The following is a 55926-nucleotide window of genomic DNA, read 5'->3' as shown; positions in this document are numbered from 1 at the left end:
GTGGATGGGACGGGCAATAGCGCCTTGATGGATGCGGCGGCCTTTGGTCATGCGGCCGCCGTCGAGGCATTGATTCAGGCTGGAGCCGATGTCAATTTGCAAAATAAGGCTGGGGTGGGTGCGTTGAAGCGGGCCAATCTGGGCAAGCATGCTGATGTGGTTAAAATGCTGGAAGAGGCCGGTGCCACCGAAGGGGGGGGAATTGAGTGAGCGTAGTCGTTTTGCGGCCAATGCGCCCGGTTTGTGTGTCGGCTCTCAATTTCGACATTTTGATGACGCGAAAGGTAGACCGGTGTGAAGTGATTCAATTTTAGTTCCGTTGCATTGCGGCACAATCTGTTCCGGTCTTGAGATATTTCCACTCCTGATAGTAGATCGCTGTACGGCCGGGAGGAGGTGCAACGTGTTCAGAATCCAGTATCCCCGGCGTAAGCCGGATATTCTTTTTATTCTCTATTCCCTAATGGGAGTCGCTCTTCTGGTGACGGTATCTGTCCATTTTCATCTGCTTGATCGCGCTACATCAGTTGATCCGGGTCACTCCTACAGCGATCAACAACACTGATTTCCCCCTCAAAGATGCCACTGATTGAGCAGATGGTTTAGAATCAGCCGGGTTTTCGGTTCGCGGCATCCTGCCCGAACCCTTCTGCGCTGAAACTGGGCTGAGTCTGGGTGTTTAATGAGTCATAAATTGCGTGTGGGTGTCGTGGGGGTTGGCTATTTGGGGCGTTTTCATGCCTTGATTTACTCCCGAATGGATAATGTGGATTTGGTCGGTGTGGTTGATATTAACCCAGAAACGGCGGCTCGGGTGGCCGAGGAGTGCGGTTGTAGCGCTTTCTCCAACAGTAGCGATCTGCTGGGAAAGGTTGATGCAATCAGTATCGTGGTGCCCACTACGGCCCATCTGGATGAAGCGCGTCCGTTTCTCCAGGCCGGTGTTCATATGTTGCTGGAAAAGCCGATTGCCTCCACCGTTGAGGCAGGTGCTGAGATCGTCCGCTTGGCTGAAGAGGCCGGCGTCATCCTGCAGGTCGGGCATCTGGAACGTTTTAACGCCGGGGTGATGGCCCTGGCGGATCGGATCAACCGCCCCCGTTTTATTGAGGCCCACCGTATGGGTGGATTTGTGGAACGGGCAACCGATGTGGACGTCGTGTCCGATCTGATGATTCATGATATCGATATCATCCTCTCACTGGTGAAATCGGAAATCACCGCCATTTCGGCAGTAGGTACGCCTGTTTTGACGGATCACGTCGATATTGCCAATGCCCGCCTCGAATTTGCCAACGGTACAGTGGCCAACGTGATTGCCAGCCGTGTCTCGGAAAAACGGATGCGCCGTATCCGGGTGTTTGAAGAGAACCGCTACGAATCGCTCGATTTTATCGACCAACGGATCGAGACCGCTTACCCCAAACCGCGTCCTGGCGAGACTTGGCCCGAGGTGGTCATGGAGCGTTTGGATATCGAGCCGGTAAAACCCCTGGACGCTGAGTTGGCGGCTTTCGTTGAGAGCGCGACCTCGGGCCATCCTCCTCTGGTGGATGGGCATGTCGGGCTTGAAGCGCTCGAGGTTGCCATGCGGGTTAAGGCGGAAATTATGGAGCGTCTCAGCGCGTAAGCCCCTACTATCAACCCATCACTTATCCCGGCCATGTATTGATAACCTGATAGGCGGTTGTCGCTATTCGAGCTGGGAGAAATCACTATTTACGACAGTCATTGGAAAGCGTCATGCCAGAAAAAACAGCACCCCAGGGAGTCCCTTACCTTAGCCTGCAGCAGGAATTTCACGATTTGCGGGAAGAGTGGTTCAGCCGTATCGAGTCGATTGGGTCCGGCGGTGCCTTTATTCTGGGTCCCAATGTGCGGGCTTTTGAGCAGGAGGCGGCGGAGTATGTGGGCAGCGATTATGCGGTGGCGGTGGCCAACGGCACGGATGCCCTCGTCCTGTCTCTACGCGCCATGGATATCGGGTCCGGTGACGAGGTAATCACCACACCTTTTACCTTTTTTGCCACGGCTGAGGCCATCTCCATCGTGGGGGCAACACCGGTATTCGCGGACATCGATGAGGCCAGCTTTAACCTTGATCCTGACAGCGTGGCGGCCAGAATTAACGACCGGACCAAGGCCATACTGCCGGTACATATTTTCGGTAATCCCGCCGATATGATTGCGCTGAATCAGTTGGCGCAACAACATGGCCTGGCGGTAATTGAGGACGCTGCCCAGGCGTTTGGTGCGCGTTGTGGTGAGGCAACGGTGGGCGGCTTGGGATCGAGCGGTTGTTTCAGTTTTTATCCAACCAAAGTGTTGGGATGTTACGGTGATGGGGGATTGATCACCACCAGTGATGAGAGAGTTCGGGATCGCTTGCTGAAACTGCGTAATCACGGCGCTACAGCTCCCTTTACGCATGATGAACTGGGTTATAACAGTCGTCTGGATGAGGTCCAGGCTGCGCTGTTGAGAATAAAGCTGACGAAGCTGGAACAGGATATTGCTGCTCGTATCCAGGTAGCCGATTGGTATGATGCGCGTCTTGCCCAGCTTGATCTGGTGACGCCGGTACGCCCTGATCTCGGACGTCATGCGTTCAATCTCTATACCATCAGGCACCCCCGTCGTGATCTGTTGCGCGCGCATTTGAGTGCGCACAACATCGGCAATAGCCAATGTTACCCACTCGGCTTGCATCTTCAGGATATCTATAAGGATCTGGGGTATCAGGAAGGAGATTTACCGGTGGTCGACCGGGTTTGCGGTGAAACCTTGTCACTGCCCATTTTTCCGGCGATGACGGAGGAGCAGGTCGATTCGGTCTGTGACTTGATCGCTGAAATCTGAAGTAACAGCGGCCGCATTCGGCGGCCGCTGTTACGGTGGTGTGTTTAAACGGGCGACGGCTCAGTCGTCATCCAAGTCCACATCAATGTCCAGGTCGTCGTCCAGATCGGCATCGTCAATATCGTCCAGTTCGGGGTCCGTAGTAGCGGCTGCCGCCGTGCTGGGTTGGGGGGTTAGCTCCACCTGTTTCAGGCGCATCGACGCTCGGGGGGTGAACTCTTTTTTAGCTTTTGAATAGCCGGCATTGAGGGAGCTGACCAATTCGGCCTCATCCTTGCCGAGTTCCCGCAGCTTGGGCTCGACAATGCCTACCTGAAATTCGAGGATCTTGTTGCGCTTCAAAGAGTAGAGGTAGACGGTATTGGTGTTGCCCGTCTCCATGCTTGGGTCGCGCAGTACCGGTGAGCTTTTAGTACCAGCCTCAAGATAGCCATGCCAATAATTTTTTTTGCTCATTATCTTCCCGCATGATTGAAACTTTTACCCAGGCAATACACGGATTAGGAGTGCCCGATTGTCAACGCTAAACGCAGGGTCTGGTAAAGGGTGGCCAGACCCAGGACGGCCTGATCTTATTTTAAAATCCGGCTTTCGACAATAGTTTGTAATGCGAAGTGTAGGCGGCTTTTCGAGAGGGTTGTCTCATCGCCCGAATCCCATGATTTCGGACAAAAAACCGGCCTTGTTGTGGTGCCTAGTATTCTTGTAAAACCAGATCATTGAACAGGGCGTTTCGCTCTTGCTCGGAAGCGGCTTCCACGGCGTTGTCGACCACATCCCGGGTCAGATGTGATGCAAACAACTCTATGAAATCGTAATGATAGGCCCTTAAAAACAGGCCTGGCCGGAATCCGAGCCGGGTCGTACTGGGTGGGAACAGGTGGGTGGCGTCGAGGGAGCACAGATCCTTATCCTGCTCCGGGTTATAAGCCATCTTGGCCAGAATTCCGATGCCAATTCCCAGGCGCACATAGGTTTTGATGACATCGGCATCGGTTGCCGTGAACACCACGTTTGGCTCCAGGTCAAAACGGCGAAACGCTTTATCGAGCTGGGAGCGGCCGGTAAAGCCGAATACATAGGTGACGATCGGATATTCGGCGACCGCTTCAAGGGTAAGTGGATTGATCTCCCTCAGCGGGTGATCACAGGGTGTGATGATGGTGCGGTTCCAGTGATAGCAGGGCATCATGATGAGGTTGCCGAAGTCGGCGGTTGCCTCTGTGGCGATGGCGAAATCGACAGCCCCACCTGCCGCCATTTCGGATATTTGCTCGGGATTACCCTGGTGCATCTGAAGGTCAACGCCCGGATAACGGGCGCGAAACGCTTTTATTACCGGTGGTAATACATAGCGAGCCTGGGTGTGGGTTGTGGCGATGGAGAGGCTGCCGGCACGTGGGTCACTGAATTCGCTGGCGACATCGCGGATGGAATCGACTTCCCGAAGCACAGCTTCAGCGCGGCTTATAATGGATTTTCCGGCGTCGGTAATGCCTGTCAGCTGGCGTCCGGTACGCTCAAAAATGGTAACCCCCAACTCCTCTTCAAGAAGTCTAATCTGCTTACTCACGCCGGGTTGAGAGGTGAATAATCGTTCGGCCGCTGCGGTGATATTCAGGTCATTCTGGGCGACTGCCAGGAGAAATCGGAGCTGTTGTAGTTTCATATGTGGCCCAATATATATAATGATTCGTATTCTTGTTATATCAATCAACTATTTCTATAGACGGAAAAGTTATTTTGATGTATTGTCTCGCCGCGCTATAGTTTTAAGCAAGTAGATACCCTTCGCGAAGTCTGCCGTGGGTGTTTCCCTTAGACTATTAACATTGTAGGAAGCATTAGCAATGAGCGCAGTACAAAAAGTAAGTGAGTCTGCAGCCCGTGGCTCGGTATTGTCTACCCTGGGTTTCGATGAAGATGGTTTTCTTTGCGATGCAGAAACCTGGAATGATCGGGTGGCGGAGACGCTTGCAGAGCTGGAGGGGGTCGCTCCTCTGCAAAATGCTCATTGGCGGGTAATCCGTTTTGTACGTGATCGATACCTCAGGTTGGGGGCTATTCCACCTATGCGTCGGATATGCCGCAGCAGCGAACTTTCAAAGGACGAAGTAAAAGGCTTGTTTGGAGGCTGCTTGCAGGTCTGGCGGATCGCGGGCCTCCCTAATCCGGGAGAAGAGGCTAAGTCCTACTTGAGCTAAATTCAGAATTTTATGCCTGGCGTTGGCGTCAGGTAAGTGCTGGACGGCACTATCAGATTTAAGGGTTCGCCCTTTCACCGTGTTATACCTCCCTTTGCCCGGTTCGTCCGGGCTTTTTTTTAGTTCAGCTAAACAGTTGTGGGCGCCATCTGCTGGCGGTGTTTAGTCACCGTGGGTTGCGGTCGAGCTTAGTGACTGGTTGGTATTGTCAGTTGATGGGCCGATATGATGGCAGCATGTAGGCTGCCGATATCTGCTTTCCCTGTGCCCGCAAGTTCGAGGGCTGTGCCATGATCTACCGAGGTGCGGATAATGGGTAGGCCGAGGGTGATATTGACGGCATTGCCGAATCCCAAATGCTTCAGGACTGGTAATCCCTGATCGTGATACATGGCCAAGACGGCATCCGCCTGCTCAAGATAGTGGGGGGTGAAAAGGGTATCAGCCGGCAGCGGTCCTACGAGCTGCATGCCCGATGCGCGCATTCGTACAAGGGTTGGTGTAATCGTCTCGATCTCTTCCATTCCCAGATGACCACCCTCTCCTGCGTGGGGATTCAGCCCGCAGACTAAAATTTTTGGAGAGGGAATGGCAAAGCGTTCGACCAAATCATGGTGCAGAATCTTGATGACACGTTCCAGCGATTCAGAGGTAATCGCGCTGCTTACATCCTTCAAGGGCAGGTGGGTTGTGGCTAAGGCAACCCGCAATTCTGGGCAGGCCAACATCATTACCGGGTAGGCGTCGGTTAAGTTGGCGAGATATTCGGTGTGACCTGAAAAGGGGATGCCAGAGTCGTTGATTACCCCCTTGTGAATAGGCCCGGTCACCAGCGCGCTAAAGCGGCCCGCCATACAGCCACGGGTCGCCTGGGTTATTGTCTCCAGCACGTAGTCGGCATTGGCCGGGTTGAGTAAGCCAGGTTGAACCACTTCTGGAAGTTCGATTGGCAGGACACTAAGCTTACCTGCATCCTGTGTGGCTATCCGTTCCGGAGTAAACTCGATAATGTCTAGTGGCAGAGCAAGTTGCCTGGCGCGCTCCTCCAGCAGCTTTGGTGAGCAGACAGCAACCAACGGATAGTTCCGGTCATCCTGGGCCAACTGCACACACAGATCGGGGCCTATTCCCGCCGGTTCGCCGGGTGTGAGCGCAAGCGGGATGGGGTTGTCACTCAAGTTTGCTGCTCCTAGGAGTTATCGAGGCGGATATCGATGAAAGCCTCGTCCTTCAGGCGCCGCAAATAGAGTTCGCTCTCTTCCGCCGTCTTGCGATTGCTGATGGCTTTCCTGGCTTCGGCTTTTTTAACCTCCGTGGTGCTGTCGTGTTTGCGGCGTTCCAGCAGTTGGGCTAAATGCCAACCGTATTCGGTGCGGAAGGGTTGGCTCATTTCTCCGGGGGACAATTTGGCGACTTCTTCCTCAAACCGGGGCAGCAGTGCACCCGGTGTCACCCAGCCCAAGTCCCCCCCTTTGATGGCCGAAGATTTGTCGTCGGAGTGGGAGCGGGCTAGGGCGGCAAAGTCGTCGCCACCCAGAATGCGCAGGCGCAACTGCGCTAAGCGAGTGCGTGCATCGTTATTAGACGTAACCTCATTAGTGCTGATCAGGATGTGCCGGACGTGACTCTGGGTGACAATCTTGCGTTCGCCTCCCTTGAAGTCGGCTAGGCGGATGATATGAAAACCACTGGCAGTACGAATTGGATCGCTGATCTCACCGCGTTCCATATTGACGACCAGATCGACGAAGATGGTGGGCAATTGATTGGCTGGCCGCCAGCCCAGGTCACCCCCCTCGAGCGCCTGTCGTCCATCCGATTCCGTGATGGCCACATCGGCAAATTCGGCGCCGTCGCGTAATTTGTTGACGATCGACTCCGCTTGCTGGCGTGCGCTCTCCATTTGTTCCGGTGATGCGGCTTCAGGGGTGGCGATCAGGATGTGCTGCAGATGGTAAGCGGAGCGCTCCCCCGTGCTGTCGGCCTGGCGTGCGATATAAGCCTCGACCTCTTGATCGGAGACGCGGATTCGACGGCGTACCTCTTGGTCTAATAGTTTCTTAAGGGTGATCTCTTCCTTGATGTTTTGACGGAAGTTGCGGAAGCTGATCCCTCCCTCTTCCAGGGTACGGCGAAACTCCGATAGGCTCAGATTGTTGTTTCGAGCGATGTTATTGAGCGCTTGGGCAACAATATCTTCACCCACATTGATTCCCGCACGTGCCGCCGCTTCCAGCTGTAATTTTTTAAGTATCAGTCGGCCCAAAACTTGCCTTTCGATGACTGCTTTAGGTGGTAGGCGTTGTCCCTGTTGGCGCAGCTGCGCAACGATTTTCATGATTTCGCTATCAAGTTCACTACGCACCACGATGTCATCGTTAACCACGGCGATAATTTCATCGACGGGTTGGACCGGTTCGCTACGCGCGAAAGCGGAATGAAACAGGCTTAGGCCCAGCAGCGTTAGCGCCAGGCCATTTAACAGGGTATTTCTCGTGGTCATTTATGTGTGTCAATCAGTCGTCAGTGCGATAGCCCAGGATACCGCGTTCCAGGAATTGATCAATCTTGTCACCGAGGCTGGTAAGGCCTTTCAGCTCCAACTGCAGGAACAGGGCCAGGTTGCCGTCGGCGTTTGCATCCGAGCGGTAGTTGCGCACCACAAATCGGCTGACCCAGCAGCAGCTTTCATACTCAATTCCGGCAAAGGTTTCCATGCTCTTTCCATACAACAGCGAGTAGTTCCAGCGTCCCACGGCATGCAGGCTATGGGTAATTGGCCAGCGGGCCGAGAGATCGGTTTGCTCAATCGACCCATTAGTATAGCGATAGGTCAGATTGAGGATACGTTGTTTTTCATCAAGATAGTGAACGCCAAATGCCCCCTGCTCGGTTTCGTTGCCGCTGGCGTGAGGATTCCATTGGATTCCCGCTTGCATTCGCCAATGCTGGCTCAATTTGGTGGCGGCTTCCGCCACAATGGAAGAGCTGTCCTCATTGGTGACGGCGCCGCTGGAGAGCAGTTGGACATCACGGTCCCTGAAGTAGAAAATTTGACCAATACTGGCACGGAAGAGTTCCTCGCCGGTGCTACTGCTCAGTCCGCGCGTGGTGAGCGCGGTCGTCAGTTGATTGGCGTCACCCACTTTGTCGGCGCCGCTGAATCGATTCTCGCGGAACAGGTTGGCGAAGCTGAAGCCCAAATTAGAGGTGTCGAAATCGGGTAAGGCGCTCTGATCCTTTTTAGGCGTGTAGAGATAGAACAGGTGCGGCTCGAGTGTATGGGTAATGGCGTTGCCGAACCAACTGCCACTCCGGTCAAAATAGAGCCCGCCATCCAGGCTTAAGGTCGGTAGAGTGCGGCTTGGATTATCGCTTAGTCCCACAGTTTGATTATCCAGGCTGTACTGGGTGTGGCGCAGGCTTAACTTGGGAGTAAAAAAGCCCCAGGGGTGTCGCATCGGCAGACTGATGCCGGGTTGCAGGTCAAATCGTTCGCCCTTTACCTTGCTGCTGGATTCGTGACCGAAGTGAACGTATTCCGTGTGCAGGTGATAGGTTAGTCCCATTGCTTGATCCGGTTTCTCCAGGTTCAGCTGTAGCTGCGGGAGCCGGCTGTAAGGACGATCATTGATAGCGATGCTGCTGTCGATGGTCTGAAATTGTTGAGCTCGGCCGAGGAAGTTCCAGCCATCTCCGTTGTAGGTGATGTCACCTCTGCGCTCCTGGTGTTTTGCGCTGGTGGCCGCCAGGCTGGTGCCGAGGTCATCGAGGTAGTCGTTATCGGAGACGTAGTTGAGGTTGATGTCGTAGCTCCAGCGTGGTACGGGTGTGCCACTGAGCAGGAGATTGGCGGCACCGCGGGTGTCATTTTCCGTCGTCGTCCGCTCGCTGTCGCTGGGGAGCAGTTCCGCCCTGATCTCACCCTTATGCTTTTCCGTCAGATAGCGGAATTCACCTCCCAGAAGGATGCCGCGCTTACTCATGATGCGCGGCGTAAAGGTGGCGTCCATATTGGGCGCGATATTGAAATAGTAAGGGATGGAGGCATCCGCGCCACTGTTCTCGGAGGTCCCGATAGACGGAGGCAGAAAGCCCGATTTTCTCCGGTCGTCTATTGGGAAGCTGGCGTAAGGGAGGTAGATAAAAGGCACACCCTTGAAGCGGAGTTTGGCGTTGTGGGCGACGCCTACCCCTGTCGATTTATCGATCTCCAGCTCTTTTGCCTCGATTTGCCAGTCACTGTTTCCGGGAGGGCAGGTGGTGTATTGGACATCAGTGTAGTGGGATTGGTCCGCATTCAACAGTTCTGCGCTGCTGGCGTTACCTCTGGCCAATGGTTCAGTCAGGCGAAATTCGGTTTGGTCGGCATTGCCTTGCTTCGTTTCCAGGTTGTAAAGCATCCTGTTGCCGGTGATGCGTAATCCGGGTTGCTCCAGATAGACACTACCGTCGGCATCCAGGGTATTGAGGTCTCTCAAATAAGAGACGTGGTCGGCTTCGAGTCGCTCATAACCTTGTTCTACCTGGACATTGCCGGAAAAGTCGGCGCGATTCTCATCGCGATAGAGGTCGGCCCCGTCTGCTTCAATATGGGTGCTGTCATCGGTGACCGATGCCAGAGGTGGTTTGGTCCTGAAGGACTTTACACTGCATTGATTCCAGTCCAACCCACGGTCGATACGCGCTACGCTCTTTGCGGATGAAACATTTGCCAGTGATGTCTCGGGGCGCTGAGTTATCTCGGGTGCCGGTGCGACGGATTTGACTTCGGGTGTCACGGGAGTGGGTTCCTCCCGAGCGACCACCGGTGCCGATTCGGCAGTTGTTTCCGGCTCCTCCTGGGTGGATGGTTGGGACGATTCGGGCGCAGGTTCTGTTTCTGAATTATCAGTCGTGCTGGCGATCTCGGCGCTGGATCTTGCGGACTCCGTTTCAACCGGTACCGGTGTTACGGTGGGTTTGGCGGGTTCGGGAGAGGCAGGAAGCTGTTCCGATGCGATGGCTGTTTCGCTGTCGGGTTGTTGTTCCGCCGGTTGTTGCGCTTCCTCACTAGCCGTTTCCGGTGTGACCGCTACGGCCTCTGATACCTGAGGCTCAGTCAGCGGTTTAACGATTGCGCTCCCCAGAGAGGATTTTTCTACAGCGCTATCGCTGCTTGAGGGTGGGTTGTCCTTGGGTTGTTCGGCGATGACCGGTTCCGGCGGGACGGCGACGCCATCCTGGAAGCACTCCCAACCACCGTCATTCGAGGCGCGGCAATCCCATTTTGAGGCGGCTTGCGCGGCAGGAACCAGTAGCAATCCACTGATAGCAAGCGGTAGCATCCTTCTTTTTCCAGGCACGGCAACTCTCTGATTATTCTGATTTGGTTGGATCGGTACGGGCAACCTGTGGTCAACCGTACCCTGTGCCGCTCCCCTGGCGGCCCACCCCGACGTCCCAAGAATGGGAAGCCGTGGCAAGAGCCGCATAAAATCGCATAGAATCGCTTTTTCTTCAATGGCCGCAACGACTTTCAAACTTTTCCCGAGCGCTTTTTACGGGAATGGAAGATGGCCTGCCGCAATATGGAACCGGTTATGCCAAAAAGAGAACAAGCCCTGACCTGCTGGTTGACGGAGCAGGTAGGTCTGCGGGAGATTTGCATCGAACCGGCATCCGATGATGCCAGTTTTCGCCGCTATTTCCGCGTTACCTTGCCGGATGGCACAACCCGAATCGCCATGGATGCGCCGCCGGAAAGGGAGGATTGCGCGCCATTTCTGCGCATCGCCGAGCAGTTGTCTGCAGTCGGGCTGCATGTGCCGGAGATTCATGCGGCAGATACCGAGCTCGGTTTCATCCTGCTGGAAGATCTCGGCTCGGTGCACTATCTCGATCGGCTAAATGATGTGTCGGCGGATCGGCTCTATGGCGATGCCCTGGCGGCGCTGGCGATCATTCAGTCGGTCGGGCCACGCCAAGGGCTCCCCACTTACGATACGGAAATGTTGCAGCGGGAGATGGCTCTGTTTCCGGACTGGCTGCTGGGCCGCCATCTTGGCCTCGCTTTGAGCGAGCAGGAACAGTCGGCGCTGGGTGACGTATTTGGTCTGCTGGTGGCGAGTGCGCTTGAACAACCCAGGGTGTGTGTGCATCGGGATTACCATAGTCGCAATCTGTTGGTGTGCCGCTCACCCAGTCCCGGGATTCTCGATTTTCAGGATGCGGTAGTGGGGCCGGTCACCTATGACTTGGTATCGCTATTGAAGGACTGTTATGTCGCCTGGCCAACTGAGCGGGTGCAGGCATGGGCGATGGGGTATTTTGAGTTGGCCGTCCAGTCGGGGATATTGTCGTCCGCGGATGAGGGGCGTTTCCTGCGCTGGTTCGATCTGATGGGGGTGCAGCGGCATCTGAAGGCGAGCGGGATATTCGCACGCCTCAACCATCGCGATGGTAAGCCTGGCTATCTGGCGGATATCCCGCGCACCTTGGGGTATATCGTCGAGGTGGCCAACCGTTATCCAGAGCTGACGGCGTTGGGTGAGTTGATCGAACGGCGGGTACTACCCGGGCTAACCTAATAACACAACGAGATTCCGCCCTTCCCTCGTTCCCACGCTCAGCGTGGGAACGCATGCCCGGTAGCGTCAAGGGCCGTTTATTCGCTTGCCTGCTCCCGGGCTACCGCTCTATAGCCGATGTCGGTGCGGTAATAGACGTTGTCCCAGTTGATTTCCCGTACCAGGGCATAGGCGCGCTCCTGGGCTTCGGCCACGCTGTCACCCAGGGCGGTGGCGCAGAGTACGCGTCCGCCGGCGGTCACCACATCGCCGTCTTTTTCGGCGGTACCGGCATGAAATACTTTTTCTCCCTCAACCGGCAGGGTCGGTAGTCCACTGATCACATCGCCCTTGCGATAGCTGTTCGGGTAGCCGCCGGCAGCCAGCACGATGCCGAGGGAGGCGCGTTCATCCCATTCGGTATGCTCTTGGTCCAGGGTGCCATCCAGGGCGGCTAGGCAGTGCGCCACCAGGTCTGACTTCATGCGCAGCATGATCGGTTGCGTCTCCGGGTCACCGAAGCGGCAGTTGTACTCCAGTACCTTGGGTACCCCGTCGGCGTTGATCATTACCCCGGCATAGAGGAAGCCGGTATAAGGGAGCCCTTCGGCGGCCATGCCCTCCACCGTCGGTCGGATCACTTCGTTCATGATTCGCTCGTGCGTGGCCGGTGTCACGACCGGGGCCGGGGAGTACGCGCCCATACCGCCGGTATTGGGTCCCCTGTCGCCGTTGTCCCGCGCCTTGTGGTCCTGGGAGCTGGCCATGGGCAGGATGTGCCGGCCATCTACCATAACAATGAAACTGGCTTCTTCTCCGATCAGGAACTCCTCGATAACCACCCGGTGCCCGGCTTCGCCGAAGCTGTTGCCGGAGAGCATGTCCCGGACCGTGGCTTCGGCCGTGGCCAGGTCATGGGCAATGATAACGCCCTTGCCAGCGGCCAGCCCGTCTGCCTTGATGACGATCGGGACGCCGACCTGGTGCAGGTAGCCCAGTGCTTGATCCACATCGGTGAAGTTGCCATAGGCGGCGGTGGGAATTTGATGGCGCGCCAGGAAATCTTTGGTGAAGGCCTTGGAACCCTCCAATTGGGCTGCCCCTTGGGTCGGGCCGAAACACTTCAGGCCGGCGGCCGTGAAGGCATCCACCACGCCGAGTACCAGGGGTGCCTCCGGACCGACAATGGTCAAGCCGATCTGCTTTTCCTGGGCAAAGGCAACCAGCGCGTCGATATCCTCCACCCCGATCGGTACATTCTCCATGCCCGGCTCCAGCGCCGTGCCGGCGTTGCCCGGAGCCAGAAAGATCTTGTCCGCCAGCGGGGACTGGGCGGCCTTCCAGGCCAGTGCATGTTCGCGGCCACCGCCGCCGATGATCAGGATGTTCATGTTGATTTGCCCTGCATGGTTAAAGCTGGAAATTTTATCAATGATCTGTGCCTAGCGATGTGCCGTTACGCCGCGGTCGCTCTGTTCGAAAAAGCGCAGAATGTTGTCACTTTCCGGGGTGCCGGGGTGAGTTTTCAGTTGCGCCAGGGCCTGGCTGGTATTCAGCCCGGCGTGATAGAGGATTTTGTAGGTCTGCTTGATGGCGGCGCGGTTTGCCGACGGTATGCCTGCACGCCGCAATCCGACCGTATTCAGACCGATTACCCGTGCCGGGTTGCCGTCGCAAGTGACATAGGGCGGGATATCCTTCACCACCTTGGCACAGCCGGCGATCATGGCGTAGTCGCCGATAAAACAGAACTGATGGATGGCGACCAGTCCGGAGATAAAGATCCGCTCGCCCAGTTCCACATGGCCGGCGACGGTGCTGTTGGGACCGAACACATTGTGGCTGCCGAGTCGGCAGTCGTGCCCGGCATGGAAACCGCACATAAAATAGTTATAGTCACCGATCTGGGTGCCCCCCTCGGTCTTCACGCCACGGCTGATATTGACCCCTTCGCGAAACTGATTGTAATCACCGATCAGCAGCGGACGGCTCTTCTCCGGGTTAAACCCGAGATCCTGGGGCTCGCAGCCAAGTACCGCGCCATGACAGACTCGGTTGTGTCGACCCAGGCGGGTACCCTGGAAGATGCGCACCCCGCTCTCGATCCGGCAATCTTCGCCGATGACGACATCGGCCTCAATGATCGTATAGGGGCCGACCGTTACCGACGCGTGCAGTTGGGCACGCTCATCGATGATTGCAGTGGGATGAATATTCATGGTGATTGAACTATAGCGGGTATCCTCCACCGGATACCCGCTGGGTGAGAGTTAGTGACGGAAGTGGCGCATGCCGGTGAAGACCATGGCGATGTCGTGTTCGTTGGCGGCAGCGATCACCTCATCGTCACGCATCGAACCGCCGGGTTGTATGACCGCGCGAATGCCGGCTGCGGCGGCGTTATCGAGGCCATCCCGAAACGGGAAGAAGGCATCCGATGCCATCACCGAACCCGGTACCACCAAGCCGGCCTGTTCAGCCTTGATGCCGGCGATACGGGCTGAGTTGACCCGGCTCATCTGTCCGGCACCGACACCGATGGTCATGCCGTCCCTGCAGTAGACGATGGCGTTGGATTTGACGAATTTGGCTACGCGCCAGCTGAACAGCAGCGCCTCCATCTCAGCTTCACTGGGTGCCCGTTGGGTCACCACCTTGAGTTCGTTATAGAGCTGCAGATCGGCGTCCTGCACCAGCATGCCGCCGTTGACCCGTTTCATCTCCTGGCGGTGGCAAGTCTCCTTGTCCCAGTTGCCGCAGGCGAGCAGTCGTACGTTCTTTTTTTCGGCGACGATCGCCACCGCCTCGTCCGATACCTCCGGCGCGATAATCACTTCCACAAACTGTTTGTCGACGATGGCTTGGGCGGTCTTGGCGTCCAGGGTTTGATTGAAGGCGATGATGCCGCCGAAAGCCGACTCCGGGTCGGTGCTAAAGGCGCGCTCGTACGCCTCCGTCAAGTCGCTCCCGAAGGCGACGCCACAGGGGTTGGCGTGTTTGACGATGACGCAGGCCGGCGCCTCGTAGAACTGTTTGACACACTCCAGGGCGGCATCGGTATCGGCGATGTTATTGTAGGAGAGCTCCTTGCCCTGTAGTTGACGGGCGGTGGCGATGCAGGCTTCTGCCTGGTCCCGCTCAACAAAGAAGGCGGCTTTCTGGTGCGGGTTCTCGCCGTAGCGCATGGTCTGAGCCTGACGATACTGCAGATTTAAGGTGCGGGGGAATTCTGCGGTCTCTCCCCCCAGCCGGGCACCCAGGTAATTGGCGATAGCGCCGTCGTAGTTGGAGGTGTGTTCAAAGGTTTTAACCGCCAGGTCGAAACGGGTGGCATCGCTGACACGGCCGCTATTGGCATCCATCTCCTGCAACACCCTGTTGTAATCCGCTGCGTCCACGACGACCGTGACATCCTTATGGTTTTTGGCCGCCGCACGCAGCATGGTGGGGCCGCCGATATCAATGTTTTCGATCGCGGTAGGCAGATCGCAATCCGGGTTGGCGACGGTCTGCTCGAACGGGTAGAGGTTCACCACGATCATGTCGATCGGGGCAATATCGTTATCGGCCATAACGCCGTCGTCAATACCGCGTCGCCCGAGAATGCCGCCGTGGATTTTTGGATGCAGGGTTTTGACCCGGCCATCCATCATTTCGGGGAAACCGGTATGGGCCGAGACCTCGGTAACGGGGATCTGCTGCTCCGCCAGCAGGCGGGCAGTGCCGCCGGTGGAGAGAATCTCTATGCCCCGTTGATGAAGCGCCTGGGCAAATTCCACGATACCGGTTTTGTCGGAGACACTAATGAGGGCTCGGCTGATTGCTGTCATTATCCTGATCCTGCTCTGCTGCTGGATGATTAATGGAAACGCGGCCGACGGGCCGCGTTAGGGGTTAATTGTTACCATTTCCTAAACCGGCTTCAGTCGAGATCGTAGAGAGCCAGTTTCTTTCTTAGCGTACTGCGGCTGATGCCAAGAATCTCCGCGGCGCGGGTCTGGTTGCCCTCGGTGTGGTTCATGACGGTTTCAAGCAGTGGCTGCTCGACCTCGGCTAGTACCATTTGGTAGATATTGGCGGCGCTATGCCCGTCCAGTTGCCTGAAGTAGCTGGCCAGGGCGTCCCTGACGCATTCGCGCAAGGGCTCGGTTGCCTTATTCTTAGCCACGGTAAAGTGTGGCTTGTTCGATTCTTGCGCCAGTAAGGCGTCCATCGTCATGCTGCCCGCTCCTTATTTATGGCCAACTGATCAAAAAAATCCACGATCAGGGCTTTTTGTTTTTCCGTTGAGTCGGTTGTGTTAATACGCTGTCTGAAAAGCGCGCCCCCCGGCTGGGTTTTGCTGTACCAGGCGATATGTTTACGTGCAATGCGCACCCCCTGAAACTCGCCGTAAAAACTGTACAGGTTCCCCAGATGTTCCAATAGGATATCGCGAATCCATGCTGGATGGGGAGCGGAATGTTTTTCCCCCGTCGCCAGGTAATGAGAGATTTCGCGAAATATCCATGGTCGCCCCTGGGCGGCCCGGCCAATCATAATAGCATCGGCGCCGGTCTGTTCCAGCACCTTTTTTGCTTTTTCCGGTGAATCGATGTCGCCATTGGCGATGATCGGGATGGAGAGGGACTGCTTGATGGAACGGATCGTCTGGTATTCGGCCTGGCCTGAGAATCCGCAGGCGCGGGTGCGTCCATGTATGGCCAGGGCCTGGACGCCGCTGGCTTCGGCGATACGGGCAATCTCCAGGCCGTTGCGGTTTTGCGGATCCCAGCCGGTGCGGATCTTCAGGGTTACCGGTACCTCCACCGCCTTTACCACGGCGTCGAGGATATGTCCTACCAGAGGTGGGTCCATCAGGAGCGCCGAGCCGGCCGCCACTTTGCACACCTTCTTCGCCGGACAGCCCATATTGATGTCGATGATCTGGGCGCCATGTCCGACATTGATCCGGGCCGCTTCCGCCATGGTTTGGGGATCGGCGCCGAGGATCTGTACCGCTATGGGTCCGGGTTCACCCTCAAAGTCGAGGCGACGCACCGTCTTGCGGGTACCCCGCAGGGAGGAGTCGGAAGAGATCATTTCGGACACCGCCATGCCGGCGCCAAGACGACGGCAAAGCTGCCGGAACGGCCGATCCGTCACCCCCGCCATCGGGGCAACCAGTAGATTGTTGTCGAGTTGGTAGGGACCAATACGCATCGTCTTTACAAGGCCGATTGATTCTGGAGCGGTCGTGAAGAGAATCGGGTATGGTACGACGATCCGTCGGGAGGGACAAGCGCTTAGCCCGGCACCCCCATCAGTGAAAATCGAATTGGAATCCCACGACTTTGTCGCCGGGATCTTCCAGTTCCAGGCGCAGTGTCTGGGGGATGCCCGGTTGTAATAGGCCCTTTGTGCTGTCGCGGTACTCTTCCGGGTGGAAGCTGCGCCGCGCTATCAAGCCTCCATCCCTATCCAGCAGGCTCAGCTCGAGCAGTGGCCAAGCTTGGGAGAAGTCGGCGTCATTACGCAGTATTAACATCACCTGAAGGGCATTGTCCTGGTCCGGGTGGCTGGTGATGGCGCGGGATACCACATGTAATTTATCCGGTGCATGGCGCGGTGGCAGTTGGCACAGCAGCAGATCGCAGGCGCTCTCCAGAAATTGCCGGCCGGCGGGGTACTGGAGCAGGTGATCGCGCCCAAACCAGACGAGCTGTCCCAGTGCTAACAGTAACAGCAGCAGGATGGAGAGAGCCCAGGCAACTGTGCCGCGTCTGCCGGGTCCGCTGTTACCCAGGGTCTCTTCCAGGGAGAGTGGCGCCGTTTCTGCCGGTTGGAGTTCCGGCAGATCATCCGGGATCGGAAAGGGTGGCTCGTAAGCCGGGGCAGGATCTTCCGCGTGCGGTTCTGCAGTTTGCGGCTCGGTGTCGGGATCAACCGACTCCTCTATCTGCGGTGTAGCCAGTAAGGCTTCGTCCGTTGTGTCGGGCGTGTCTTCGACGGTCGGGTGGAGCTGGGAGTCGAGCCCGATCTGAACGCTGTCCATTTCCGGGTCGTCAAAGATATAGATCGGTTCGAACGGGTCGCGCTCGTCATCGGACGCCAGCTGTACGATGTTATCCGCTTCTTCCGGATCCGGATCCGGAATCGCTTCCTCGGGCGTGATCTGCAGCGCCTGCAGCAGTTCGGTCAAGCTACTTTGGATCTCCTGTCGACTCTCCTCGTCCGGTGAGTCAAACGGCAGTTCCAGGTTTTGCTGCTCGGGAAAATCATCGATGAAACGGGATTCAGGCCAAGCCTCGTCCGAGTGCGGTTCGCGCAGGTTATCCAGGGCGCTGAACACCTGGTCGCAGCGGCAGCAGTGCGCCTTCCCGGCGGCGGCTTTTAACTGCTCAGCGCTGATGCGAAACAGAGTTTGGCAGTGTGGGCACTGGGTGAACATGATTAGCCGGATTGACTCACTTTTTATATCCCTCCAGCAGTATCCACTCTTCCTGCTGTTGCGGTGGACTCATCATAAATGATTCGGCGTAAACCTCGCTGACCCGCTCCGCCTGTTCGCTGAGAATGCCGGAGAGAATAATGCGGCCACCCGGTCGGGTCAGTCCGGTTAGCAACGCCTTCAGTTCGATAAGGGTGCCGGCCAGGATATTGGCCATGACCAGATCTACCGGATGATCGGGCAGATGGCCGCTGTCACACAACTGCAGCCGCTCTAGGACCCCGTTCTTTTCGGCATTGGCCGCTGTTGCCTGAATCGCCTGCAGATCGTGATCGGTGGCAAAGACTTTTTTGGCACCCAGTTTCAGCGCGGCCACGGCGAGGATGCCTGAGCCACAACCAAAATCGATCAATTCCAGCTGCTCCAACGGAGTGCGATCCAGCCACTGCAGGCAGAGCGCGGTAGTGGGGTGGGTACCGGTGCCAAAAGCGAGTCCGGGGTCCAGTTCGACGATGACGGCATCCTCCTGATCCGGCCGCTTGCCTTGCGGGCAGATCCAGAGGCGCGAACCGAAGGGCATAGCATGAAAATCGTCCAGCCAGGCCCGCTCCCAAGCCTTATCTTCCAGTACCTCGAGCTCCAGGGTCAGCGTTACGTCGCTGTTGAGTGTCTGGTTGATGCGCTGGCGTAGTTCGTCACTGTTGATATTGCCTTCGAACAGCCCGGTGATTCGGGTGAGCTGCCAGAGGGGCAGTTCACCCGGTTTGGGCTCCAGCAGCGGCTCATCTTTAGCGTCCTCTAGGGTGGTGGCGAGGGCGCCAAGACTTTCAAACAGCAATTCAATCAGCGGTGCTTGCGCTTTGCTGGTAGTTAGGTGGGCCTGTATCCAGGGCACATTCAGCTCCTGCGGGCAGGACCGATAATGCCAGTCCTGCCCGCTTCAGTTTTAGATACCCAGCTTTTTTTCCAGGTAGTGAATATTGGCGCCGCCCTTGGCAAATGCTTCGTCCAGCATGATGCGTTGCTGCAACGGGATGTTGGTCCTGATGCCGTCGACCACCATCTCCGAGAGGGCGGTTTTCATGCGGGCGATGGCCGAGTTGCGGTCTTCGCCGTGGGCGATCAGCTTACCGATCATGGAGTCATAATGGGGCGGTACCCGGTAACCATCGTAGATGTGGGTGTCGACCCGAATACCCGGACCGCCCGGTATATGCAGATGGGTAATGTCTCCGGGGCTCGGCATGAAGTTGTCCGGATCTTCGGCGTTGATCCGGCACTCGACGGCGTGGCCGCGTATCTGGATATCGGACTGCCGGTAGGCGAGCGCTTCACCGGCGGCAATGCGCAACTGTTCCTTGACGATGTCGACACCGGTGATCATTTCGGTCACCGGGTGTTCCACCTGGATGCGCGTATTCATTTCGATGAAATAGAACTCGCCGTTTTCATACAGAAATTCGAAGGTGCCGGCGCCCCGGTAACCGATGCGGCGGCACGCTTCGGCGCAGCGTTCTCCCAGACGGTTACGCAGCTCTTCGGAGATGCCGGGTGCCGGTGCCTCTTCCACCACTTTTTGATGACGGCGCTGCATGGAGCAGTCACGTTCACCCAGGTGGATAGCGTTGCCGTGGGTATCCGCCAACACCTGAAACTCCACATGGCGCGGGTTTTCCAGGTATTTTTCCATATAGACGGTGTCGTTGCCGAAGGCGGCACCCGCCTCGGCGCGGGTCAGGGAGATGGCGTTAAGCAGTGTCGCTTCAGAGTGCACCACACGCATGCCGCGTCCGCCGCCGCCGCCCGCCGCCTTGATGATGACGGGGTAACCGATGTCAGATGCCATCTTAAGCGTCTTGCGCTCATCGCCGTCGAGCGGGCCGTCCGAGCCCGGAACGCAGGGGACGCCGGCCGCCTTCATGGCTTCAATCGCGGTGATTTTATCGCCCATCATGCGGATGGTTTCCGGCTTTGGTCCGATAAAGATGAAACCGCTCTCCTCAACGCGTTCGGCGAAATCGGCGTTCTCCGACAAAAAGCCATAACCGGGGTGAATGGCTACGGCATCTGTTACTTCGGCGGCGCTAATAATGGAGTGGACTTGCAGGTAGCTGCCGGCTGAGGGTGGCGGTCCGATACAGACGGTCTCATCCGCCAGCCGTACATGCTTCAGGTCCCGGTCCGCTTCGGAGTGCACCGCGACGGTCTTGATTCCCAACTCACGACAGGCCCGTAAGATACGTAGGGCGATTTCGCCCCGATTGGCGATGACGATTTTTTCGATCATAGCAGCAGGGGCCTTTATTCGATGATAAACAGGGGCTCGTTATATTCCACCGGCTGGCCGTTCTCCACTAGGATCTGGGTAATGACGCCGGACTTGTCACACTCGATTTGGTTGAGGATTTTCATGGCTTCGATGATGCAGAGTGTTTCGCCGACGCTGACGTGCTGACCGATTTCCACGAAAGCTTTGGAGGTAGGCGTAGGTGCACGGTAGAAGGTGCCGACCATGGGTGAGCGGATCGGATGGCCTGTCAGTTCGGTTTTCACCTCGGCGGGTGTATCATGTGAAGTTACCGGTGCGGCGGCGACCACCTGGGGTTGGGGGGCGGCCATGGCCATAACCGGCGCCGCCGAACTGGTACGGCTGATACGTACAGACTCTTCCCCTTCATGTATTTCGATCTCGGCAACATCAGACTCTTCGATGAGTTCGATCAGCTTTTTGACTTTTCGGATATCCATTGTGGTTATAAATCTCGGTTCAGTGGCTAGATGCTGAGACGTTTGAGGGCGGCGGCCAGCGCAAGCTCGTAGCTCTGCACTCCCAGCCCGCTGATAACGCCTTCAGCGATGTCGGAAAAATAGGAGTGCTTGCGGAATGACTCTCGTGCATGAACATTGGAGAGGTGCACTTCTATAAAGGGTATTCCCACCCCGAGCAGGGCGTCACGGATGGCCACGCTGGTATGGGTAAAGGCAGCAGGATTGAAAATGATGTAGGCGATCTGCTCGTCCCGGGCACGATGGATACGTTCGATCAGCTCGTGCTCGGCGTTGCTTTGGGTGAAAGTCAGGTCATGGCCGGCGCCTTGGGTGAGGCCGATCAAGCGTTGTTCAATGTCGGCCAGTGTGTCCTGGCCATACAGCTCGGGTTCCCGGGTCCCCAAAAGGTTCAGGTTCGGTCCGTTCAGTACCAGGATGGTCGCCATGATTGTTCACCTAGAGGCAGATGCTGTGCAGGGGTGCCACACATTTGAAACTGCTGATGTATTTATTCGAAATTCAGCGCAAATTCTGACCGAGCGAAACCAGTTTGTCCAGATTTTAACGAAGATCACGTCAAGATCGGCGAAAATTAACAGGGAATTAAAATATTTATGTAGCGGTAGTGTGAAGCGGCGCGCAGCTTTTGGAGATATTTGCCGCCAGGAAATTTAGAGCAGGGGGGCGAGCTCCTGCTCCAGCACGCGGCGGCTCATCTCTCCCGCCTGGATAAACCGGGTTTTACCCTGGCGGTCAAAAATGGCGGTGAAGGGCAGGGAGTCAAAGCGGTTCCCCATTCGGTTGGAGAGTTTTATGGCTTCCGCATTGCCGATTAAGATGGGGAAGTTGATGTCATAAACGTCGACAAAGTCTTGCACCATATGCGGGTCATCAATGGCGATGCCGACAAACTGCACCCCTTGGTCGGCATAACGCGTTTGGGTCTCGACGAACAAGGGCATCTCCTTGCGACACGGAGGACACCAGGTGGCCCAGTAATTGACCACTATCACTTTACCCTGCCAGATGCGGCTGTTTTGCTGTTCACCGTCCAGGTTGGCAAAACTGAATGCCGGCATCTGGGCTTCTGCGTTGCCGGTCAGCTTTGGTTTCGGCCGCTCCTGTTCGCAGCCGAGTAGCAAGCCGAGGGTCAGCAAGAGCAGGCCGGTCGACCAGATGAGAGGCCTGTTCATTTGAAGGCCTTCGTCACATGTCGACTAAATTCATCCGGCCCCATGAAACCGATCACGCGATATCCCTTTCGTTCTTTACCATCCCGACCGTAAAACATGATGCTGGGTGGTCCGGGTAACCCGAAGTGCCCCTGTAGCAGGGCGACATCCTGTTCGTCATTGGCCGTCACATCGGCTTGCAGCAGGATGGCGCCGGATAATGCGGCTTTCACTTTGGCGTCACTGAAGGTGTAGCGTTCCATCTCTTTGCAGGAGACGCACCAGTCGGCGTAAAAGTCGAGCATGACCGGTTTGCCGGCGCTGCTGGCCGCACGGACTTCACGCTGCAGATCGGCGACGTTTTTGATCCGCTTGAATTGCAGACGGCTCTCTTCAGCGTTACCGCTGGCTGCCATCAAGCCCCGCAGTGGCTGTACGGTATCCTTGCCGCCCGCTGCGGCACCGACCAGCATCAGGGTGCCGTAAATCAATACCACGACGCCGAGGCCTTTCCAGAGGCGATCCCATCCTGATGCTTCCACTTCCAATTCGCGTAGTGCGCCCATGTAGATGGCGCTCACCACCAACAGGACTCCCCACAGCAGCATGGCGATTTCGGCCGGGAGTATCCGCTCCAGCAGGATGATGGCCACCGCCAACATGCCGACACCGAACACGGCCTTGACCTTGTCCATCCAGCTGCCGGCCCGTGGTAGGTACTTGCCGGCTGAAGTGCCGATGATAATCAGTGGGGTGCCCATACCCATGGCCAGGGCAAACAGCGCCAACCCACCGAGCAGGGCATCGCCGGTCTGGCCGATGTAGATCAGTGCACCGGCCAGTGGTGGGGCGACGCAAGGCCCCACAATCAGGGCGGAGAGAAAGCCCATGACCGCTACACCCAGCAAACTTCCGCCGGATTGCCGGTTACTCTTTTCTGCCAGCTTGCTCTGCCAGCGGTTGGGCAGTTGCAGCTCATAAAAACCAAACATGGAGAGTGCCAGCAGGACAAACACCAGGGCAAAGAAGCTGAGAATCCAGGGGTCCTGGAAGGCCGCCTGCAGGTTTTGCCCGAATAACCCCGCCAGTACGCCAGCAGCCGTGTAGGTGAGGGACATGGCCAGCACATAAACCAGTGAAAGGATGAATGCCTTGTGTGTGGTGATGCGACTGCCCTGGCCGGCGATGATGCCGGAGAGAATCGGGATCATCGGAAACACACAGGGGGTCAGGGCGAGCGCCAGACCGAGACCAAAGAACAGCACGATCACCAGCCAGGAATTGCCGCCGGCGAGCGTGCTGGCGATCCGGTCCAGTTCGGATACCGGCTCGACGGGGGCTTCGATCACCGGGGGTGCGGATGTCTGGCTCTCAATCAACGCCTGTTGTGCCTGCGCGAGTGCTGACGGCCTTTGTGCGGTGGACAGGGCCGGGAGCGCCAGGGAGAAGGTTTTACGGATTGGCGGGTAACAGACGCCGGCCTCTGCGCACCCTTGGTAGCCGACGCGGAGCTGGATTTCGCTGGCGCTGCGATTGCTGCGGATCAGCGGCAAGGGGAGATTGATCTCGTGGTGATAGACCTCCAGGTCACCGTAGCTGCCGTCAGGCTTGAGGGCATTTTGCTTGGTCTCGGCGGGGGGTAACCGGTACGGGCCGATCTGCACCCCCTCGCCATTCAGCAACTCTATCCGGATCTTGTCTTGGTAGAGGTAGGTTCCCTCGGCGATACGCCAGATCAGACGGAGTTGGTCCGGTTGCTCAACCGTGGCTGAGAGTTGGTAGGCCTCATCCGGGGTGAGGATATCGCTCTCTTCCTGCAGCCCCAGTGCTTGTCCCAGGTTACTGAGAGGTGATAAGGCCGCTGGTGACGCAGCGATTGGCGGGAGTGCAACGGTGATGGACTCTTTTTGTGGCGGATAACAGAGCCCGGCATCGGCGCAGCCCTGGGACACTGTGGCCAGCGTTAAGCTATTGTCTGAACCCGCGGCGCGCTCGATTGGTATTCGGATCGATACCGCATGGCGGTACACTTCCATATTGCCAAAGAACTGATCCTGCTTGATTTTCCCCTCTGGAAATTCGGGTTCTCCGAGGGTGATACCGGGGGTCTGGCTGGAGAATCTGATTTTGCTGCGATAGAGGTAGTAACCTTCGGCAATCTGCCAGGTTACCTGGATATTGTTGGCGCCTTCAGCCTGGGCGGTTAGCTTGTATGCCTCCTGCGGAAGCAAGTAGTCGGGTTCTGTTTGGCTAATGGCGAAGCCCGGTAACAGCAGTAACACCAGCAACAGGAATAGCGGCTTCAATCGGGTTATTGTTGTGTGCATTCATCGATCCAGTGGAGATAAGCGGGCAGGCCCTGCTGTACAGGGACCGCGATGATCTCCGGAAGTTCATATGGATGGAGGGAGAGAATGGCCTGTTCCAGTTCCGGATAGCGTGCTCGCGTGGTCTTGATCAGCAACAGGTACTCTTCCGCCGTCTCAAGCTTCTCCTGCCAGGTGTAAACCGATTTTACCGGTGCTGTCATGGTGACGCAGGCGGCAAGTCGCTGGCTGACCAGGTGGCCGGCAATCCTGTCGGCGCTTGCCTGGTCGGGGCAGGTACAGTAGATCAAAAGCTTGTCCACAGGCATGGGCGGAAGATACAGGATTGCCCGGTTGTGCGCAAAATGAAAAGAGGCGGTGGGAGCCATCTTGAATCGTGCGGTTGTGGGGCGTAAGCTCTGCGTCCATGAATCCTTTTGCCCTGCTCCTGCTGCTGTTTGTCGGTATTCCCCTGGTTGAGCTCTATTTCCTGATTGAGGTCGGTTCCCAAATCGGTGCCTTACCGACCATCTTTTTAACGGTGTTCACGGCCGTTCTGGGCGGGGCGCTGGTACGTCTGCAGGGTTTTTCCACCGCCATGCGGGTGCGGGCCGGAATGGATCGGGGCGAGATGCCGGCGATCGAGATGCTGGAAGGGGTGGTCTTGTTGCTAAGCGGCATCCTGCTGCTGTTGCCTGGTTTTTTTACGGATATCGTCGGTTTCCTCTGTCTGGTTCCGCCTGTGCGACGCGCCATGATCGTTTGGTTCCTCAAGCGCTCCGGCACTCTGCGCCCTGCACCGGGGGCGGAATCACAGCCGCCACCGGAAACGCATCGGGTGATTGAAGGCGAATACCGTCGGGATGATGAATGAGTTGCGGATTGCCGCGCCGATCGGTGTGTTCGATTCCGGCATTGGCGGGCTATCGGTACTGAAACAGGTACGCCGGCTGTTGCCGGCGGAATCACTGATCTATGTGGCCGATACCGGTCACCTCCCTTATGGCAGTAAACATCCGGACTATGTAATCCAGCGCTCGCTGGCTATCAGCCGGTTTCTGGTGGAGCAAGGTGTCAAGGCTATTGTTGTGGCTTGCAACACCGCTACAGCGGCCGCTATCGCGGAGTTGCGTCGGCAGTTCGCCCTGCCGGTAATCGGTGTAGAACCCGGCCTGAAGCCGGGGACCGACCTGAGCCGGGGCGGTACTATCGGGGTCTTGGCTACCGCAGGTACGCTGGGGAGCAAAAAATTTCGGCGCCTGGTCTCGGCCCATGGTCAGCAATACAGGGTGATTGTGCAGCCGTGTCATGGCTGGGTGGAGCTGGTGGAGTCGGGAGCCCTGGACGGTTCTGCGGCGCGTGAGCGGGTGGCGTCCCTGGTCACCCCCCTGTTGCAGCAGGGAGCGGATACCCTGGTGCTCGGTTGTACCCATTATCCGTTCCTGGAGCCACTGATTCGCGAGTTGGCCGGTCCGGACGTGGCGATTGTCGACACCGGCCCAGCCATTGCCCGGGAGTTGCAGCGCCGGTTGGCGGTGTCTGGCCTGTTACGGGATGGGAGGGGGCGTGCGTCAGCTTATTTCTGGGCCAGTGGTGAGCAACTGCCGAGTGAGCGGCAGATGGCGCGCTTATGGCAGGCGGGTTGTCAGTGGCAGCGACTGCCGGACGGCGTGCAGTAACCGGCTAGCCCAGATAGCGATACCACAGGCGTCCCAGGTGTTCATGCAGGGCAAAGTAACTATTCAATAGCGCCTTGGCGTCGGGTAACCAGGCATAAAACAGCGGGCGGGAGGTCGGGCCGTGGACGAAACCGGTGGGGGCCGGTTGCACCGTAATGCCCGCTGCCTCAAACACATCCAAGGCGCGCAGCATGTGCCAGGCGTGGGTGACCAGCAAGATTTTGCGAATGCCGAGTCTGTGCAAAAGTGGTTTTAGGGCCAGTGCCTCTTCACGGGTCGTTCGACCCTTCTCTTCCAATGTCAGTACCTTGGCGCCAAACTCCTGTTCCAGGACGGCCTGGGCAAGGGCCGCTTCACTCGGGCCTTCGCTGAGGGGACTTCCACCGCTGGGTATGATGGGCAATCCGCTCTTGTGCGATAGCCAGGCGGCGTAACGCACCCGCTCCAGGTTGAGTGAATTGAGCGTATCCCGGTGGTTATATTCCGGTGCTGCTTCATGGCGTCCCGCGCCCAGTACCACAATGGCTTGGGCGCCGCTGCTGCTTATCTGTGCCTCGGTCAGGGCGGACACCGTCTCCAGGCTGGCCATCAGCTGACCGGATATATAGTTGGTCGACAACAGGTAGAAGGCCGACAGGGTGATGACAAGCAGCAACTTACCGATCAAACGTCGTCCCATCATCAACCCGACTAAGCCCAATAGGATCAATATACCGGGTGGCAGGATCAGGGTTTTCAGCACCCAGACGATCTCCTGAGTCATGGTTTACTCCTTGTTGTCGCGATCGAGTAGGGGGTTGGCCTGCAGATCGGCGTGATAGGAAGAGCGGACCAAGGGACCGCTGGCGACGTTGGAGAAGCCCATCGCCTCACCCTCCTGGCGCAGTTCATCAAATTCCCTGGGAGTGACAAAACGATCCACCGGGAGATGGTCCCGGCTGGGTTGCAGATATTGTCCCAGGGTCAGCATATTGACCTGATGGGCACGCAGGTCACGCATCACGGCCAGCACTTCGTCGTTGCTTTCCCCCAGACCGAGCATCAGGCCGGATTTGGTCTGTACCTCGGGATGGCGCTGTTTGAATTGTGCCAGCAGGTCGAGCGATCCCTGATAATCGGCGCCGGGACGGGCCTGGCGGTAAAGCCGCGGGATGGTCTCCAGGTTGTGGTTGAATACATCCGGCTGGATGTCGGCGAACGCCTCCAGCGCGACCGGGATGCGGCCGCGGAAATCGGGCACCAGTATCTCGATGCGGGTATCCAGATTGCGGGTGCGCAGTGCACGGATGCAATCGACAAAATGCCCGGCGCCCCCATCGCGCAGGTCATCCCGATCCACCGACGTGACCACCACGTAGCGTAACTGCATCGCCTGCACCGCCTCGGCCAGTTCCAGCGGTTCGTTTGGGTCCAGCGGGAGGGGTTTACCGTGGGCGACGTCGCAGAAGGGACAGCGCCGGGTGCAGATATCTCCCATGATCATGAAAGTGGCGGTGCCGTGGCTGAAACATTCCCCGAGATTAGGGCAGGCCGCCTCTTCGCACACTGAGCTGAGTTTGCTCTGACGCAGAATCTTCTTGATCTGGCTGACCCGCTCACCACTGGGCATCTTTACCCTGATCCAGTCCGGTTTGCGCGGCATGACCCGGGTCTGCTCCACCTTAATGGGGATGCGGGAAAGTTTTTCACTACCGCGCTGGTGGGTATCGGGCGTGGCCCGGGAGGGGGCGTTGTGGTCTTCGAGTTTACTCATGGGAAGTGATATCGCCTGTCGTCTGTTCGTCTTGATTGTAGCCGAGCCGTCCTAATATGTGGCGGGTCAACTGCTTGCCCACGGTAAATAAGGCCGCGGGTTGGGTCAGATCACGCATTTGGATGACCTGGAGATCGGGGTAGCCACAGGGGTTGATACGACTAAAGGGTTCCAGGTCCATGTCGATATTGAGGCTGAGTCCGTGGAAGCTGCAGCCATGGCGTACCCGCAAACCCAGTGCGGCGATCTTGCTGCCGTCCACGTAGACGCCGGGGGCATCCTGTCGGGCATAAGCCGCAATACCGTACTCCTGCAACAGATCCACAATGCTCTGTTCGATCAGCGTCACCAACTGGCGTACGCCCAGTCCATGCCGGCGCAGATTGAGCAGCAGGTAGGCGACCAACTGTCCCGGTCCATGATAGGTGACTTGTCCGCCCCGGTCCGTTTGGATTACCGGTAACTCTCCCGGATCGAGCAGGTGCTCCGGCTTGCCGGCTTGTCCCAGGGTAAAGACCGGTGGGTGTTCCACCAGCCAGATTTCATCCCGGGTGTTCGCATCCCGCGTGGCGGTGAATTGCTGCATCTCCCGCCACACGATTTCATAGGGTTGCTGCCCCAGCGTCTTGATCAGCGGTGGTAGGGTGGTATCAGGCGTCATCAGAGACTCATCACCACATCTTGATGTCCGGTGAGGTCGTAATAGATGGCGTCCAGCTGTGCCTTGCTGGTGGCCTGAAAAGTGACGGTAACCGATAGGTATTTGCCATTTTTACTGGACCGACTGCGACTGGCATCCTGTGCCAGGTCCGGTACATGGACTGAGACGATCTCCACCACTAGCGCCTCAAAGTCGGGGTGGCTGGATAAGCCCATGGCCTTGACGGAAAATTCGCAAGGGAATTCGAGTAGGGTATCTTTCTGTTCGCTCATCGGGTTCAGGAGAGTGGCTGGCCTGCTTGCAGCAGGGCTTTATATTCGCCGTAGAAACCGGCCATGCGGGCATAGATGGGGCCGGGTTTTCCGTTTCCAACCGGTTGATGATCCAACATCACCACCGCCATCACCTCTTTGGTCGAACTGGTCACCCAGATTTCATCGGCGCTGTGGAGCATCGCTTCGCTGATGGCTTGCTCACGGTAGGGTAAGCCATGCTGCTGCGCCAGCTCCAGCACCAGATCCCGGGTGATGCCCGGCAACAGGTGGTCGCTTTTGGGTGGAGTGATCAGTTCGCCTGCCTGGACGATAAACAGATTGCTGGTGGCGCCTTCGGTGGCTTGGCCGTCGCGGATCAGAATCGTTTCCGAAGCACCCCGATCCATCGCCTCGCTACGCAGTAATACATTGGCCAGCAGGGTGATGGCCTTGATGTCGCAACGCAGCCAGCGGTTATCCTGGTGGGTGACGGCCTTGATCCCCGTTGCCAGGGTGGTGGCATCCGGATAGATCGCGGGTTGGGTCATGACAAATACGGTGGGGCTGATTTGCGGGGGGATGGCGTGGTCCCGTTTTCCACTGGAACCGCGGGTGATCTGCAGATAGATGGATTGGTCGGAACCGGGCAACTGGGCGGTGAGTCGATCCAGGAGTGCCTGCCACTCCGGTCGAGTCAGTGGGTTTTGCATGCGAATGGCGTGTAGGCTGTTATCCAGTCGTTGCAGGTGGTGTTCCAGCCGAAACAGCCTTCCGCCATAGCAGGGGATTACCTCATATACCCCGTCGCCAAATAGGAAGCCGCGATCCATGACCGGTATGGTCGCCTCTTCCAATGGTAAAAATCGGCCATTCAGATAGATTTCCGCCGCCCCGCTCTGCATCGACTTTTGGTCCTCTACTCCAGCCATAGTAAGACGGTATCCTTGGCGATCTGCAGCAGACCGCCCTCGGTGATCGGCTCCAGGGCCACCAACTCCTCTTCGGCAACCGGTTCTCCGGCCAGGGCGATTTTGACCTTGCCGAGTGGCTGTCCCGCACTGACCGGTGCGATGATTTGCGGTTCAATGCTCAGCCCGGCGTTGAGGTTTTTATACTCCCCCCTGGGGATGGTGATATAGAGATCCCGGTTCAAGCCCAGGCGCAGTTGCTCCTGGCTGCCCTTCCAGACCCGGGTGCTGGTCAGCTTTTCGCCGGCACCATAAAGGCGGTGGGTCTCAAAGAAGCGAAAGCCGTAGTTGAGCAGCGATTGACTCTCCTTGGCGCGGGCTTCTTCGCTCGCCGTACCCATGATGACGGATATGAGTCGCATGCCATCCTTTTTTGCGGAGGCCACCAGGCAGTACCCGGCGGATTCGGTGTGGCCGGTCTTGACTCCATCCACCGCTTCATCCCGCCATAACAGTTTGTTGCGGTTGTGCTGTTTGATGTTATTAAAGGTCAACTCTTTGGTGGAATACCACTTATAAAAGTCGGGAAACTCCTTGATGGTGGCACGGGTCACCCGTGCGATATCTCGTGCCGTGGTGTAGTGCTCTTCAGCCGGCAGTCCGGTGCTGTTGACGAAATGGCTGTTCAGCATACCGAGACGCTTGGCGTAATCGTTCATCAGGTTGGCGAATGTCTCTTCACTGCCGGCAACGTATTCTGCCAAGGCGACGCTGGCGTCGTTGCCGGACTGGATAATCATTCCTTTGAGCAGCTCCTCAAGAGGGACCCTTTTCCCCACTTCAATAAACATGCGTGAGCCGGGGGTACGCCACGCTTTCTTGCTGACCAGAACCTGATCCTGAAGCGACACATGGCCATCCCGGATCTCATGCAGTACCACGTAGGCGGTCATAATCTTGGTCAGACTGGCCGGTTCCAGGCGCTGCTCGGCATTGTTTTCTGCAAGCACATGGCCGCTGTCGAAATCGATTAGCAGGTGACCGCTGGCGGCGACGCTGGGTGGAGCCGGAATTGGGGCCGCGGTGGCCGGAAGGGCAAAGAGGGTGATCCAAATTAGGCCGAGCAGGGTGAGGAGGTTAAATCTGATGGTGCGTACAAACATGGTATTCCTTGTCAGTTGCTTGAACCTGAAGCAGCTAGAGACAGCGCAAAACAGGCGAGGTTCTGTCGGATGTCGACTTATTCTAACGCGAATGAGGGGGCAAAACCGCAGTTGATCGCCGATGGGCCGTTTCATCGGGTCTTCGAACGCTGTTTTTGTGCACTGGTTGGTCCCGGGGTATTAATCAATAACGACCTGTGTCTCGATGATGCCCAGCCGGGGCAGGTCGAGGCTCAGCTTATCCACCTGTTCCACGTTGGCCAGGGGGCCGATCTGTACCCGAAATAGCGGTTGCCCCTGGTTGTCGATCTGCTGGATGCGCACTTTTTCGCCCAGTGAACGGGTCAGTCGTTGACTGAGCTGGGTAGCATTTTGTCTGCTGCTGAAGGCGCCAACCTGGATAAATAGGCCAGGAGCCGACGGTTGACTAGCCTGAATAACCGGTCTGGTCGGCGAAGTCGGGGGCGGTGCCTGCCTCGGTGGGGCGCCTGGGTCGATGGCTCGCACTTCCACCAGCCCGGTGCCCTCACCCAGTATACCCAGCTTAGTGGCGGCGGCATAAGAGAGGTCGATCAGGCGATTATCATGGAACGGGCCGCGGTCATTGACTTTGACGATGGCTGTGCGGCCATTGCGCAGGTTGGTTACCTGTACGTAAGTCGGCAATGGCAAGGTCTTATGCGCGGCGGTCATCGCATACATATTGTAGGGTTCGCCGCTACTGGTGGAGTGGCCGTGAAACTTGGTGCCGTACCAGGATGCGATCCCTCTCTCCACATAGCCCCGGCTGGACGGTAGGGTATGGTAGCGTTGTCCCAGCACGACGTAGGACGAGGGATTGCCATGGCGGCTTTGCGGTTCGATGCGTGGGGTGGCATCGGCGATGCTGTTGGGATCAAGTCGCCGAGCCGGCGCGCTGTCATTGCTATCCGGATACCCGGGCAGAATGGAGGGTCTAATCGAGCAGGCGGCCAATAGCGCCGTGCAGGACAGCATAAGCAGGTATCTGGTTATTGGCGTGTAGACCCTCATCAACTGGCTGCCCCATTTTTCAGCGCCCGTATCTCTTGGCTCAGCTGGAAAACAGCCATGGCGTAAAGGTTGCTGTGGTTGTAGCGGGTGATGACGTAAAAGTTATTCAATCCCAACCAGAATTCAGCGCCTTCTGCTCCTTGCAGGTGGAGCACGGTTGCCAGTGCGTCTGGTGATATCGACGTCGGCAGAGTGGGGGCAATACCGGCCGAAGCGAGTGCATTAAGCGGTGTATCCGGCTTGGTGGCGCCTTGGGCGGGTTCAATATAATAGGGTTGCCCCGGCTCAATCCGCTTGCCCGGAAGCGCGACCAGTTGATCCTTTTGCCAGTTATGGCGACTGAAATAGTTGGCAACGCTGCCGATTACGTCGGCATCGTTACCCCAGATGTCACGCTTGCCGTCACCGTCAAAGTCGACGGCATAGCTGAGGTAACTGGTCGGGATGAACTGGGGAGTACCCATGGCGCCGGCGTAAGAGCCCATTGCCATAGCGGGCTCCATCTGCTCTTCCATCAGGATCTGCAGGAAGGCCTTTAATTGGGCACGCCCAAACTGGTAGCGCTTCGGGTAGTGGTAGGCCTGGGTGTAGAGCGCATCGAGAATGCTGATGCTGCCGGGCCGCTTGCCATAGAAGGTTTCGACGCCGACGATGGCAACGATTATTTCCGGAGGCACGCCGTAGATGGCGTAGGCTCGGTCCAGGGTGGCACGGTTTTTTTCCCAATAGGCTACACCGGCTTCGATGCGGTTCTGCTTGAGAAAGATCGGTCGGTAGGTCTTCCAGGTGTGGATGGTCTCGGCCGGGCGGTTCAGGCTGTCGATCACCTGCTGGTTGCGGCTCGCACCTTGCAATAGGGTGCGTAGTTTGTCCGCCGGGTAACCCTTCTCTGCCGCCAGTTCCTGGATCAGCGTTTCCGCCTCATCTGCAGGGTTGGCGGTAACGGCCGCGGAATACCCACAAAACAGGAGTATCAAAAAGCCGAGATTTGTCAGGGTCTTGGTCATGCTTGTTTCCTTTTGCGCAGCAGCTGTCCCGTTTAACCACCCCATCATGTGGGCAGTAGTTTGCGATGGGTGTGTATGGACATCAGGATACCGAACCCGGCCATGATGGTCACCAGTGAAGTGCCCCCATAGCTGACCAGGGGGAGTGGTACCCCGACGACCGGCAGAATGCCGCTTACCATCCCGGTATTGACGAACAGGTAAACGAAAAAGACCATGGTCACTGCGCCTCCCAGCAGTCGGCTGAAGGTATCCTGTGCCTGGGAAGCGATATAGAGCCCTCGCAGTATGATTACTAGATAGAGCGTCAACAGCAGCAGGATGCCGATAAAGCCAAACTCCTCCGACAGTACTGCGAAGATAAAGTCGGTGGTGCCTTCGGGCAGAAACTCCAGGAAAGACTGGGTGCCGTTCAGCCAGCCCTTGCCGTACAGCCCGCCGGAGCCGATCGCGATCTTGGACTGAATGATGTGGTAGCCGGTCCCCAACGGGTCCCGCTCAGGATTGAGGAAGGTGAGTACCCGGTTACGCTGGTAATCCCGCATACCCCACTCCCACAGGATCCAGGAGACCGGGATAGCGGTGACGATCATCCCGCCGATAAAGCGCCAGCTGAGCCCGGCAAGGAAGAGTACGAAGATGCCGGCGCTGGCAACCAGCAGCGAGGTGCCGAGATCGGGTTGCCGGGCTATCAGCAGTACCGGAATCAGGATCATTACGCCGGCTATGGCCAGGCGGCTCCAGCGCGGCGGTAGCGATTTCTCCGCCAGAAACCAGGCGATCATCATGGGTACGGCGAGTTTCACCAGTTCGGACGGTTGAAAGCGGAAAAAGCCCAAGTTGAGCCAGCGTTGCGCGCCCTTACCGATCTGTCCGGCGATCAATACGGCGACGAGCATCAGGATGCCGGCACCAAACAGCCAGGGGGACCAGCGGCGTAGTGTGGCAGGAGGTACCTGGGCCACGGCGATCATGACGGCAAAGGCTACCGCCAGTCGAATCAGTTGTCTCTCGATGACAGCCATGTCCTGGCCGCTGGCGCTGTACAGCACCAGCAGACCAAACCCGCACAGCAGAATCAGGCCGGTCAACAGTGGCAGATCGAGATGCAGATCGGCCAGTAGACCTTCGGCCCGGGTTGGGTTGGATTCAGGCAGGCCGCTCGGTTTGTAGTGTGCCATCAATGTGCCTCCTGTAGCAGGTAGCGATCCATGATGGCCTTGGCGATGGGGGCGGCCACTGAACCGCCGTGGCCGCCATTCTCCACAATCACCGCGACGGCAATGCGGGGTGCTTCGGCCGGGGCAAAGGCGATAAAGAGGGCATGATCAATCATCTTTTTTTCCAGGTTCTCCGCTTCGTATTTCTCTTCCTGTTTAACGGTAAATACCTGAGCAGTACCCGTCTTTCCCGCAATATGGTACTGCTTGTTACGGACCAACCGCGCCGTACCGCGCAAGCCTTCGGTGACTTGGAGCATGGCGTCGAAGATACTATCCCAATTGGCGTCGGACTGCCGGGTGATTGCCTGCTGCGGAGTGATCGGTTGCTCTGTGGGCGTGGCTTCGTCGTTATGCTGGATCGACTTGACGATCCGCGGTCTTAGACGTTGGCCGCGACTGGCGAGCGTTGCAGTGGCGCTCGCCAGTTGCAACGGCGTGGTGAGGAAGTAACCTTGGCCGATGCCTGTGATCAACGTTTCCCCCGGATACCAAGGTTGGTTTTTGTTCTCTCTTTTCCAATCCCTGGAGGGCAGCAGGCCCCCCAGTTCTCCGGTAATGTCGACGCCGGTCTTTTTGCCGAACCCAAAGGGGGCAAGAAATTCCGCCAGTTTGTCGATCCCCATCTGCTGCGCCAGGTCGTAGTAGTAAACATCACAGGATTGGGTGATGGCGTCACGCAGGTTGACCGAGCCATGGCCGATCTTTTTCCAGTCGCGGTATTTATGGTCGTGATTCGGAAGTTGGAAAAAACCGGGGCAGAATTTTTTCTGGGTGGGCGTGATGATGCCGTATTCCAGCCCCCCTAATCCGATAAACGGCTTGATGGTGGAGCCGGGTGGGTATTGGCCCCGTATGGCGCGGTTGAACAGGGGTTTATCTATTGAGTTTTGCAGTGCGTTATAGTCCGCTGAGGATATCCCTTCGACAAACAGATTGGGGTCAAAACCCGGTTTGCTCACCATGGCCAGGATATCCCCGGTCTGGGGGTTAATCGCTACCGCAGCGCCGTTTTCATCCTCGAATGCATCCATCGCGACCCGCTGCAGATTGGCATCCAGGGTAAGGTGGAGGTCCATTCCCGGCACCGGTGGTTGACTTTCCAGCACCCGGATCACACGGCCCAGGGCATTGATTTCAACCTGCTGCAGGCCTACCTTGCCGTGCAGGGTCTCTTCATAGTATTTCTCGATTCCGTTTTTACCGATGTGTGTGGTGCCGGAATAACTGGAGTTATCGATGGTCTGCAATTCGCGCTTATTGATGCGACCGACGTAGCCGAGGATGTGGGCGGTGACATCCTTTAGCGGATAGTCCCGCAAGAGCTTGGCTTGGATGTCGACACCTGGGAACAGGTGGCGGTTGACGGCAAAACGGGCCACCTCTTCATCCGTCAACTGGACTCGGATGGGGATACTTTCGAAACGGCGCTGATGGCTTTTCAGGCGTTTGAAGCGCTTCAGGTCATTGTCACTGATGTGGATGATCTTACCCAGTTCCTGCAGTGTCTTGTCCAGGTCTTTGACCCGCTCTGGGGTGATCTCAAGGCTGTGGGTGGGCAGGTTTTGGGCCAGGATGATGCCGTTGCGGTCATAGATCAATCCCCGGGTCGGTGGCAGTGGTTCGACCTTGACCCGGTTGTCACGTGACAGCGTGGTGAAATGGGCGTGATCGACGATCTGCAGTTTGGCCAGGTGCAGGATGAGCAAGATCAGTAGCAAAAATATGATCAGGGCGGCGGTGATGGCGCGAGCCCGGAATAGGTGGCTCTCGCGCAGGTAATCTTTCAGCGTGGTCTGATACATGGGATCAGCTTACTTGGAACTTCCGCCGCAGGTCCCGCAGCACGATATAGATCCAGGGCCAGAGGAACATTCCCACCAATGGAGGCGCCCAGTAGGTGAGCGGTGGCGTGGGTTGTCCGACTGCCCCCATTACCCACAGGGAGAGCAGCTTTTCCATCAGCAGCAGTACCAGGATGGTGAGCGACTGCTGCCACAGCGGGAACAGGCGGATTCGCAGATGCATCTCAAAGGTGATGTAGGCGATCAGCGCCAGGGCCAGGGCGTGTTGACCCAGGAGGGTACCCGACAGGACGTCGACCGTGATACCGAGCAGCCAGCCCACCCCCACACCGACCCGCTGGGGCAGTGCCAGGGTCCAGTAGATCAGAACCAGGGTGTACCATTGCGGGCGCAGCATCTGGGCCCAGTCCGGCAGCGGCAGAATAGCCAGCAGCAGGGCAACGCAGAAGGTGGCGATGATAATCGGCGTGCCGCTACGGGGAGTCAGTGTCATGGCTCTCTCCGCGGCGTTGTTGTCTCGGCTTGCTCGGTAGCCGTCGGGGTGGTGCCGGTTTCGTCGGCAGCGTTTCGGTCCGGCGGTGTCAGTGTCCAGACCAACAGGGCTTCGCGGGCGCGTTCCAGGTGCGCGCTGGGCTGGGCCTTGATTCGGGCGAAGGGTTCGCCCGGCTCACGCTGTATTTCGGTGACGGTTGCGACCGGATAACCGGCCGGAAAACGCCCGCCCAGGCCGGAAGTGACCAGCAGATCCCCCACTTTGATATCCGCATTGTTTGGCAGATTGGGCAGTTCCAGCTCGTCGATATGTCCGGTGCCGATGGCGATGGTTCGAAGGCCGTTGCGGTTGACCTGGATCGGTAGCGCGTGGCTGGCGTCGGTGATCATTAGTACGGACGAGGTGAAGCGGTTGACATGCACGACCTGCCCCATGACGGCGTTGGCATGCAAGACCGGTTGTCCCTTGTAGATACCCGAACTGGAGCCTTTGTTAAGCAGCACTAGGTGTCGGTATGGGTCCATATCTACGGCAACCAGTTCGGCAACCAGTACCCGGTCACCGATCTTAAACGAGGAATCGAGCAGGTCACGCAGGCGCATATTCTCCGCTTCCAATGACGCCAGCTTCTGTTGTCGTCCTTGTAACAGCAGGTTCTCCCGGTGTAATTCCCGATTTTCTTCCTGCAGTCGACTGCGGGTGGCGAAGGTTTCAGAGACCCAGTAGCCGAAGGAGATAGGCAGATCGGCGACATACTGGAGCGGATAGATCACCGTGGAGAGGAGCGAACGTACCGATTCCAGATGGTGTTGGCGGTGATCCACGATCATCAGGGCGAGCGAAAGCACCACGGCGAGCAATACGCGGATACTCATCGACGGGCCTTGTGTAAAGATCGGCTTAATAGGGGATCAGCCTCTTAACTCTTGATCAGCGCCTGATGGCAATTACTCCAGTGCGAACAGCAATTCTCCGCCTCGTTCGTCCAGCATTTCGAGGGCCCTGCCGCCGCCCCGCGCAACGCAGGTCAACGGGTCTTCCGCGATGAGAACCGGCAGGCCGGTCTCCTCTTCGAGCAGTCGGTCGATATCCCGCAGCAGCGCGCCGCCGCCGGTGAGGACGATGCCGCACTCGGCCACATCCGCGCCCAGTTCAGGGGGGGTCTGCTCCAGTGCCGCCTTGACCGCACCGACAATACCGGAAAGCGGTTCCTGCATCGCTTCGAGGATCTCATTGCTGGTCAAGGTGAAGCTGCGGGGAATACCCTCTGCCAGATTGCGCCCCTTGATCTCCATCTCTTTCACTTCGTTGCCGGGGAAGGCGGAGCCGATCTCTTTTTTGACCCGCTCTGCGGTGGCTTCTCCGATGAGGGTGCCGTAGTTACGCCGGACATAGTTGATGATCGCTTCATCGAAGCGGTCACCACCGACCCGTACCGAGTTGGAGTAGACGATGCCGTTGAGGGAGATGATGGCTACCTCGGAGGTGCCGCCGCCGATGTCCAGTACCATGGATCCGCGCGCTTCGTTGACCGGCAGGCCGGCGCCAATGGCGGCGGACATAGGTTCTTCAATCAGGTAGACCTCGCGGGCACCGGCACCGGCGGCCGATTCGCGGATCGCCCGGCGCTCCACCTGGGTCGATCCGCAGGGAACGCAGACCAACACCCGGGGGCTGGGGCGAATCAGTTTAGCTTCGTGTACCTTATGGATGAAGTGCTGCAGCATCTTTTCGGTGACGGTAAAGTCGGCGATCACCCCATCCTTCATCGGTCGGATCGCGGTGATGTTGTTCGGGGTGCGGCCGAGCATTCGCTTGGCTTCTTCACCGACTGCCGCCACTGACTTGCCGCTGCCCGGCCCTCGGTCCTGACGGATGGCTACTACGGAGGGTTCATTGAGCACGATGCCTTGGCCGCGTGCGTAAATCAGGGTGTTGGCCGTTCCGAGATCGATCGACAGATCGTTGGAGAAAAGCCCGCGTATGCGTCTGAACATTGCGAAATTGATATCCCGTGAGATGTGCGTTAGTCGTTGCAGGGCTCCACATGCAGCATGTTGCCCCGGGAAAAGACGTAATCTAGCAACCGCGGGGGGCATTGGGCAAGGAACTCTGATTGAAAATAGTCCGGTTTGGGGGCTTGTTTATCATTTCAGCACCTGCACGAGCGGTGCTAAATGTGTTAATTTCCCCCTCTTACGCTATTCCGGTCCTGTTTGGCCTGTGCAGTTGTCAGGCTGGCGTGTTGTCCGACCTGCTTCGGCATCATCATAGCCCCTGTGCAACTGCCTGTATATCGAGGAAATCATGTCGTTGGAAAGATCCGATGTTGAGAAGATTGCCCACCTGGCTCGTCTCGCGGTGAGCGAAGATGAACTGGATGCGGTGACGGCCGATCTGTCGAATATCCTGCACCTGGTTGAGCAGATGGAGGCCGCCGATACCGCCGGTGTCGAACCCATGGCTCATCCACTGCATATGGCGCAGCGGTTGCGGGAAGATGACGTGACCGAAACGGATCAGCGGGACAAGTTCCAGGCGATAGCGCCGCTGACGGAAGAGGGACTCTACCTGGTCCCGCGGGTGATCGAGTAACAAACTCCTGCGCGAATGATTGAACAGCGCAGCCGAAAGACTTAGATGGATCAAGTGAATGCATAGCAAAAGTATCGCGGAGTTGGCACAGGGCCTGCGGGCCGGCGAGTTTACCAGTGTGGAGCTCACCCGAGCCTATCTGGACCGGATTGCCGAACACAATCCGGCATTAAACTGCTTTGTCAGCGTGTGTGAAGAGGCTGCCCTGCAGGAGGCTAAACTGGCGGATCGGCGCATTCGCGCGGGTGATGCCGGCGACCTGATTGGTATTCCCATCGTGCATAAGGATATCTTCTGCACCGATGGGGTAAAAACCAGTTGTGGTTCCAAGATGTTGGATAATTTTGTCGCCCCTTACGATGCCCATGTGGTCGCCCAGTTGAAACAGGCGGGTGCGGTCATGTTGGGTAAGGCCAACATGGATGAGTTCGCCATGGGCTCTTCAAACGAGAACAGTTTCTACGGACCGGTGCGCAACCCCTGGAAGTTGATCTGCGTCCCAGGCGGTTCTTCGGGTGGCTCCGCGGCTGCCGTGGCCGCCCGACTCTGTGTCGCCGCCACCGGAACCGATACTGGTGGATCGATCCGCCAGCCTGCTGCCTTTTGTGGTATCACCGGGCTGAAGCCCACCTATGGTCGGGTGTCACGCTACGGCATGATCGCCTTTGCTTCGTCGCTTGACCAAGGCGGGCCGATGGCGCGCAGTGCGGCGGATGCGGCCGCCCTGCTGCAGGCGATGGCCGGTTTTGATACGCACGATTCCACCAGTGCCGAACAGCCGGTTCCGGATTACAGCGCCTCCCTGAATGATGACCTGAAGGGGTTGCGTATCGGTGTGCCCAAAGAGTACATGGGGGAGGGGTTGGACAGTGCCATTGCCGAGTCCATACAGCTGGCGCTGAATGAGTTCACCCGTTTGGGTGCCGAGCTGGTGGAGATCAGCCTGCCCAACACCCACCTGGGTATTCCGACCTATTATGTGGTGGCACCGGCGGAATGCTCCTCCAATCTGTCACGTTTCGATGGGGTGCGTTACGGCTACCGCTGCAGCGATCCGCAAGATCTGGAGGATCTGTACAAGCGCTCCCGGGGGGAGGGGTTTGGGGCGGAAGTGAAGCGGCGCATCATGATCGGCACCTATGCACTCTCCGCTGGCTACTACGACGCTTACTACCTGAAGGCGCAGCAGATTCGCCATCTGATTTCTGATGATTTTCGTGCCGCCTTTGAAAAGGTGGATGTGATCATGGGGCCGACTGCGCCCTCGACCGCTTTTGAGATCGGTGAGAAATCGGATGACCCGGTCACCATGTACCTGTCGGATATCTATACCATCGCGGTCAACCTGGCTGGCTTGCCCGGTATATCCGTGCCGGTCCGGCCGGTCGATGGTATGCCGGTGGGTCTGCAGATGATTGGCAACTATTTCGATGAGGCGCGGTTGCTAAATGTGGCGCACCAACTGCAGCAGGTAACCGATTGGCACAGTGCCAGCCCGGCCGGATTTGAGTAATAGAGACGGAACATAGAGACAGCATATGCAATGGGAAACCGTAATCGGGCTGGAGATACATGCCCAGTTGGCCACCAAATCGAAGATCTTTTCCGGGGCCTCCACAGCCTTTGGTTCCGCCCCCAATACGCAGGCCTGCAACGTAGACCTGGGTATGCCGGGCGTACTGCCGGTACTCAATAAAGAAGCGGTGCGCATGGCGATAACATTTGGTGTGGCGATCCATGCGGAGCTGGGGCGGCGCTCGGTGTTTGCCCGTAAAAACTATTTTTATCCCGATCTGCCCAAAGGCTACCAGATCAGTCAGTTCGAACTGCCGATTGTCGGTAAGGGTGAGGTCGAGATTGAGCTGGATGCCGGCGCGGTCAAGTTGGTGGGGGTTACCCGAGCCCATCTGGAGGAGGATGCCGGCAAGTCGCTGCATGAGGATTTTCACGGTATGACCGGGGTGGATCTGAACCGGGCCGGAACGCCCCTGCTGGAGATTGTGTCGGAGCCGGATATGCGTTCCGCTAAAGAGGCGGTGGCCTATGCCAAGAAGATCCACCAGATCGTCCAGTATTTGGGTATCTGTGATGGCAATATGCAAGAGGGTTCGTTCCGTTGTGACGCCAATGTATCGGTCCGGCCCAAGGGCGGTCCACTGGGTACTCGCGCCGAGCTGAAGAATCTCAATTCATTCCGCTTTTTGGAGCGTGCCATCAATATAGAGGTAGAGCGCCAGATCGATCTGATCGAGGCGGGCGGCGAGGTGGTCCAGGAGACCCGGTTGTATGATGCCGACAAGGATGAGACCCGCTCCATGCGCTCCAAGGAAGAGGCCAATGACTACCGTTATTTCCCCGATCCGGACCTGCTGCCGGTAGAGTTGGATGAGGGCGTGATCGAAGCGGTCACCCGTTCCATGCCCGAGTTACCCGATGCTAAACGGGCCCGCTTCGAGGGGGAGTACGAACTCAGCCGTTACGATGCCGCGGTGCTCACGGCGAGCAAAGGTCTGGCCGACTATTTTGAGCAGACGGTGAAAGTGGCGGGTGACGCCAAGCTGGCGGCCAACTGGGTGATGGGCGAGCTCTCCGGGGCGCTGAACAAGGCGGGTCTGTCTCTCGGTGAAAGCCCGGTAAGCGCCGAGGCGCTGGGTGGTATGCTGCTGCGCATCGTTGACAAGACCATCTCCGGCAAGATCGCCAAACAGGTGTTCGAGGCGATGTGGGCGGGGGAAGGCAGCGCCGATCACATTATCGCGGCCCAGGGGCTGAAGCAGATCACCGATAGCGGAGCTATTGAAGCGGTGGTGGATGAGGTGCTGGCGGCCAATCCGGAACAGGTCGCCAATTATCGCAATGCCGACGAGAAAAAGCGGCCCAAAATGCTCGGATTCTTTGTCGGGCAGGTGATGAAGCAGTCCAAGGGCAAGGCCAACCCACAGCAGGTTAACGAACTGCTACTGAAAAAGCTCTGATTGCTACGGTCGGCAGGATTGTTCTATCGGCCAAGTGTGGTTAAGGCCTGCTGGCGGGCTTTGGGCTTTGGGCTTTGGGCTGTTCGCTGGGTTAGCCCGGTCGCTGGCTGTGTTGGAAAATAGCCTCGATCAACTCTTCACGGCCGGTGCTCTCTTTGACCAGGGCCTGGGCTACAGCGGCCAGTTTCAGGCTCTTGAACCGGGCAAATCTTCTGATGGCGTCGAAAGCGTCCTGCTCATCGGCGGCGAAGCGCTGCATATAAATGCCGATGGCAACGCTGATTTCACGATTCCGATTGATCGCTTCAAGTAGATCCGACTCTTTCTTTTGCAGTTGTTGCAGCTCGACGGAGCGCTTTAGTGCCGCTTCGATCGCCGGTATCAGCTGCTTGGTGTTGATCGGTTTGACCAGGTAGCCGAGCGCCCCCTCACGGGTCGCTATCTCCACTACATCGCGATGGGCGTAGGCGCTGAGGAACAGGGTGCTGATATGCCCCCGCGTCTTTAACTCTCGTGCCGCCTCAATGCCGGTCATCCCCGGCATGCGGATATCCAGGATGGCGAGATCAGGATGCTCAAGCAGGCCCAGGCGTACAGCGGTTTCGCCGTCTGAGGCAGATATCACCGCGTAACCGGCATCACTCAGGCCGTTGGCGATGCTGGTGAGCGTGAACACATCGTCGTCGGCAACCAGTATTTTTGTTTGAGTCATGATGTTTTCTGAATCGTCCGCACGCGTAGCCTTCCCGTCCTTATGTTGGATACTGGTGGCATGGCATCAGAAAGATAACAGCCGCCCCCGCCGACCGCCTGTTATAGCGCGGGATTATAAAGCATTAAGCAGTGATGCCCAAACATCTCCCCTTTTGGATCGTGCTTTTGGGAGGCTAGGCCGGTATCGGTTATTCTGGAACCTTAGCCATGGCCACGGTATAGGTGGCTCCCTGCTTGAGTTTTTTGTAGTTTCCGAACACCTCTATAAATGCCTTTTGAATGAATTTGCGCAATCCGCTAATGGTGACGACGTAGAATCGGGCACCGGGATTCATCCTAACCAAGGCATCGTAGAAGTAGAGGTAATAGAGTTCCTTGCCGGTCTTGGCCGGTAGGTTGGATACGATCAGGTCAAAGCGCCGATCACCGATTTGGGAAAAACCGTTGCTAAGGAAGATTTCCGTATTGGTGATGCCATTAATCTGGGCATTCTTTTGGCTGTAATCGATCGCTACAAAGTCCTTGTCCACCAGTATGCTGGTGCCCTGAGGTGCCAGTCGGGCCAGGGTCAGTCCGAGCGGCCCATAGCCACAACCCAGGTCCAGGGTGTTATCCGCCTCTCCCACCTCCAGGTGGTCAAGCAAAAGGCGGCTACCTTCGTCGATCCCCTTTGGTGAAAACAGGCCCCAAGTGGTGTGGTAGGTAAGGGTCTGGTTGCGTAGGGTTTCCTGGAATACGATATCTTGGCGCAGGTTATCCAGGTAGGTGGCGGTTGCGTCCGGTATAGTTATTTTGCTCATTGAGAGTTACGGTTGCTGGCTGCAGGTTTTGCAGGCCGGGTCTTTGTTGAGTGTCAGGGTACGCCACTGCATCTCCAGGGCATCCAGGAGCAGCAGTCTGCCGATTAGCGCGTGACCGGCACCGGTGAGCACCTTAATCGCTTCCAGTGCCTGTACGCTACCGATGATGCCTACCAGGGGGGAAAGAACGCCGTTGGCAGAGCAGGTTTCATCCATTTCGGCCGCACTGCCATAAAGGCAGCGGTAGCAGGGTTCTCCCTGCCGTCCGGTGAAGACAGCGACTTGCCCCTCCATACGTATGGCGGCACCCGATACTAGGGGGATCTGGTGTTTGACGCAGGCCTCATTGATGGCAAAGCGGGTGGTGAAGTTGTCGGTGCCGTCGACAACCAGATTGGCACGCTTGATCTCCCTCTCCAGTTCTTCCCCTTCGAGCCGGGATGAGACGGTTTCAATCCGGCATTCGGGATTCAGCGAGCGCAATGTCTGGCGAGCGGAATCCACTTTCAGTTGTCCGATGCTGCCGGTCGTATGGATAATCTGGCGCTGTAGGTTGGTCAGGTCGACACGATCGAAATCCACCAGCACCAGCTCGCCTACCCCGGCTGCCGCCAGGTACATGGCGGCGGGGGAGCCGAGCCCCCCCATGCCGAAAATCACAATACGGGATTCGAGGAGCTTCTCTTGGCCCTCGATACCGATACTGGGGAGCATGATCTGTCTGCTGTAGCGCAGAAGTTGGTCGTCATTCATAAGTGGCAGGTCAAGTCATCTATTCTCAGGCATGGCCCGGCATGGCAACTCCCGCCTCCTGGCCCCTGAATAGGGAATTATCCGCTGTAGGATCCTGCTACAGATATTTTCGCCAGTGCTCGGGTCTTGGGTCCGAGCAGCCGTGAGTTCTATGTTCGTAGCGGTTGATGAAAATTTTGCGTGTGCTGTTGTGGTCCTCGTCGCTGCACCCATTGTTGGCCCGCTGGATCTCTTCGGTGTAATAGTACAGGGCGCGCGAGATTTTGTAGATCAACTTGCTGCTGAGATGGAATCCGCAATCCACCAGGGAAGTCTCGATGTGTTCCAACGATATCTGGAGCACGTTATAACGTACTTTTAGTTGTATATGGGTCTCGGCCAGAACCTCGATCACACCCTCGACGCCTTCCAATAACTTGACGGCTGAGTGCGCCTGCTCAGGATCGGGGTGGAGCTCCGCGAAAACGATCTCCCGGTGCTTGATGACGTCGCTTTCCATATTGATGATCCTAAACACTACGCAGAAATTATCAAGCACTCCGCGATCATTTTAATATGAATTTAAAGGCTACTGTTTCGCGCCCTTTTGTCTGCATCATCCACTGGTCGCTTACCCTGGGTCAACCGGTCTCGCGCCTCCAGATCCTGATGGGTAGTTATCTCCCGATAGCCGGCGTGGGCAAAGAGCTCGCGAACTGCGGTGCCCTGGTCCATGCCGTGCTCCAGCATCAGCCAGCCTTCGGGCTGAAGGTATTCAGGGGCCTGTACGATCAGCAGGCGGATATCCTGTAGTCCGTCGGCACCGGAGGTCAAGGCGGTGTTTGGTTCCCAGGGGAGACCGTTCTGCTGCAGATGGGGGTCACCTTCCGCCACATAGGGGGGATTACTGACGATCAAGTGATAGTGCCCCCTGTTTTTCAGGGCATCAAACCAGGCCCCCTGGTACGCCTCGATATGGGATAGGCCCAGTTGCTTGAAATTGTCGCTGGCGACGGCCAGCGCGGCGGCCGAAATATCGGTGGCAAGGATCTCCGCTTGTGGGCATTCGCTGGCGATCGCGGCGGCGATCGCGCCGCTCCCGGTGCCCAGGTCTGCCACCCTGGCTTTGTCCAGATCCGCAAGGAGCGCCAGGGCGCGCTCAACCAGTATCTCTGTTTCCGGTCTCGGTATCAGGGTGTCTTGCGTCACCCGGAATGAGAGCGACCAGAATTCCCGGTATCCGGTAAGATAGGCCAGCGGCTCCCCTTGGCGGCGACGCTCGGCCAGGGCCAGGAAGTCTGATTGCTGTCGGAGGGTAAGGATCTGTTCGGGCCAGGCGTAGAGGTGACTGCGGTTTTTTTGCAGGACATGGGCCAACAGGACCTCGGCCTCCAGCGCGGCGAGCCCATAAAGCTTCACGGCGTGCTGAAGCGCGTTATTTAGAGAGAGCAGGGGTGGCAGGGGCATCGGACTCTCGCCAATCAGTGGGCCAATGAGGTGAGCTGCTCCGCTTGATGCTCGTGGGTCAGAGGATCGATCACCTGATCAAGCGCACCGGTCATGATTTCATCCAGCTTGTAGAGGGTTAGATTGATGCGGTGGTCGGTGACTCGGTTTTGCGGGAAGTTGTAGGTCCGGATCCGTTCCGAGCGGTCACCACTGCCCACCTGCAGTTTGCGGGATTCGGCCTGCTCGCTGGCCTGCTTTTCCTGAATACCGGCAAGCAGTTTGGCTTGAAGCAGCGACAGCGCGCGCGCTTTGTTTTTGTGTTGCGATCGTTCGTCCTGGCACTCGACGACGATGCCAGAGGGCAAGTGGGTGATACGGACCGCCGAGTCGGTCTTGTTGACATGTTGCCCACCGGCTCCGGATGCACGGAAGGTGTCGATGCGCAGATCGTTGCTATTGACCTCAACATTGTCGACTTCCGCTGCTTCCGGCAGGATCGCGACGGTACAGGCGGAAGTGTGTACCCGGCCTTGGGATTCGGTTTCGGGTACCCGCTGCACGCGATGGGTCCCGGACTCAAATTTCAACCTTGAGTAAACATTGCGTCCGGAGACCCGGCTGACCACCTCTTTATAGCCGCCCTGTTCACCAAGGGTCTGGCTGATGGTTTCGGTTTGCCAGCCCATCTGCTCGGCATAGCGCAGGTACATGCGCAGCAGGTCGCCGGCAAACAGGGCCGCCTCGGCGCCCCCCGTCCCGGCTCGAACCTCAAGAAAAATGTTCCGGTCATCGTTCGGATCCGCTGGGATCAGCAATCGCTGCAGTTCCGGTTCCAGCGTTTGCAATTGCTGCTCGCCTTCGGTCAGCTCTTCTTTTGCCAGGTCCGCCATCTCCGGGTCGTTCAGCATCTCCCGGGTACTGGCAATCTCCCCCTCCAGCGCGCGATAGCGACCGAAGCACTCTACAACCGGTTCCAGTTGGGCGTACTCCTGGCCCAGTGCCCGGTAGCGGTTTTGATCGTTCTGGACTTCGGGTTCGGCGAGGAGGGCGGTGATCTCTTCAAAACGTTCGGCAATCTGGTCCAGCTTGCTGCGTATGGATGCCTTCATTGAGTGGTTTTATCACTGATCTGGAAAAGGGTGTTGGCCGCCTCAAGGATCTCCGATTGACCCTCAAAGCCGGCCTGTCGGATTTGTGTACTAGGCGTGTGCAGCAACTTGTTGGTGAGCGTGTGGGCAAGGAATTTCAGACTCTCTTCTGGGGATTTGCCGGACTGCATCTGCTTCAATGCGCGCTCCAGTACATCGTCGCGCATCCGTTCCGCCTGGCGCCGATAATCCTGGATCATACCAACGGCGTCCAGAGAGCGCAGCCATCCCATAAACTCTTCAACATGCAGGTCGACAATCTCCACCGCCTGTTCGGCGGCTTCCTGCCGCGAGCGGAGATTTTCCTGTATCACCTCCTGCAGGTCGTCAACGGTGTAGAGATAGATGTCGTTCAGCTCGCTCACTTCGCTTTCGATATCCCGCGGTACGGCAATATCGACCATGAAGATCGGTTGGTGTTTGCGCTTTTTCAGCGCGCTTTCCACCGTGCCCTTACCGACGACCGGCAACGGGCTTGCGGTGGAAGAGATCACAATGTCCGCTTCGGCCAGGTGGTTGGGTATTTCGGTCAGGCCAATGGCGAAACCATCGAACTGGTTGGCTAAGAGGTGGGCTTTCTCGAGGGTCCGGTTGGCGACGATAATTCGACCGACGCCGTGTTGGTGGAGGTGTCGTGCCGCCAGTTCAATGGTTTCCCCGGCGCCAATCAACAGTGCCGTCTGTTGTGACAGATCGCTGAAAATCTGGCGGGCCAGGCTGACGGCGGCAAAAGCGACGGAGACCGGGCTGTGTCCAATAGCGGTATCGGTGCGCACCTGTTTGGCCACGGAGAAGGTGTGCTGAAACAGGCGACCCAGAAATTTTCCGGTTGATGAGGCGTCATTGGCTGTTTGGAAAGCTTGTTTTACCTGTCCCAGAATCTGTGGTTCCCCAAGAACCATGGAGTCCAGCCCGCTGGCCACTTTGAGCAGGTGACGTACACACTCCTGGTCCTGGTGGCTGTAGAGAAAGGGTGAAATAGTCTCTTGCTCCAGGCCGTGAAACTCCCCCAGCCAGGCGCAGATCTCTTCGCGGTTTGACCGGGTATGGGCGCAGTAGAGTTCGGTCCGATTGCAGGTTGAGAGAATCACCGCTTCATCGATTCCCGGTCTGTCAGACAGGCTACGCAGCGCAGCAACGATGATATCCGGCCCAAAGGTGAGCCGTTCGCGGATACCGATAGGTGCTGTCTTGTGGTTAACGCCGAGTGCAATCAGTGCCATATGAACTTATCGTGTTTCAGGGTAGTCTCAGTATGTGCCGCATGTGAATTCGAATCCCGGGTCCGGCAATCATTATGCCATCGGCTGGGTGGCGAAAGTTCACATCGGCCCTCAATACTGGGTCTTGGAAAGTGAAATTTTGTATTATCAAAAGGTTAAATACAAGTCATGAGGTACTATTCAGTCGTTTAATGTCGTCCATTGGCGGTAAACTCGGTTATCATCTATCTTCACTAACAGGCCCGGAGATGGGCATTTATCAGGTGTAATATTCATGCGGCTGTCGCTTCAACTAGTACTTACATTCGCTATTTTCTGGAATCTTACCGGCTGCCAAACCACCCCCGTCAAAACTGTACCCGAGCCCACAGCTCCTTCTGCTTCCAATCCGCCTGCTCCCAAGCAAGACGCTGCCAAATCCGCCGAGTCGTCAACCCCGGTTGTGGCGTTGACGGAGGACATTATCTTCAATCTGTTGGCGGGCGAGGTGGCTGCACAACGAGGTGCGTTGAGTGAAGCATATACGCATCAGCTTCAGGTTGCTCAATTGGCTGGCGATGCAAAGTCCGCTGAACGGGCCACCCGTCTGGCCCTACATATGGATCGGGATGATCTGGCTGTGAAAGCGGCCACGCTCTGGGTGGAACTGGCCCCGGACGATCTCACGGCGCGTCAGCTGGTGGTCGTTTTGATGCTAAGGCATGACGTCAATGCGTCCGTGCTGGAGCATCTCAAGGCGATTGTCCACATCAGTGAAGATAAAGATGAGAACGGTTTTCTTAATGTAATGGCGGCGATTAACCGGGAGCTAAAGCGGGAAACGGCACTGGATCTGATGCGGAAGCTGGTGGGGGCGTTTCCCGATGATCCGCGTGGCGGTTACGCCTTGGCCATTGCCGCCATGGTGGACAAAGACTACGCGGAGGCCGAAAAGCTGGCCAATACGCTGGTCGCCACCCACCCCGACTGGCCAAAAGGTTATCTGGTGCTGAGTCGTGTTTACCTGGCTCAGGGCAATAAGCCGAGGGCTCGGGCGCTGTTGGCTGAGGCGGTGGGGCGCTTTGTCGATGATCCTTTGCTGCTTTCTGCCTATGCGCGCATTTTGGTGGATGCCAAAGAGCTGCAATTGGCTTATGACCAATTTCTCAAGCTGGAGAAGGTAGAAAAGGATGCCGCTGCCGCCAGTTACTGGCTTGGCTTGATTGCCCTGGAATTGAAAAAAGATGAGGCGGCGAAGGGGCATTTCATGCACCTCATCGAACTGGATAAGCGTACAGATGTGGCGGCCTATTATCTGGGGCGTATTGCAGAGAGCAAAGGGGAGTCGAAACAGGCGATTCGCTGGTATCAACGTGTCGAAAACGGTGAATTCAGCGATGAGGCTCAGGCGCGTATTGTCAGGTTGATGGCATCGGACGGAGAGATACGTGAGGCGCTCGACTGGTTGCAGAGAAAGCGTATCCAGTATCCGGATCAAGCGGCCAGATTTTACCTGATGGAAGTAGAATTGCTGCGTGAACATGGCACACCTGAACAGGTAATGGGGTTGTTTGATACGGCGATCAGCGCCATGCCAAACAATAATGACCTGCTGTATGCACGTGGCCTGTACGCCGCCACCCAAAAACGGGTAGATATTCTGGAGCGGGATCTGCTGCAGGTTATCGCCAATGATCCGAAGCATGCCGATGCCCTAAATGCCCTTGGCTACACCTTAGCGGATCAGACCAATCGGCATCAGGAGGCACTGGACTATATTCAGCGAGCCTTGGCGTTGAAGCCGGATTCGGCAGCCATCTTGGATAGCATGGGCTGGGTGATGTTCAGATTGGGTCGTTATCAGGAGGCGATAGGTTACTTGCGCCAGGCCTTTGAAAAATTGCCGGACCCGGAGATCGCTGCGCATCTGGGTGAAGTGCTCTGGGTGACCGGTGAACAGCAACAGGCAAGGAAAGTGTGGCAAGGCATTCTGGATAAGTCACCGCAAAGTGAATATGTACTGGAAGTGATGCGACGCCTTAAGATCTGATCCTTATTTTTGATAGCGTAGCTCCTGGTTCAAATACATTACGCCGACTGCATGACAACGAATCCCAATCACGATGACTGGTGGCCGGCTCCGGCTAAATTGAATTTGATGTTGCGTGTGGTCGGGCGTCGACCGGATGGCTACCACCTGCTACAGACGGTGTTTCGCTTTGTCGATTTTGCGGATCAAATAGGATTTCGGGTCAGGGGCGACGGGTTGATTAGGCGGATAAGCGGAAACGATGCCGTTGCCGAGTCGGAGGACTTGATGATCAGGGCGGCGCGACTCCTGCAGAGGGAGTCGGGCGCGTCTTTGGGTGTGGATATCTCCCTGGTTAAAAATATTCCCATGGGTGGCGGCTTGGGTGGTGGCAGCTCGGATGCTGCCACCGTGTTGGTTGCGCTTAACAGGTTGTGGGATCTCGATTATTCCATGGATAGGTTGGCTGAATTGGGCCTCGGACTGGGTGCCGATGTGCCGGTCTTTGTTAGGGGGCAAGCGGCTTGGGCAGAGGGGATTGGTGAGGCGCTGACCCCGATCGATCTGCCGGCTGCCTGGTATCTTGTGTTGATGCCACCCTGTCATGTTTCGACAGCCGATGTTTTTAACGATCCGGAATTGACACGGAACGCTCCTCGAACGACAATACGCGACTTTCTTGCCGGCGGTCAGGAAAATGATTGCTTGCCGGTGGTAACAAGTCACTATCCTGATGTCGCCGAGGCGATACGCTGGTTGGGTAAAACTGCTGTGGCCAGGCTGACAGGTACCGGCGGAGCGGTATTCGCCGAATTTAGGCATGAGGCAGAAGCGCGGCAACTGCTGCAGCAAGTGCCTGAAAAATTTACCGCCTTTGTTGCCAAAGGTCTGGATCAGTCGCCTTTACTGGCACGGATAGGGCTTTAAAAAGTTAAGTTTTTGGGGCGTCGCCAAGCGGCTAGGCACCTGGTTTTGATCCAGGCATACGTAGGTTCGAATCCTACCGCCCCAGCCAAATTAGCTGAGGTATCTGCAAGGCAGTACCTGGGCGGTAGGGTGAGAACCTAAAGGTTCGAAAGGTGAGCGGAGCGAGCCTAACAGCGGCTTGCCGCTGGCCCCGCGGGGGCGGAGGGCGCGGCCCGGAGTCATCCCCGCCCAAGCCATATTTCAATGGGCATCTGCTCGCAGTTGCCCAAATTGGCTTGCATACACGAAGCGTGATCATTTCCCGTAGTTTGTCAGATTGGTGGAGAGGCTTGTTATGCCGGATAGCCACATGATGGTGTTTTCAGGAAATTCCAATCCTGATCTTGTTAACGAGATTACTTCACGTCTCAGTCTGCGTATGGGTAAGGCAGTCGTCGGTCGCTTCAGCGATGGCGAGGCGATGGCTGAGATCCAGGAAAGCGTGCGTGGGCGTGATGTGTACGTGATTCAGAGCACCTCGCAGCCGACGAACGACAATCTGATGGAGTTGCTGGTGTTGATCGATGCGCTGCGTTGGGCTTCGGCTGAGCGTATTACAGCGGTTATCCCCTATTTTGGTTACGCGCGTCAGGATCGGCGACCGCGCTCTGCCAGGGTGCCGATTACGGCGCGTCTGGTGGCGAAACAGATTGCCGCTGCGGGGGCTGATCGTGTTGTGACGGTTGATCTGCATGCTGATCAGATCCAGGGTTTCTTTGATATACCGGTGGACAACATTTACGCCTTGCCGGTGCTTTTGGGTGACGTGTGGCGCCAGAAGTATCCGAACCTGATGGTGGTTTCGCCGGATGTGGGTGGTGTAGTGCGTGCGCGGGCGTTGGCCAAGCAGTTGGATGATGCTGATCTAGCGATCATCGATAAACGTCGACCCAAAGCCAATGATGCTCAGGTGATGAATATTATCGGTGATGTCAAGGGCCGCACCTGTGTGTTGATCGATGACATGGTCGATACGGCCGGTACCTTGTGCAAGGCGGCGCAGGCGTTAAAAGATCGAGGTGCGGAGCGAGTCATCGCTTACTGTACCCATCCTGTGTTGTCCGGTCCGGCGATTCAGAATATTGAAAACTCTGTACTTGATCAGTTGGTGGTTTCCAATACTATCCAACTGCACGAAGAGGCGCAGAACTGCAGCCGTATTCGCCAGATCTGCATTGCGGAACTTCTGGCGGAAACGATGCGCAGGGTTGCCCTAAATGAATCGGTGACTTCACTCTTTATGGAGTGATCGCCAATCCTTCACTGCCGTTTCTGGTCGCGGAAAGGCAGTGATTATTTAACCTAAGTGATTTGGAGAAAATCATGAAAGAAGCTTTTGTTGTTAATGCGCAATTGCGCACTGATACAGGGAAGGGTGCGAGCCGCCGCCTGCGTCATGCCGGATTGGTCCCGGGTATCGTTTACGGTGCTCATCAGGACCCCGCTATGATCTCTATGGTGCACAGTGATCTGATTCAGCATCTGAATCAGGAGGCGTTTTACTCCCATGTTCTGACCTTGAAGATTGACGGTAAATCGGAGCAGGTGATCCTTAAGGATCTTCAGCGTCATCCGGCTCGTCCGTTTATCATGCACGCGGATTTTCTGCGTGTCAGTGCCAAGGAGAAACTGAAGACCCATGTTCCACTGCACTTCGTAGGTGAAGAGGTGGCGCCTGGCGTGAAGGCCGGTGGTGTGGTGTCCCATCTGCTTACCGAGGTTGATGTGAGCTGTCTGCCAGGAGATCTGCCAGAATACATTGAGGTTAATGTGTCTGCGTTGGGGCTGGGTGAGGCGGTAATGCTGTCTGAATTGGTATTGCCGAAAGGCGTCGAACTGCCTGCGTTAGCGCAGGATGACGCGCAAGATGTGCAAGTCGTTTCGATCCATGCTGCACATGTGGCAGTGGAAGAGGATGAGGCCGGAGAGGGAGAGGGTGCAGCAGAGGAGTAGTCTACGCTCTGCGCTCAATCAAGTAAGCCGGGCGATGCCCGGCTTACTTGTTTTTGCCCCCTCTAATGACCGGCTCGCTGTTTACTATGGTGACCGTTTCCAATGAGTAATCAATCCACACAGCCTATCCGTCTGATTGTTGGTTTGGGGAATCCCGGAACTGACTATGCCTTAACGCGCCATAATGCGGGTTTCTGGTTTGTGGATCTGTTGGCGGAGCGTCATGGAGGCACCTTTAAATCCGATTCAAAGTTTCATGGCCAAGTCTGTCGTATTCTGATCGGGGGGCGGGAGTGCTGGTTGTTGAAGCCCACCGCTTTCATGAATCGTAGTGGTCAGTCGGTATCCAGTCTGGCGAAGTACTACAAGATTGGCCTGGAAGAGATGCTGGTGGCGCATGACGAACTGGATATGGCCCCGGGAGTGGTGCGGCTCAAGTTTGGTGGCGGTCATGCCGGACATAATGGTTTGAGGGATATTGTTAGTGCTATGGGAGGTAGGGAGTTCTGGCGTCTTCGTATCGGAATTGATCATCCGGGGAGTGCGCGGGAAGTGGTTAATTATGTCTTGGGGCGTCCGTCGAAGCAGGATGCCGAATCGATTGCTGGTGCGCTAGAGGATGGCGAACGGGTTTTGCCTGATTTGCTTGAAGGGCAATTTCAAAAGGCGATGCACTTACTCCATTCAGACTGATTGTCCAGGTTAAATGGATGAGCATAAAAAACCCGCGGTTAAGCCGCGGGTTTTTTATGCTTGGATGGGTAAGCGGTTTGCGTTTCAACCCACCTTGTTGCTAGCTGGATGTTACATTTTCCAGCTATAAGCAACACCGATGGCATCCTGGTACATCTTTAGGTTGGCATTACCGCCGCCGAGAAAGCCCGGGATGGAACCGGAGCCGTTCACCGAGTTCTCAAAGGCGTGCATATAGCTGAAGGTAAGTTCGGAGCCGTTGTCCATGGTCCAGGTGGCGCCGAGGGTCAGGTGATCCTCTACGGTGGCGGGGGCGAGCACGTTGAACAGGGTCTCCGCAGCTGGAATGGGTTGGTCCGCGTGGTTGTAGCCTGCGCGTAGGGTCAGTTGTTTGCTGTACTGATAGGAAATCCCCAGTTTGTAGATTGTCTGATCCTCCCAGCCGAAGCCCGCGGCGTTGTCACCGCCAAGGGGGAATGCCAGCGCATTGGTGGCGGGGCCGCCGTTGCCTACCGAGTTGATTTCGCTATAGTTGATGCGCATTACATCCGCTGCTATAACCAGCTTGGGTGTGGCCTGCACGGCGATGCCGATGGCGAAGTTTTCGGGAATGTCAAAGTCACCTTGCTCGGCGAATAGGCCGGCATAGTCGTCGAATTCTGACATGTAGGTGCGGGTCTGATAAGTGGCGCCCAGAGTTACCGTATCGGAGACCTTGCCCTGCCAGCCCAACCGGATGCCGGCCCCATAGGATATATCATGACCATTATTGGTAAGGTTCGTAGGGCTGGTTGAAAATCCGGTAAAGTTTTGCAGGCCTTGTGCCTCAAATGCCTGTACGGCCAGGTTGAGGCCAATGCCTACGGAGTGGTTTTCGTTCAGCTTGACCGCGTAGGTTGGGACGATAAACAGCTGGGCCAAGTCGACGCCTGTGCGGGTGGGGTATGAGGCACCATTGAATAGTGGGATACCATCCTTGTAGTCAGAATTCATGCCCCCGGTACCAAAGACTGAGACGCCAAACGAGCTGTTCGCATCCAACATGCGGTTGTAACCAAATTCGGGGATCAGAAAGTTTTTAGTGTCACTGCCGTCAAAATGGCCGCTGGAGGTCGGGTGGCCGACAATGTCGGCACTGCGTATCGGTCTGAACCAGTTAACACCTAGATCAATACGGTTGCCTACGTTCACCATGCCGGCTGGGTTGACGCCGCCCGCCAGAGCGTCCTGGGAGTAGGCGACGCCGACACCGCCCATGCCTTGGGACTTCTGCCCAATACCATGAGGTGCGTAACCGTTGGTGGCCCAGGCGCTTGATATGAAGAGTGAAGAGACCGCTGTGACAAGCAGCTGTTTTTTGAAATGCATCTGTTTATTCCTCCGCTACTATGCCTGGCGCTACGTGTGGGTGTGGCTGCGGCATAAAAGTCGCTACTGTTTTTAATATATTTTCGTGAAATCGTTATTTTTCTTGTTGTCTGCCGGCAATAATGCTTTATCGATTTATCCTATGTCAACTGAAAAAAATATTAGAATATTAGTAACTTATGTGTATTAGTCAATGTTATCGGTGAATTGATCCCTTTATATAGTGGTTTTCCTTAATATCCTTTCTCTATTCCAGTTAGGCGATAGGGAGTATGCGTTGCCGTTTTTCCCCCTCGTCTGATGCGGAATGGTGGAGGTGTTTTGTTAACTAATTTCTCGGAAAAGTTATTGACAGCACCCCTATGATCAAGCAGAATGCCGGGCTTCGTGGAGGGGTTCCCGAGTGGCCAAAGGGATCAGACTGTAAATCTGACGGCTCCGCCTTCGGAGGTTCGAATCCTCCCCCCTCCACCACGAATTTGTAGCGGTTTTGGTAAGCGATCCGTCGCTTGGCAGCGCGGGTGTAGTTCAATGGTAGAACTTCAGCCTTCCAAGCTGAATACGTGGGTTCGATTCCCATCACCCGCTCCATATCAAGTCCTTCGATAGGGCTTCTATGATTGTAGTGCAAGGCCCATGTAGCTCAGTTGGTAGAGCACACCCTTGGTAAGGGTGAGGTCAGCAGTTCAAATCTGCTCATGGGCTCCATTAATCTAGTCCCGTGTACTTAATGTCTAGTGCACGGGTTTATTTGTCATTAAGTTTTAGAGCGAACCTTTCGGAGATTGAGTCGATGTCCAAGGAAAAATTCGAGCGTACAAAACCCCACGTAAACGTGGGAACCATTGGTCACGTTGACCACGGTAAGACCACGTTGACGGCGGCGATCACGAAAGTGATGGCGGAAGCGCGGGGTGGAGTATTTAAAGACTACGCTGACATCGACAATGCACCGGAAGAGCGTGAGCGTGGTATTACCATCGCAACCGCACACGTGGAGTATGAGTCGGATGCACGTCACTACGCCCACGTAGACTGC

At 56.9% G+C, this 55926-nt stretch carries 55 protein-coding genes and 4 tRNA genes (1 of these 59 only partly in view); 20 read left to right on the top strand and 39 right to left on the bottom strand.

Annotated features, from left to right (window positions below; genetic code table 11):
• From ACQY5R_RS11800 to ACQY5R_RS11790, 3 genes are all read left to right on the top strand, one after another.
• Nucleotides 1-210, top strand: partial view of an ankyrin repeat domain-containing protein gene (locus tag ACQY5R_RS11800; protein WP_428608561.1) — the 3' portion only. It extends 249 nt beyond the left edge of the window; the window shows 210 of its 459 coding nt (coding positions 250-459); its start codon lies beyond the left edge, outside the window; it ends in the stop codon at nucleotides 208-210.
• 472 nt (nucleotides 211-682) lie between these two features.
• On the top strand, nucleotides 683-1630 hold the full coding sequence (locus ACQY5R_RS11795) for a Gfo/Idh/MocA family oxidoreductase (protein ID WP_428608558.1): 948 nt from the start codon (nucleotides 683-685) through the stop codon (nucleotides 1628-1630).
• 113 nt (nucleotides 1631-1743) lie between these two features.
• A complete protein-coding gene (locus tag ACQY5R_RS11790) occupies nucleotides 1744-2859 on the top strand; it encodes a DegT/DnrJ/EryC1/StrS family aminotransferase (protein ID WP_428608556.1) in 1116 nt (371 codons plus the stop codon).
• A gap of 60 nt (nucleotides 2860-2919) precedes the next feature.
• Here the strand turns inward: ACQY5R_RS11790 and ACQY5R_RS11785 are convergent, their stop codons facing one another.
• The gene (locus tag ACQY5R_RS11785; RefSeq protein WP_428608554.1) at nucleotides 2920-3315 is read right to left on the bottom strand and encodes a hypothetical protein; all 396 of its coding nucleotides are present in this window, start codon (nucleotides 3313-3315) and stop codon (nucleotides 2920-2922) included.
• Nucleotides 3316-3553: 238 nt separating this feature from the next.
• Nucleotides 3554-4528: an HTH-type transcriptional regulator CysB gene (gene cysB, locus ACQY5R_RS11780; protein WP_428608552.1), complete on the bottom strand. Its 975-nt coding sequence runs from the start codon at nucleotides 4526-4528 to the stop codon at nucleotides 3554-3556.
• Between the two features lie 181 nt (nucleotides 4529-4709).
• Between cysB and ACQY5R_RS11775 the strand changes: the two genes are divergently transcribed.
• Nucleotides 4710-5063, top strand: coding sequence for a TusE/DsrC/DsvC family sulfur relay protein (locus ACQY5R_RS11775; RefSeq protein WP_428608550.1), 354 nt, complete (start codon nucleotides 4710-4712; stop codon nucleotides 5061-5063).
• Nucleotides 5064-5251: 188 nt separating this feature from the next.
• Here the strand turns inward: ACQY5R_RS11775 and pdxA are convergent, their stop codons facing one another.
• The 3 genes from pdxA to lptD are packed head-to-tail and all read right to left on the bottom strand — an operon-like array spanning nucleotide 5252 to nucleotide 10390.
• Entirely contained in the window at nucleotides 5252-6241 is a 990-nt protein-coding gene (gene pdxA / locus ACQY5R_RS11770; RefSeq protein WP_428608548.1) for a 4-hydroxythreonine-4-phosphate dehydrogenase PdxA, read from the bottom strand.
• A gap of 11 nt (nucleotides 6242-6252) precedes the next feature.
• On the bottom strand, nucleotides 6253-7566 hold the full coding sequence (locus ACQY5R_RS11765) for a peptidylprolyl isomerase (protein WP_428608546.1): 1314 nt from the start codon (nucleotides 7564-7566) through the stop codon (nucleotides 6253-6255).
• A 13-nt stretch (nucleotides 7567-7579) separates the two neighbouring features.
• On the bottom strand, nucleotides 7580-10390 hold the full coding sequence (gene lptD, locus ACQY5R_RS11760) for an LPS assembly protein LptD (RefSeq protein ID WP_428608543.1): 2811 nt from the start codon (nucleotides 10388-10390) through the stop codon (nucleotides 7580-7582).
• A gap of 255 nt (nucleotides 10391-10645) precedes the next feature.
• Here lptD and ACQY5R_RS11755 point away from each other — a divergent pair, with 255 nt between their 5' ends.
• Entirely contained in the window at nucleotides 10646-11632 is a 987-nt protein-coding gene (locus tag ACQY5R_RS11755; protein WP_428608540.1) for an aminoglycoside phosphotransferase family protein, read from the top strand.
• Nucleotides 11633-11709: 77 nt separating this feature from the next.
• Here the strand turns inward: ACQY5R_RS11755 and purD are convergent, their stop codons facing one another.
• The 13 genes from purD to cutA form a co-directional block, all read right to left on the bottom strand.
• Complete coding sequence (purD, locus tag ACQY5R_RS11750) at nucleotides 11710-13002, bottom strand: phosphoribosylamine--glycine ligase (RefSeq protein ID WP_428608538.1); 1293 nt, start codon at nucleotides 13000-13002, stop codon at nucleotides 11710-11712.
• Between the two features lie 51 nt (nucleotides 13003-13053).
• Complete coding sequence (gene lpxA, locus ACQY5R_RS11745) at nucleotides 13054-13830, bottom strand: acyl-ACP--UDP-N-acetylglucosamine O-acyltransferase (protein WP_428608536.1); 777 nt, start codon at nucleotides 13828-13830, stop codon at nucleotides 13054-13056.
• A 51-nt stretch (nucleotides 13831-13881) separates the two neighbouring features.
• Complete coding sequence (purH, locus tag ACQY5R_RS11740; protein WP_428608534.1) at nucleotides 13882-15441, bottom strand: bifunctional phosphoribosylaminoimidazolecarboxamide formyltransferase/IMP cyclohydrolase; 1560 nt, start codon at nucleotides 15439-15441, stop codon at nucleotides 13882-13884.
• A 92-nt stretch (nucleotides 15442-15533) separates the two neighbouring features.
• Nucleotides 15534-15830: a DNA-binding transcriptional regulator Fis gene (gene fis / locus ACQY5R_RS11735; RefSeq protein WP_428608531.1), complete on the bottom strand. Its 297-nt coding sequence runs from the start codon at nucleotides 15828-15830 to the stop codon at nucleotides 15534-15536.
• A complete protein-coding gene (dusB, locus tag ACQY5R_RS11730) occupies nucleotides 15827-16813 on the bottom strand; it encodes a tRNA dihydrouridine synthase DusB (RefSeq protein ID WP_428608529.1) in 987 nt (328 codons plus the stop codon). The genes fis and dusB overlap by 4 nt, the downstream gene beginning before the upstream one ends.
• Nucleotides 16814-16913: 100 nt before the next feature.
• Nucleotides 16914-18041 carry a DUF3426 domain-containing protein gene (locus ACQY5R_RS11725; protein WP_428608527.1) on the bottom strand — a complete coding sequence of 376 codons (1128 nt, stop codon included), beginning with the start codon at nucleotides 18039-18041 and terminating at the stop codon, nucleotides 16914-16916.
• 16 nt (nucleotides 18042-18057) lie between these two features.
• Complete coding sequence (gene prmA, locus ACQY5R_RS11720; RefSeq protein ID WP_428608525.1) at nucleotides 18058-18936, bottom strand: 50S ribosomal protein L11 methyltransferase; 879 nt, start codon at nucleotides 18934-18936, stop codon at nucleotides 18058-18060.
• Nucleotides 18937-18987: 51 nt separating this feature from the next.
• On the bottom strand, nucleotides 18988-20328 hold the full coding sequence (accC, locus tag ACQY5R_RS11715) for an acetyl-CoA carboxylase biotin carboxylase subunit (RefSeq protein ID WP_428608523.1): 1341 nt from the start codon (nucleotides 20326-20328) through the stop codon (nucleotides 18988-18990).
• Nucleotides 20329-20342: 14 nt separating this feature from the next.
• Complete coding sequence (gene accB / locus ACQY5R_RS11710) at nucleotides 20343-20789, bottom strand: acetyl-CoA carboxylase biotin carboxyl carrier protein (RefSeq protein ID WP_428608521.1); 447 nt, start codon at nucleotides 20787-20789, stop codon at nucleotides 20343-20345.
• 26 nt (nucleotides 20790-20815) lie between these two features.
• Complete coding sequence (aroQ, locus tag ACQY5R_RS11705) at nucleotides 20816-21256, bottom strand: type II 3-dehydroquinate dehydratase (protein ID WP_428608519.1); 441 nt, start codon at nucleotides 21254-21256, stop codon at nucleotides 20816-20818.
• A gap of 225 nt (nucleotides 21257-21481) precedes the next feature.
• Entirely contained in the window at nucleotides 21482-22003 is a 522-nt protein-coding gene (locus ACQY5R_RS11700) for a TlpA family protein disulfide reductase (RefSeq protein ID WP_428608516.1), read from the bottom strand.
• Nucleotides 22000-24309 carry a protein-disulfide reductase DsbD gene (locus ACQY5R_RS11695; protein WP_428608513.1) on the bottom strand — a complete coding sequence of 770 codons (2310 nt, stop codon included), beginning with the start codon at nucleotides 24307-24309 and terminating at the stop codon, nucleotides 22000-22002. Before ACQY5R_RS11695 ends, ACQY5R_RS11700 begins: the two co-directional genes overlap by 4 nt.
• Nucleotides 24294-24677, bottom strand: coding sequence for a divalent-cation tolerance protein CutA (gene cutA, locus ACQY5R_RS11690; RefSeq protein ID WP_428608511.1), 384 nt, complete (start codon nucleotides 24675-24677; stop codon nucleotides 24294-24296). The genes ACQY5R_RS11695 and cutA overlap by 16 nt, the downstream gene beginning before the upstream one ends.
• 38 nt (nucleotides 24678-24715) lie before the next feature.
• On the opposite strand from cutA, the gene ACQY5R_RS11685 reads away from it, so the two are divergent.
• Both ACQY5R_RS11685 and murI read left to right on the top strand, forming a co-directional pair.
• A complete protein-coding gene (locus tag ACQY5R_RS11685) occupies nucleotides 24716-25162 on the top strand; it encodes an FxsA family protein (protein WP_428608508.1) in 447 nt (148 codons plus the stop codon).
• Complete coding sequence (murI, locus tag ACQY5R_RS11680) at nucleotides 25131-25967, top strand: glutamate racemase (protein ID WP_428608505.1); 837 nt, start codon at nucleotides 25131-25133, stop codon at nucleotides 25965-25967. Before ACQY5R_RS11685 ends, murI begins: the two co-directional genes overlap by 32 nt.
• Before the next feature lie 4 nt (nucleotides 25968-25971).
• Here the strand turns inward: murI and ACQY5R_RS11675 are convergent, their stop codons facing one another.
• The 13 genes from ACQY5R_RS11675 to ACQY5R_RS11615 form a co-directional block, all read right to left on the bottom strand.
• The gene (locus tag ACQY5R_RS11675) at nucleotides 25972-26730 is read right to left on the bottom strand and encodes a YdcF family protein (RefSeq protein ID WP_428608502.1); all 759 of its coding nucleotides are present in this window, start codon (nucleotides 26728-26730) and stop codon (nucleotides 25972-25974) included.
• Nucleotides 26731-26733: 3 nt separating this feature from the next.
• Nucleotides 26734-27720 carry a lipoyl synthase gene (lipA, locus tag ACQY5R_RS11670; RefSeq protein WP_428608500.1) on the bottom strand — a complete coding sequence of 329 codons (987 nt, stop codon included), beginning with the start codon at nucleotides 27718-27720 and terminating at the stop codon, nucleotides 26734-26736.
• Nucleotides 27713-28381, bottom strand: coding sequence for a lipoyl(octanoyl) transferase LipB (gene lipB / locus ACQY5R_RS11665; protein WP_428608498.1), 669 nt, complete (start codon nucleotides 28379-28381; stop codon nucleotides 27713-27715). The genes lipA and lipB overlap by 8 nt, the downstream gene beginning before the upstream one ends.
• On the bottom strand, nucleotides 28381-28653 hold the full coding sequence (locus ACQY5R_RS11660) for a YbeD family protein (RefSeq protein WP_428608495.1): 273 nt from the start codon (nucleotides 28651-28653) through the stop codon (nucleotides 28381-28383). The genes lipB and ACQY5R_RS11660 overlap by 1 nt, the downstream gene beginning before the upstream one ends.
• 5 nt (nucleotides 28654-28658) lie before the next feature.
• Entirely contained in the window at nucleotides 28659-29564 is a 906-nt protein-coding gene (locus tag ACQY5R_RS11655) for a D-amino acid aminotransferase (protein ID WP_428608493.1), read from the bottom strand.
• On the bottom strand, nucleotides 29552-30706 hold the full coding sequence (locus tag ACQY5R_RS11650) for a D-alanyl-D-alanine carboxypeptidase family protein (RefSeq protein WP_428608490.1): 1155 nt from the start codon (nucleotides 30704-30706) through the stop codon (nucleotides 29552-29554). The genes ACQY5R_RS11655 and ACQY5R_RS11650 overlap by 13 nt, the downstream gene beginning before the upstream one ends.
• 180 nt (nucleotides 30707-30886) lie before the next feature.
• A complete protein-coding gene (locus ACQY5R_RS11645) occupies nucleotides 30887-31702 on the bottom strand; it encodes a septal ring lytic transglycosylase RlpA family protein (RefSeq protein WP_428608487.1) in 816 nt (271 codons plus the stop codon).
• Between the two features lie 35 nt (nucleotides 31703-31737).
• Nucleotides 31738-32745, bottom strand: coding sequence for a lytic murein transglycosylase B (gene mltB / locus ACQY5R_RS11640; RefSeq protein ID WP_428608485.1), 1008 nt, complete (start codon nucleotides 32743-32745; stop codon nucleotides 31738-31740).
• A gap of 44 nt (nucleotides 32746-32789) precedes the next feature.
• Nucleotides 32790-33926 carry a rod shape-determining protein RodA gene (rodA, locus tag ACQY5R_RS11635; RefSeq protein WP_428608482.1) on the bottom strand — a complete coding sequence of 379 codons (1137 nt, stop codon included), beginning with the start codon at nucleotides 33924-33926 and terminating at the stop codon, nucleotides 32790-32792.
• Nucleotides 33926-35770 (bottom strand): penicillin-binding protein 2, encoded by a 1845-nt coding sequence (gene mrdA, locus ACQY5R_RS11630; protein WP_428608479.1) that lies wholly within the window; start codon nucleotides 35768-35770, stop codon nucleotides 33926-33928. Before mrdA ends, rodA begins: the two co-directional genes overlap by 1 nt.
• 4 nt (nucleotides 35771-35774) lie before the next feature.
• A complete protein-coding gene (gene mreD / locus ACQY5R_RS11625; protein ID WP_428608476.1) occupies nucleotides 35775-36263 on the bottom strand; it encodes a rod shape-determining protein MreD in 489 nt (162 codons plus the stop codon).
• Nucleotides 36260-37159 carry a rod shape-determining protein MreC gene (mreC, locus tag ACQY5R_RS11620; RefSeq protein WP_428608684.1) on the bottom strand — a complete coding sequence of 300 codons (900 nt, stop codon included), beginning with the start codon at nucleotides 37157-37159 and terminating at the stop codon, nucleotides 36260-36262. The genes mreD and mreC overlap by 4 nt, the downstream gene beginning before the upstream one ends.
• A gap of 51 nt (nucleotides 37160-37210) precedes the next feature.
• Nucleotides 37211-38260, bottom strand: coding sequence for a rod shape-determining protein (locus ACQY5R_RS11615; protein WP_428608473.1), 1050 nt, complete (start codon nucleotides 38258-38260; stop codon nucleotides 37211-37213).
• Nucleotides 38261-38570: 310 nt separating this feature from the next.
• Here ACQY5R_RS11615 and gatC point away from each other — a divergent pair, with 310 nt between their 5' ends.
• From gatC to gatB, 3 genes are read left to right on the top strand one after another with little or no spacing between them, the layout of a single operon-like run.
• Nucleotides 38571-38858, top strand: coding sequence for an Asp-tRNA(Asn)/Glu-tRNA(Gln) amidotransferase subunit GatC (gatC, locus tag ACQY5R_RS11610; RefSeq protein WP_428608471.1), 288 nt, complete (start codon nucleotides 38571-38573; stop codon nucleotides 38856-38858).
• A gap of 58 nt (nucleotides 38859-38916) precedes the next feature.
• Nucleotides 38917-40371, top strand: coding sequence for an Asp-tRNA(Asn)/Glu-tRNA(Gln) amidotransferase subunit GatA (gatA, locus tag ACQY5R_RS11605; RefSeq protein ID WP_428608469.1), 1455 nt, complete (start codon nucleotides 38917-38919; stop codon nucleotides 40369-40371).
• 25 nt (nucleotides 40372-40396) lie between these two features.
• The gene (gene gatB / locus ACQY5R_RS11600; protein ID WP_428608467.1) at nucleotides 40397-41833 is read left to right on the top strand and encodes an Asp-tRNA(Asn)/Glu-tRNA(Gln) amidotransferase subunit GatB; all 1437 of its coding nucleotides are present in this window, start codon (nucleotides 40397-40399) and stop codon (nucleotides 41831-41833) included.
• A 91-nt stretch (nucleotides 41834-41924) separates the two neighbouring features.
• Here the strand turns inward: gatB and ACQY5R_RS11595 are convergent, their stop codons facing one another.
• From ACQY5R_RS11595 to hemA, 7 genes are all read right to left on the bottom strand, one after another.
• The gene (locus tag ACQY5R_RS11595) at nucleotides 41925-42545 is read right to left on the bottom strand and encodes an ANTAR domain-containing response regulator (RefSeq protein ID WP_428608466.1); all 621 of its coding nucleotides are present in this window, start codon (nucleotides 42543-42545) and stop codon (nucleotides 41925-41927) included.
• 190 nt (nucleotides 42546-42735) lie between these two features.
• The gene (locus tag ACQY5R_RS11590; RefSeq protein WP_428608463.1) at nucleotides 42736-43347 is read right to left on the bottom strand and encodes a class I SAM-dependent methyltransferase; all 612 of its coding nucleotides are present in this window, start codon (nucleotides 43345-43347) and stop codon (nucleotides 42736-42738) included.
• Between the two features lie 6 nt (nucleotides 43348-43353).
• Nucleotides 43354-44100: a HesA/MoeB/ThiF family protein gene (locus ACQY5R_RS11585; protein ID WP_428608461.1), complete on the bottom strand. Its 747-nt coding sequence runs from the start codon at nucleotides 44098-44100 to the stop codon at nucleotides 43354-43356.
• A 97-nt stretch (nucleotides 44101-44197) separates the two neighbouring features.
• Nucleotides 44198-44599, bottom strand: a complete 402-nt coding sequence (locus ACQY5R_RS11580) for a hypothetical protein (RefSeq protein ID WP_428608459.1) — start codon at nucleotides 44597-44599, stop codon at nucleotides 44198-44200.
• A 62-nt stretch (nucleotides 44600-44661) separates the two neighbouring features.
• Complete coding sequence (gene prmC / locus ACQY5R_RS11575; protein ID WP_428608456.1) at nucleotides 44662-45546, bottom strand: peptide chain release factor N(5)-glutamine methyltransferase; 885 nt, start codon at nucleotides 45544-45546, stop codon at nucleotides 44662-44664.
• 14 nt (nucleotides 45547-45560) lie between these two features.
• Nucleotides 45561-46637 carry a peptide chain release factor 1 gene (gene prfA / locus ACQY5R_RS11570; RefSeq protein ID WP_428608453.1) on the bottom strand — a complete coding sequence of 359 codons (1077 nt, stop codon included), beginning with the start codon at nucleotides 46635-46637 and terminating at the stop codon, nucleotides 45561-45563.
• Nucleotides 46634-47899: a glutamyl-tRNA reductase gene (gene hemA, locus ACQY5R_RS11565; RefSeq protein ID WP_428608451.1), complete on the bottom strand. Its 1266-nt coding sequence runs from the start codon at nucleotides 47897-47899 to the stop codon at nucleotides 46634-46636. Before hemA ends, prfA begins: the two co-directional genes overlap by 4 nt.
• Nucleotides 47900-48347: 448 nt before the next feature.
• On the opposite strand from hemA, the gene ACQY5R_RS11560 reads away from it, so the two are divergent.
• The 6 genes from ACQY5R_RS11560 (at nucleotide 48348) to pth (ending at nucleotide 53519) form a co-directional block, all read left to right on the top strand.
• Nucleotides 48348-49928, top strand: coding sequence for a tetratricopeptide repeat protein (locus ACQY5R_RS11560; RefSeq protein ID WP_428608448.1), 1581 nt, complete (start codon nucleotides 48348-48350; stop codon nucleotides 49926-49928).
• A gap of 51 nt (nucleotides 49929-49979) precedes the next feature.
• Nucleotides 49980-50834 carry a 4-(cytidine 5'-diphospho)-2-C-methyl-D-erythritol kinase gene (ispE, locus tag ACQY5R_RS11555; protein ID WP_428608446.1) on the top strand — a complete coding sequence of 285 codons (855 nt, stop codon included), beginning with the start codon at nucleotides 49980-49982 and terminating at the stop codon, nucleotides 50832-50834.
• 13 nt (nucleotides 50835-50847) lie between these two features.
• Nucleotides 50848-50922, top strand: a tRNA-Gln gene (locus ACQY5R_RS11550).
• A gap of 246 nt (nucleotides 50923-51168) precedes the next feature.
• Nucleotides 51169-52122 carry a ribose-phosphate diphosphokinase gene (locus tag ACQY5R_RS11545; protein ID WP_428608444.1) on the top strand — a complete coding sequence of 318 codons (954 nt, stop codon included), beginning with the start codon at nucleotides 51169-51171 and terminating at the stop codon, nucleotides 52120-52122.
• A gap of 74 nt (nucleotides 52123-52196) precedes the next feature.
• Entirely contained in the window at nucleotides 52197-52826 is a 630-nt protein-coding gene (locus ACQY5R_RS11540; protein WP_428608441.1) for a 50S ribosomal protein L25/general stress protein Ctc, read from the top strand.
• 102 nt (nucleotides 52827-52928) lie between these two features.
• Nucleotides 52929-53519 (top strand): aminoacyl-tRNA hydrolase, encoded by a 591-nt coding sequence (gene pth / locus ACQY5R_RS11535; protein ID WP_428608439.1) that lies wholly within the window; start codon nucleotides 52929-52931, stop codon nucleotides 53517-53519.
• A 111-nt stretch (nucleotides 53520-53630) separates the two neighbouring features.
• Here the strand turns inward: pth and ACQY5R_RS11530 are convergent, their stop codons facing one another.
• Nucleotides 53631-54887, bottom strand: coding sequence for an OmpP1/FadL family transporter (locus ACQY5R_RS11530; protein WP_428608437.1), 1257 nt, complete (start codon nucleotides 54885-54887; stop codon nucleotides 53631-53633).
• A 389-nt stretch (nucleotides 54888-55276) separates the two neighbouring features.
• On the opposite strand from ACQY5R_RS11530, the gene ACQY5R_RS11525 reads away from it, so the two are divergent.
• The 4 genes from ACQY5R_RS11525 to ACQY5R_RS11510 form a co-directional block, all read left to right on the top strand.
• Nucleotides 55277-55361: transfer RNA gene (locus tag ACQY5R_RS11525), tRNA-Tyr, on the top strand.
• A gap of 43 nt (nucleotides 55362-55404) precedes the next feature.
• A tRNA-Gly gene (locus tag ACQY5R_RS11520) sits at nucleotides 55405-55478 on the top strand.
• A gap of 41 nt (nucleotides 55479-55519) precedes the next feature.
• A tRNA-Thr gene (locus ACQY5R_RS11515) sits at nucleotides 55520-55595 on the top strand.
• Between the two features lie 85 nt (nucleotides 55596-55680).
• Nucleotides 55681-55926: GTP-binding protein (locus ACQY5R_RS11510; protein ID WP_428608434.1), on the top strand; the 246-nt coding region annotated here is incomplete at its 3' end.

Source organism: Sedimenticola sp. (assembly GCF_050289425.1).
In the GTDB taxonomy this organism is placed as follows: Bacteria; Pseudomonadota; Gammaproteobacteria; order Chromatiales; family Chromatiaceae; genus Sedimenticola.
This window is presented reverse-complemented; position numbering and strand designations above follow the sequence as displayed.

Coding starts and splice junctions, on each gene's coding strand:
- ACQY5R_RS11795 (WP_428608558.1), top strand. CDS start 683: ATGAGTCATAAATTGCGTGTGGGTGTCGTGGGGGTTGGCTATTTGGGG.
- ACQY5R_RS11790 (WP_428608556.1), top strand. CDS start 1,744: ATGCCAGAAAAAACAGCACCCCAGGGAGTCCCTTACCTTAGCCTGCAG.
- ACQY5R_RS11785 (WP_428608554.1), bottom strand. CDS start 3,315: ATGAGCAAAAAAAATTATTGGCATGGCTATCTTGAGGCTGGTACTAAA.
- cysB (WP_428608552.1), bottom strand. CDS start 4,528: ATGAAACTACAACAGCTCCGATTTCTCCTGGCAGTCGCCCAGAATGAC.
- ACQY5R_RS11775 (WP_428608550.1), top strand. CDS start 4,710: ATGAGCGCAGTACAAAAAGTAAGTGAGTCTGCAGCCCGTGGCTCGGTA.
- ACQY5R_RS11765 (WP_428608546.1), bottom strand. CDS start 7,566: ATGACCACGAGAAATACCCTGTTAAATGGCCTGGCGCTAACGCTGCTG.
- lptD (WP_428608543.1), bottom strand. CDS start 10,390: ATGCTACCGCTTGCTATCAGTGGATTGCTACTGGTTCCTGCCGCGCAA.
- ACQY5R_RS11755 (WP_428608540.1), top strand. CDS start 10,646: ATGCCAAAAAGAGAACAAGCCCTGACCTGCTGGTTGACGGAGCAGGTA.
- purD (WP_428608538.1), bottom strand. CDS start 13,002: ATGAACATCCTGATCATCGGCGGCGGTGGCCGCGAACATGCACTGGCC.
- lpxA (WP_428608536.1), bottom strand. CDS start 13,830: ATGAATATTCATCCCACTGCAATCATCGATGAGCGTGCCCAACTGCAC.
- purH (WP_428608534.1), bottom strand. CDS start 15,441: ATGACAGCAATCAGCCGAGCCCTCATTAGTGTCTCCGACAAAACCGGT.
- fis (WP_428608531.1), bottom strand. CDS start 15,830: ATGACGATGGACGCCTTACTGGCGCAAGAATCGAACAAGCCACACTTT.
- dusB (WP_428608529.1), bottom strand. CDS start 16,813: ATGCGTATTGGTCCCTACCAACTCGACAACAATCTACTGGTTGCCCCG.
- ACQY5R_RS11725 (WP_428608527.1), bottom strand. CDS start 18,041: ATGTTCACCCAGTGCCCACACTGCCAAACTCTGTTTCGCATCAGCGCT.
- accC (WP_428608523.1), bottom strand. CDS start 20,328: ATGATCGAAAAAATCGTCATCGCCAATCGGGGCGAAATCGCCCTACGT.
- accB (WP_428608521.1), bottom strand. CDS start 20,789: ATGGATATCCGAAAAGTCAAAAAGCTGATCGAACTCATCGAAGAGTCT.
- aroQ (WP_428608519.1), bottom strand. CDS start 21,256: ATGGCGACCATCCTGGTACTGAACGGACCGAACCTGAACCTTTTGGGG.
- ACQY5R_RS11700 (WP_428608516.1), bottom strand. CDS start 22,003: ATGAACAGGCCTCTCATCTGGTCGACCGGCCTGCTCTTGCTGACCCTC.
- ACQY5R_RS11695 (WP_428608513.1), bottom strand. CDS start 24,309: ATGCACACAACAATAACCCGATTGAAGCCGCTATTCCTGTTGCTGGTG.
- cutA (WP_428608511.1), bottom strand. CDS start 24,677: ATGGCTCCCACCGCCTCTTTTCATTTTGCGCACAACCGGGCAATCCTG.
- ACQY5R_RS11685 (WP_428608508.1), top strand. CDS start 24,716: ATGAATCCTTTTGCCCTGCTCCTGCTGCTGTTTGTCGGTATTCCCCTG.
- ACQY5R_RS11675 (WP_428608502.1), bottom strand. CDS start 26,730: ATGACTCAGGAGATCGTCTGGGTGCTGAAAACCCTGATCCTGCCACCC.
- lipA (WP_428608500.1), bottom strand. CDS start 27,720: ATGAGTAAACTCGAAGACCACAACGCCCCCTCCCGGGCCACGCCCGAT.
- lipB (WP_428608498.1), bottom strand. CDS start 28,381: ATGACGCCTGATACCACCCTACCACCGCTGATCAAGACGCTGGGGCAG.
- ACQY5R_RS11660 (WP_428608495.1), bottom strand. CDS start 28,653: ATGAGCGAACAGAAAGATACCCTACTCGAATTCCCTTGCGAATTTTCC.
- ACQY5R_RS11655 (WP_428608493.1), bottom strand. CDS start 29,564: ATGGCTGGAGTAGAGGACCAAAAGTCGATGCAGAGCGGGGCGGCGGAA.
- ACQY5R_RS11650 (WP_428608490.1), bottom strand. CDS start 30,706: ATGTTTGTACGCACCATCAGATTTAACCTCCTCACCCTGCTCGGCCTA.
- ACQY5R_RS11645 (WP_428608487.1), bottom strand. CDS start 31,702: ATGCTGTCCTGCACGGCGCTATTGGCCGCCTGCTCGATTAGACCCTCC.
- mltB (WP_428608485.1), bottom strand. CDS start 32,745: ATGACCAAGACCCTGACAAATCTCGGCTTTTTGATACTCCTGTTTTGT.
- rodA (WP_428608482.1), bottom strand. CDS start 33,926: ATGGCACACTACAAACCGAGCGGCCTGCCTGAATCCAACCCAACCCGG.
- mrdA (WP_428608479.1), bottom strand. CDS start 35,770: ATGTATCAGACCACGCTGAAAGATTACCTGCGCGAGAGCCACCTATTC.
- mreD (WP_428608476.1), bottom strand. CDS start 36,263: ATGACACTGACTCCCCGTAGCGGCACGCCGATTATCATCGCCACCTTC.
- ACQY5R_RS11615 (WP_428608473.1), bottom strand. CDS start 38,260: ATGTTCAGACGCATACGCGGGCTTTTCTCCAACGATCTGTCGATCGAT.
- gatC (WP_428608471.1), top strand. CDS start 38,571: ATGTCGTTGGAAAGATCCGATGTTGAGAAGATTGCCCACCTGGCTCGT.
- gatA (WP_428608469.1), top strand. CDS start 38,917: ATGCATAGCAAAAGTATCGCGGAGTTGGCACAGGGCCTGCGGGCCGGC.
- gatB (WP_428608467.1), top strand. CDS start 40,397: ATGCAATGGGAAACCGTAATCGGGCTGGAGATACATGCCCAGTTGGCC.
- ACQY5R_RS11595 (WP_428608466.1), bottom strand. CDS start 42,545: ATGACTCAAACAAAAATACTGGTTGCCGACGACGATGTGTTCACGCTC.
- ACQY5R_RS11590 (WP_428608463.1), bottom strand. CDS start 43,347: ATGAGCAAAATAACTATACCGGACGCAACCGCCACCTACCTGGATAAC.
- ACQY5R_RS11585 (WP_428608461.1), bottom strand. CDS start 44,100: ATGAATGACGACCAACTTCTGCGCTACAGCAGACAGATCATGCTCCCC.
- ACQY5R_RS11580 (WP_428608459.1), bottom strand. CDS start 44,599: ATGGAAAGCGACGTCATCAAGCACCGGGAGATCGTTTTCGCGGAGCTC.
- prmC (WP_428608456.1), bottom strand. CDS start 45,546: ATGCCCCTGCCACCCCTGCTCTCTCTAAATAACGCGCTTCAGCACGCC.
- prfA (WP_428608453.1), bottom strand. CDS start 46,637: ATGAAGGCATCCATACGCAGCAAGCTGGACCAGATTGCCGAACGTTTT.
- hemA (WP_428608451.1), bottom strand. CDS start 47,899: ATGGCACTGATTGCACTCGGCGTTAACCACAAGACAGCACCTATCGGT.
- ispE (WP_428608446.1), top strand. CDS start 49,980: ATGACAACGAATCCCAATCACGATGACTGGTGGCCGGCTCCGGCTAAA.
- ACQY5R_RS11545 (WP_428608444.1), top strand. CDS start 51,169: ATGCCGGATAGCCACATGATGGTGTTTTCAGGAAATTCCAATCCTGAT.
- ACQY5R_RS11540 (WP_428608441.1), top strand. CDS start 52,197: ATGAAAGAAGCTTTTGTTGTTAATGCGCAATTGCGCACTGATACAGGG.
- pth (WP_428608439.1), top strand. CDS start 52,929: ATGAGTAATCAATCCACACAGCCTATCCGTCTGATTGTTGGTTTGGGG.
- ACQY5R_RS11530 (WP_428608437.1), bottom strand. CDS start 54,887: ATGCATTTCAAAAAACAGCTGCTTGTCACAGCGGTCTCTTCACTCTTC.